Origin of the sequence: Streptomyces sp. NPDC093801 (assembly GCF_040701585.1) — a bacterium.
Lineage (GTDB): Bacteria > Actinomycetota > Actinomycetes > Streptomycetales > Streptomycetaceae > Streptomyces.
This window is the reverse complement of record NZ_JBFBDP010000011.1, coordinates 173,015-227,581: the sequence shown is the minus strand read 5'-3', so window position 1 is coordinate 227,581 and position 54,567 is coordinate 173,015. Positions and strand designations below refer to the sequence as shown.

At 72.5% G+C, this 54,567-nt stretch carries 59 protein-coding genes and 2 pseudogenes (1 of these 61 running past the window's edge); 30 read left to right on the top strand and 31 right to left on the bottom strand.

Going from position 1 to position 54,567, the window contains the following annotated elements:
• Positions 1-485, top strand: the 3' portion of a protein-coding gene (locus AB0469_RS15360; protein WP_366451865.1) for a hypothetical protein. The gene continues 76 nt to the left of window position 1, outside the view; 485 of the gene's 561 nt are visible here — the last part of the coding sequence; its start codon lies off the left edge, out of view; it ends in the stop codon at positions 483-485.
• Between the two features lie 643 nt (positions 486-1,128).
• On the opposite strand, the gene AB0469_RS15355 is transcribed toward AB0469_RS15360, so the two are convergent.
• The gene (locus AB0469_RS15355; protein WP_366451864.1) at positions 1,129-1,296 is read right to left on the bottom strand and encodes a hypothetical protein; all 168 of its coding nucleotides are present in this window, start codon (positions 1,294-1,296) and stop codon (positions 1,129-1,131) included.
• A gap of 682 nt (positions 1,297-1,978) precedes the next feature.
• Positions 1,979-2,887: a helix-turn-helix domain-containing protein gene (locus AB0469_RS15350; protein WP_366451899.1), complete on the bottom strand. Its 909-nt coding sequence runs from the start codon at positions 2,885-2,887 to the stop codon at positions 1,979-1,981.
• Between the two features lie 144 nt (positions 2,888-3,031).
• On the opposite strand from AB0469_RS15350, the gene AB0469_RS15345 reads away from it, so the two are divergent.
• Positions 3,032-3,625: an MBL fold metallo-hydrolase gene (locus AB0469_RS15345; RefSeq protein ID WP_366451863.1), complete on the top strand. Its 594-nt coding sequence runs from the start codon at positions 3,032-3,034 to the stop codon at positions 3,623-3,625.
• A gap of 88 nt (positions 3,626-3,713) precedes the next feature.
• On the opposite strand, the gene AB0469_RS15340 is transcribed toward AB0469_RS15345, so the two are convergent.
• On the bottom strand, positions 3,714-3,848 hold the full coding sequence (locus AB0469_RS15340; RefSeq protein ID WP_366451862.1) for a hypothetical protein: 135 nt from the start codon (positions 3,846-3,848) through the stop codon (positions 3,714-3,716).
• Between the two features lie 469 nt (positions 3,849-4,317).
• Between AB0469_RS15340 and AB0469_RS15335 the strand changes: the two genes are divergently transcribed.
• The gene (locus AB0469_RS15335) at positions 4,318-5,154 is read left to right on the top strand and encodes a hypothetical protein (RefSeq protein WP_366451861.1); all 837 of its coding nucleotides are present in this window, start codon (positions 4,318-4,320) and stop codon (positions 5,152-5,154) included.
• Between the two features lie 355 nt (positions 5,155-5,509).
• Here AB0469_RS15335 and AB0469_RS15330 read toward each other — a convergent pair whose 3' ends face one another.
• The 6 genes from AB0469_RS15330 to AB0469_RS15305 form a co-directional block, all read right to left on the bottom strand.
• Positions 5,510-6,292 (bottom strand): PIG-L family deacetylase, encoded by a 783-nt coding sequence (locus AB0469_RS15330; protein ID WP_366451860.1) that lies wholly within the window; start codon positions 6,290-6,292, stop codon positions 5,510-5,512.
• On the bottom strand, positions 6,289-7,194 hold the full coding sequence (locus AB0469_RS15325) for a hypothetical protein (RefSeq protein WP_366451859.1): 906 nt from the start codon (positions 7,192-7,194) through the stop codon (positions 6,289-6,291). The genes AB0469_RS15330 and AB0469_RS15325 overlap by 4 nt, the downstream gene beginning before the upstream one ends.
• An 85-nt stretch (positions 7,195-7,279) precedes the next feature.
• On the bottom strand, positions 7,280-7,846 hold the full coding sequence (locus AB0469_RS15320; protein WP_366451858.1) for an AAA family ATPase: 567 nt from the start codon (positions 7,844-7,846) through the stop codon (positions 7,280-7,282).
• Entirely contained in the window at positions 7,843-10,218 is a 2,376-nt protein-coding gene (gene fxlM / locus AB0469_RS15315) for a methyltransferase, FxLD system (protein WP_366451857.1), read from the bottom strand. The genes AB0469_RS15320 and fxlM overlap by 4 nt, the downstream gene beginning before the upstream one ends.
• Positions 10,199-10,546 carry a hypothetical protein gene (locus tag AB0469_RS15310; RefSeq protein ID WP_366451855.1) on the bottom strand — a complete coding sequence of 116 codons (348 nt, stop codon included), beginning with the start codon at positions 10,544-10,546 and terminating at the stop codon, positions 10,199-10,201. The genes fxlM and AB0469_RS15310 overlap by 20 nt, the downstream gene beginning before the upstream one ends.
• Positions 10,543-11,799: a methyltransferase gene (locus AB0469_RS15305; protein WP_366451854.1), complete on the bottom strand. Its 1,257-nt coding sequence runs from the start codon at positions 11,797-11,799 to the stop codon at positions 10,543-10,545. Before AB0469_RS15305 ends, AB0469_RS15310 begins: the two co-directional genes overlap by 4 nt.
• 287 nt (positions 11,800-12,086) lie before the next feature.
• On the opposite strand from AB0469_RS15305, the gene AB0469_RS15300 reads away from it, so the two are divergent.
• On the top strand, positions 12,087-12,620 hold the full coding sequence (locus tag AB0469_RS15300; RefSeq protein WP_366451853.1) for a hypothetical protein: 534 nt from the start codon (positions 12,087-12,089) through the stop codon (positions 12,618-12,620).
• Positions 12,621-13,017: 397 nt separating this feature from the next.
• Here AB0469_RS15300 and AB0469_RS15295 read toward each other — a convergent pair whose 3' ends face one another.
• On the bottom strand, positions 13,018-14,487 hold the full coding sequence (locus AB0469_RS15295) for an NUDIX domain-containing protein (RefSeq protein ID WP_366451898.1): 1,470 nt from the start codon (positions 14,485-14,487) through the stop codon (positions 13,018-13,020).
• Between the two features lie 621 nt (positions 14,488-15,108).
• Here AB0469_RS15295 and AB0469_RS15290 point away from each other — a divergent pair.
• A complete protein-coding gene (locus tag AB0469_RS15290) occupies positions 15,109-15,411 on the top strand; it encodes a hypothetical protein (RefSeq protein ID WP_366451852.1) in 303 nt (100 codons plus the stop codon).
• A 241-nt stretch (positions 15,412-15,652) separates the two neighbouring features.
• Here AB0469_RS15290 and AB0469_RS15285 read toward each other — a convergent pair whose 3' ends face one another.
• The 4 genes from AB0469_RS15285 to AB0469_RS15270 form a co-directional block, all read right to left on the bottom strand.
• Positions 15,653-15,856 carry a hypothetical protein gene (locus AB0469_RS15285; protein ID WP_366451851.1) on the bottom strand — a complete coding sequence of 68 codons (204 nt, stop codon included), beginning with the start codon at positions 15,854-15,856 and terminating at the stop codon, positions 15,653-15,655.
• Between the two features lie 666 nt (positions 15,857-16,522).
• Positions 16,523-16,822 carry a DUF6479 family protein gene (locus AB0469_RS15280; protein ID WP_366451850.1) on the bottom strand — a complete coding sequence of 100 codons (300 nt, stop codon included), beginning with the start codon at positions 16,820-16,822 and terminating at the stop codon, positions 16,523-16,525.
• A gap of 354 nt (positions 16,823-17,176) precedes the next feature.
• Positions 17,177-17,662: a DUF488 domain-containing protein gene (locus tag AB0469_RS15275; RefSeq protein ID WP_366451849.1), complete on the bottom strand. Its 486-nt coding sequence runs from the start codon at positions 17,660-17,662 to the stop codon at positions 17,177-17,179.
• 40 nt (positions 17,663-17,702) lie between these two features.
• Positions 17,703-17,927, bottom strand: a complete 225-nt coding sequence (locus AB0469_RS15270; RefSeq protein ID WP_366451848.1) for a DUF6480 family protein — start codon at positions 17,925-17,927, stop codon at positions 17,703-17,705.
• Positions 17,928-18,428: 501 nt separating this feature from the next.
• Between AB0469_RS15270 and AB0469_RS15265 the strand changes: the two genes are divergently transcribed.
• Positions 18,429-18,632 carry a hypothetical protein gene (locus tag AB0469_RS15265; RefSeq protein ID WP_366451847.1) on the top strand — a complete coding sequence of 68 codons (204 nt, stop codon included), beginning with the start codon at positions 18,429-18,431 and terminating at the stop codon, positions 18,630-18,632.
• Positions 18,633-19,088: 456 nt separating this feature from the next.
• Here the strand turns inward: AB0469_RS15265 and AB0469_RS15260 are convergent, their stop codons facing one another.
• Positions 19,089-19,529 (bottom strand): hypothetical protein, encoded by a 441-nt coding sequence (locus AB0469_RS15260; protein ID WP_366451846.1) that lies wholly within the window; start codon positions 19,527-19,529, stop codon positions 19,089-19,091.
• 324 nt (positions 19,530-19,853) lie between these two features.
• Positions 19,854-20,762, bottom strand: coding sequence for a LysR family transcriptional regulator (locus AB0469_RS15255; protein WP_366451845.1), 909 nt, complete (start codon positions 20,760-20,762; stop codon positions 19,854-19,856).
• Between the two features lie 93 nt (positions 20,763-20,855).
• On the opposite strand from AB0469_RS15255, the gene AB0469_RS15250 reads away from it, so the two are divergent.
• Positions 20,856-21,806, top strand: coding sequence for a PhzF family phenazine biosynthesis isomerase (locus tag AB0469_RS15250; RefSeq protein ID WP_366451844.1), 951 nt, complete (start codon positions 20,856-20,858; stop codon positions 21,804-21,806).
• 113 nt (positions 21,807-21,919) lie between these two features.
• Here AB0469_RS15250 and aspA read toward each other — a convergent pair whose 3' ends face one another.
• The 5 genes from aspA to AB0469_RS15225 all read right to left on the bottom strand — a co-directional run bounded on the left by aspA (position 21,920) and on the right by AB0469_RS15225 (position 27,491).
• A complete protein-coding gene (gene aspA / locus AB0469_RS15245) occupies positions 21,920-23,329 on the bottom strand; it encodes an aspartate ammonia-lyase (protein WP_366451843.1) in 1,410 nt (469 codons plus the stop codon).
• A gap of 61 nt (positions 23,330-23,390) precedes the next feature.
• A complete protein-coding gene (locus AB0469_RS15240) occupies positions 23,391-24,407 on the bottom strand; it encodes an asparaginase (RefSeq protein WP_366451842.1) in 1,017 nt (338 codons plus the stop codon).
• A gap of 93 nt (positions 24,408-24,500) precedes the next feature.
• Positions 24,501-25,940 carry an amino acid permease gene (locus AB0469_RS15235; RefSeq protein WP_366451841.1) on the bottom strand — a complete coding sequence of 480 codons (1,440 nt, stop codon included), beginning with the start codon at positions 25,938-25,940 and terminating at the stop codon, positions 24,501-24,503.
• Complete coding sequence (locus tag AB0469_RS15230; protein ID WP_366451897.1) at positions 25,937-26,614, bottom strand: FadR/GntR family transcriptional regulator; 678 nt, start codon at positions 26,612-26,614, stop codon at positions 25,937-25,939. Before AB0469_RS15230 ends, AB0469_RS15235 begins: the two co-directional genes overlap by 4 nt.
• A gap of 85 nt (positions 26,615-26,699) precedes the next feature.
• A complete protein-coding gene (locus tag AB0469_RS15225) occupies positions 26,700-27,491 on the bottom strand; it encodes a gamma-glutamyl-gamma-aminobutyrate hydrolase family protein (protein ID WP_366451840.1) in 792 nt (263 codons plus the stop codon).
• A 258-nt stretch (positions 27,492-27,749) separates the two neighbouring features.
• On the opposite strand from AB0469_RS15225, the gene AB0469_RS15220 reads away from it, so the two are divergent.
• On the top strand, positions 27,750-28,658 hold the full coding sequence (locus tag AB0469_RS15220; RefSeq protein WP_366451839.1) for a LysR family transcriptional regulator: 909 nt from the start codon (positions 27,750-27,752) through the stop codon (positions 28,656-28,658).
• A 227-nt stretch (positions 28,659-28,885) separates the two neighbouring features.
• The gene (locus tag AB0469_RS15215) at positions 28,886-30,151 is read left to right on the top strand and encodes a hypothetical protein (RefSeq protein WP_366451838.1); all 1,266 of its coding nucleotides are present in this window, start codon (positions 28,886-28,888) and stop codon (positions 30,149-30,151) included.
• 239 nt (positions 30,152-30,390) lie between these two features.
• On the opposite strand, the gene AB0469_RS15210 is transcribed toward AB0469_RS15215, so the two are convergent.
• Positions 30,391-31,044, bottom strand: a complete 654-nt coding sequence (locus AB0469_RS15210; RefSeq protein ID WP_366451837.1) for a VanZ family protein — start codon at positions 31,042-31,044, stop codon at positions 30,391-30,393.
• Between the two features lie 248 nt (positions 31,045-31,292).
• Here AB0469_RS15210 and AB0469_RS15205 point away from each other — a divergent pair, with 248 nt between their 5' ends.
• Complete coding sequence (locus tag AB0469_RS15205) at positions 31,293-31,523, top strand: DUF5133 domain-containing protein (protein ID WP_366451836.1); 231 nt, start codon at positions 31,293-31,295, stop codon at positions 31,521-31,523.
• A 52-nt stretch (positions 31,524-31,575) separates the two neighbouring features.
• On the top strand, positions 31,576-31,920 hold the full coding sequence (locus tag AB0469_RS15200) for a hypothetical protein (protein ID WP_366451835.1): 345 nt from the start codon (positions 31,576-31,578) through the stop codon (positions 31,918-31,920).
• A 90-nt stretch (positions 31,921-32,010) separates the two neighbouring features.
• Here AB0469_RS15200 and AB0469_RS15195 read toward each other — a convergent pair whose 3' ends face one another.
• Together AB0469_RS15195 and AB0469_RS15190 are read right to left on the bottom strand one after the other, a co-directional pair.
• Complete coding sequence (locus AB0469_RS15195; protein WP_366451834.1) at positions 32,011-32,385, bottom strand: VOC family protein; 375 nt, start codon at positions 32,383-32,385, stop codon at positions 32,011-32,013.
• A gap of 259 nt (positions 32,386-32,644) precedes the next feature.
• Positions 32,645-33,052: pseudogene (locus AB0469_RS15190) on the bottom strand (alpha/beta hydrolase); the annotation flags it as partial.
• A gap of 2 nt (positions 33,053-33,054) precedes the next feature.
• On the opposite strand from AB0469_RS15190, the gene AB0469_RS15185 reads away from it, so the two are divergent.
• The 4 genes from AB0469_RS15185 (at position 33,055) to AB0469_RS15170 (ending at position 35,620) form a co-directional block, all read left to right on the top strand.
• The gene (locus AB0469_RS15185) at positions 33,055-33,465 is read left to right on the top strand and encodes a helix-turn-helix domain-containing protein (RefSeq protein WP_366451833.1); all 411 of its coding nucleotides are present in this window, start codon (positions 33,055-33,057) and stop codon (positions 33,463-33,465) included.
• A 59-nt stretch (positions 33,466-33,524) separates the two neighbouring features.
• The gene (locus AB0469_RS15180) at positions 33,525-33,857 is read left to right on the top strand and encodes a PadR family transcriptional regulator (protein WP_366451832.1); all 333 of its coding nucleotides are present in this window, start codon (positions 33,525-33,527) and stop codon (positions 33,855-33,857) included.
• Positions 33,858-33,859: 2 nt separating this feature from the next.
• The gene (locus AB0469_RS15175) at positions 33,860-34,237 is read left to right on the top strand and encodes a DUF1048 domain-containing protein (protein WP_366451831.1); all 378 of its coding nucleotides are present in this window, start codon (positions 33,860-33,862) and stop codon (positions 34,235-34,237) included.
• 144 nt (positions 34,238-34,381) lie between these two features.
• Complete coding sequence (locus AB0469_RS15170; RefSeq protein ID WP_366451830.1) at positions 34,382-35,620, top strand: serine hydrolase domain-containing protein; 1,239 nt, start codon at positions 34,382-34,384, stop codon at positions 35,618-35,620.
• A gap of 298 nt (positions 35,621-35,918) precedes the next feature.
• Here the strand turns inward: AB0469_RS15170 and AB0469_RS15165 are convergent, their stop codons facing one another.
• A complete protein-coding gene (locus AB0469_RS15165) occupies positions 35,919-36,821 on the bottom strand; it encodes a hypothetical protein (RefSeq protein WP_366451829.1) in 903 nt (300 codons plus the stop codon).
• 1,595 nt (positions 36,822-38,416) lie between these two features.
• Here AB0469_RS15165 and AB0469_RS15160 point away from each other — a divergent pair.
• The 3 genes and pseudogenes from AB0469_RS15160 to AB0469_RS15150 all read left to right on the top strand — a co-directional run bounded on the left by AB0469_RS15160 (position 38,417) and on the right by AB0469_RS15150 (position 39,910).
• A complete protein-coding gene (locus tag AB0469_RS15160) occupies positions 38,417-38,929 on the top strand; it encodes a hypothetical protein (protein ID WP_366451828.1) in 513 nt (170 codons plus the stop codon).
• A 283-nt stretch (positions 38,930-39,212) separates the two neighbouring features.
• A pseudogene (locus tag AB0469_RS15155) lies at positions 39,213-39,317 on the top strand (XRE family transcriptional regulator); the annotation flags it as partial.
• Between the two features lie 143 nt (positions 39,318-39,460).
• Positions 39,461-39,910: a spore-associated protein gene (locus AB0469_RS15150; RefSeq protein ID WP_366451827.1), complete on the top strand. Its 450-nt coding sequence runs from the start codon at positions 39,461-39,463 to the stop codon at positions 39,908-39,910.
• 526 nt (positions 39,911-40,436) lie between these two features.
• On the opposite strand, the gene AB0469_RS15145 is transcribed toward AB0469_RS15150, so the two are convergent.
• A complete protein-coding gene (locus AB0469_RS15145; protein ID WP_366451826.1) occupies positions 40,437-40,916 on the bottom strand; it encodes a MarR family transcriptional regulator in 480 nt (159 codons plus the stop codon).
• 101 nt (positions 40,917-41,017) lie between these two features.
• On the opposite strand from AB0469_RS15145, the gene AB0469_RS15140 reads away from it, so the two are divergent.
• The 7 genes from AB0469_RS15140 to AB0469_RS15110 all read left to right on the top strand — a co-directional run bounded on the left by AB0469_RS15140 (position 41,018) and on the right by AB0469_RS15110 (position 45,893).
• Positions 41,018-41,407 (top strand): DoxX family protein, encoded by a 390-nt coding sequence (locus AB0469_RS15140; RefSeq protein WP_366451825.1) that lies wholly within the window; start codon positions 41,018-41,020, stop codon positions 41,405-41,407.
• 47 nt (positions 41,408-41,454) lie between these two features.
• Entirely contained in the window at positions 41,455-42,063 is a 609-nt protein-coding gene (locus AB0469_RS15135) for an ester cyclase (protein WP_366451824.1), read from the top strand.
• A gap of 558 nt (positions 42,064-42,621) precedes the next feature.
• Complete coding sequence (locus AB0469_RS15130) at positions 42,622-43,200, top strand: matrixin family metalloprotease (protein WP_366451823.1); 579 nt, start codon at positions 42,622-42,624, stop codon at positions 43,198-43,200.
• Positions 43,197-43,673, top strand: a complete 477-nt coding sequence (locus tag AB0469_RS15125; RefSeq protein ID WP_366451822.1) for a hypothetical protein — start codon at positions 43,197-43,199, stop codon at positions 43,671-43,673. Before AB0469_RS15130 ends, AB0469_RS15125 begins: the two co-directional genes overlap by 4 nt.
• Before the next feature lie 38 nt (positions 43,674-43,711).
• Entirely contained in the window at positions 43,712-44,011 is a 300-nt protein-coding gene (locus AB0469_RS15120; RefSeq protein WP_366451821.1) for a barstar family protein, read from the top strand.
• 311 nt (positions 44,012-44,322) lie between these two features.
• Positions 44,323-44,484: a hypothetical protein gene (locus AB0469_RS15115; RefSeq protein WP_366451820.1), complete on the top strand. Its 162-nt coding sequence runs from the start codon at positions 44,323-44,325 to the stop codon at positions 44,482-44,484.
• 86 nt (positions 44,485-44,570) lie between these two features.
• On the top strand, positions 44,571-45,893 hold the full coding sequence (locus tag AB0469_RS15110; RefSeq protein ID WP_366451819.1) for a UDP-glucose/GDP-mannose dehydrogenase family protein: 1,323 nt from the start codon (positions 44,571-44,573) through the stop codon (positions 45,891-45,893).
• Positions 45,894-46,154: 261 nt separating this feature from the next.
• Here the strand turns inward: AB0469_RS15110 and AB0469_RS15105 are convergent, their stop codons facing one another.
• Entirely contained in the window at positions 46,155-46,496 is a 342-nt protein-coding gene (locus AB0469_RS15105; protein ID WP_366451818.1) for a hypothetical protein, read from the bottom strand.
• 54 nt (positions 46,497-46,550) lie between these two features.
• Between AB0469_RS15105 and AB0469_RS15100 the strand changes: the two genes are divergently transcribed.
• Complete coding sequence (locus tag AB0469_RS15100; protein ID WP_366451817.1) at positions 46,551-46,835, top strand: hypothetical protein; 285 nt, start codon at positions 46,551-46,553, stop codon at positions 46,833-46,835.
• Between the two features lie 303 nt (positions 46,836-47,138).
• Positions 47,139-47,468 carry a hypothetical protein gene (locus AB0469_RS15095; protein WP_366451816.1) on the top strand — a complete coding sequence of 110 codons (330 nt, stop codon included), beginning with the start codon at positions 47,139-47,141 and terminating at the stop codon, positions 47,466-47,468.
• A 167-nt stretch (positions 47,469-47,635) separates the two neighbouring features.
• On the opposite strand, the gene AB0469_RS15090 is transcribed toward AB0469_RS15095, so the two are convergent.
• The 3 genes from AB0469_RS15090 to AB0469_RS15080 form a co-directional block, all read right to left on the bottom strand.
• A complete protein-coding gene (locus AB0469_RS15090; protein WP_366451815.1) occupies positions 47,636-47,890 on the bottom strand; it encodes a hypothetical protein in 255 nt (84 codons plus the stop codon).
• Positions 47,891-48,047: 157 nt separating this feature from the next.
• Positions 48,048-48,518: a hypothetical protein gene (locus AB0469_RS15085; protein WP_366451814.1), complete on the bottom strand. Its 471-nt coding sequence runs from the start codon at positions 48,516-48,518 to the stop codon at positions 48,048-48,050.
• A 287-nt stretch (positions 48,519-48,805) separates the two neighbouring features.
• Positions 48,806-49,747 (bottom strand): alpha/beta hydrolase, encoded by a 942-nt coding sequence (locus tag AB0469_RS15080; RefSeq protein WP_366451813.1) that lies wholly within the window; start codon positions 49,745-49,747, stop codon positions 48,806-48,808.
• A 127-nt stretch (positions 49,748-49,874) separates the two neighbouring features.
• Here AB0469_RS15080 and AB0469_RS15075 point away from each other — a divergent pair, with 127 nt between their 5' ends.
• The 3 genes from AB0469_RS15075 (at position 49,875) to AB0469_RS15065 (ending at position 53,309) form a co-directional block, all read left to right on the top strand.
• Entirely contained in the window at positions 49,875-50,546 is a 672-nt protein-coding gene (locus tag AB0469_RS15075; protein ID WP_366451812.1) for a TetR/AcrR family transcriptional regulator, read from the top strand.
• 484 nt (positions 50,547-51,030) lie between these two features.
• Positions 51,031-52,344 carry a competence protein CoiA family protein gene (locus AB0469_RS15070; RefSeq protein WP_366451811.1) on the top strand — a complete coding sequence of 438 codons (1,314 nt, stop codon included), beginning with the start codon at positions 51,031-51,033 and terminating at the stop codon, positions 52,342-52,344.
• 302 nt (positions 52,345-52,646) lie between these two features.
• Positions 52,647-53,309 (top strand): methyltransferase domain-containing protein, encoded by a 663-nt coding sequence (locus AB0469_RS15065; RefSeq protein ID WP_366451810.1) that lies wholly within the window; start codon positions 52,647-52,649, stop codon positions 53,307-53,309.
• A 365-nt stretch (positions 53,310-53,674) separates the two neighbouring features.
• Here AB0469_RS15065 and AB0469_RS15060 read toward each other — a convergent pair whose 3' ends face one another.
• Entirely contained in the window at positions 53,675-54,349 is a 675-nt protein-coding gene (locus tag AB0469_RS15060; RefSeq protein WP_366451809.1) for an RlpA-like double-psi beta-barrel domain-containing protein, read from the bottom strand.
• Positions 54,350-54,567: the final 218 nt, after the last annotated feature.

The following is a 54,567-nucleotide window of genomic DNA, read 5'->3' as shown; positions in this document are numbered from 1 at the left end:
CCACCTCCTCGGCCGCCGCATGGGAGCAGTGCGGTTCGATCATCACGGCACCGCTCGCCCCGCCCGTCCCCGCCGACGACCCGTGTCCCAGCACCGACCCGGTCGTCTGCCGGATCCGGGTGCTGCCGATGGACCAGAAGGTGGAGGCCCAGCGCACCCGCATGAGCTACCACCGCCTCCTGGAGGACATGCACCGCACCGCCGCCGACATGCGCGCGGCCGGCGCCTCGGAGGAGGAGGTCGCCCGGGAACTGGTCGACATGCGCAACCAGGCCAAGGAGATCACCCGGGCCGGGATGACCCCGGAGGAGGTCCGCGTCCTGGAGGAGCGCAACATCGCCAAGTACGGCAACCCGCTCGGCCCGACGGCGGACCAGCTGTACGCCAAGTACGGCTCCTGGGAGAAGGTGAGCGAGGCCTCGATGCGGACCAGTTACGCCGTCGACCGTGAGCTCAGCCTCGAGTACCGCCCCTGCCCCGTGTAGTACGGACGCGCACTCGCCTCCGCTCCTGCCCGCCGTCACGCGCCCGACCGGCCCGGGCGGCGGGCGGGGATACCGCCGTCGGCGCATGGACGGTGATCGCCGGGGGCGGCGACAGCTGCTGACGGGGACGGGCTGTGCGGCGGGGAGTGCCGTCCGCTTCCTGGCCGTTCGCACTGCCCTGGCCGTACGCGGGCCGGCCGCCGCGTTCCGCGGCCCTGTCGGTGGTGGCGGGGCGGGGGCCTCGCCGGAGGACCGGCGCGCCCTGGCGACCTCCCGCTCGCGACGGCGTACAGGCCGCGGCTGCGCTCGGCCAGAGGTTCGGCCATGCCCGGGTGGATCGGCACGTAACCCGTCCGAGTGATAGGCGAGTTGGGTGGAAGGGGCGTACTCTGCCTTCACGCGCCGACAAGCCCTGACGAGTCGGCAGACAGCACCCGGCACGACCCCTGGTGGGGGCGGGTGCCGCGCAGTGGGGGCCATCGCAGATGACCCCTTCCGTGCGGCATTCGCCGTCGATTCCATTCACCAGGAGACACATATGAACAGTGGGTTCCGTCAGGCTGTGACGCGATTCTTTGGGTTCAGGGAGCCGGTGAATCATGTCTGCCGAGATGAGGAAGGGAGGGACGACCATGTGCGATCCCTAGTTCCGCATCGAAGTACCGGCCGATCCTGGAAGCGCAGGATCGCCCTCTTTTTCTGGCGCGGCTTCATCGCCGTCTTGACCGTGGTCGGGCTGGGAACGCACGCCCTGCTCGGAGTTGAAGATGTGTACCACCGTGGCGGCGTCTGCGAACTGGACATCGTCCACACCGTTCCTTTTGTTGACACCATCTGCCCGCCCCGTGGCCAGTCCGACGGGACTGCCACCTAGGTGCACGACCGCCTTCCAAGGGCCCTGGAGGGCGTGAGCCATCTGCGGTCCAGCGTTTTCGCTGGACCGCCTTTTTGTACCCCCACGCTGCGAGTGGGAAGGTTCCAACGGGTCCGGGGCGCGGGCTCCGGTCTCGGCGACGCCGTCGCCGAACTCCACCGGGGCCGCATGGGCGCGATGCGCTGTACGCCGAAGGGCACGATCTTGGTGATCGGCCCGGTGAGGACCCGGCCGACCTGAGGGATGGCCGATCCAGCCCCACGTCAGATCCGGCACCCGGATGAAGCCGGTGCACAGACCGTCCGGTTCGCCGTCGACGTGAACGAAGACCCCGAAGTCGTGCACCTCGGCGACCGACCTCATGTCGAGGAATCCGACCCGTCTCGGCGCCTGCGGCACTGGTTCCAATGTTCGGTGACGATGTTCCGAGCGGTGTGTCACGGCTCAACTCGGTGACAGCGACCTCTGCCCAGTGGTAACCATCGCTGCGAGGCACAGCGGCGGCCGGCGGCCGGATCCCGCCCCGGGGAGGGTTGCCCCCGCCCCCGCATCCGATGATCTTCCGAGGTCCAGGTCGGCACCCGTGGGCAAGCCCCCTTCGGGCGGCGCCCCCGGCGGGTCAGGGGGTGTTCGTGAACGACCTCCGGTAGGCGCGGGGCGGGATCCCGCGGCGGCGGACGAACTGCTCGCGCAGGACGGCGGCGCTGCCGTACCCGACGCGCCGGGCGATCTCCTCGACCGGCAGGTCGGTGGTCTCCAGGAGCTCCTCGGCACTGCTGAGCCGCAGACCGCGCAGCCAGGCGTGGGGGGTGGTTCCGGTGGCGGCGGCGAAGCGGCGGGCGAAGGAGCGTTTGCTCATCAGGGCGCGGCGGGCCAGCTCCGCGACGGGGAGCGGCTCGTGGAGGTGGGTGCGGGCCCAGGCGAGCACCTCGGCGAGGCGTTCGTCCCGGCAGTTCTCGGGTACGGGTGCGGCCAGGTACTGGGCCTGTCCGCCGTCGCGGTGGGAGGGCAGGACCATCTCGCGGGCGATGGCGTTGGCGGTGGAGGCGCCGTGTTCGCGGCGCAGCAGGTGCAGGCACAGGTCGAAGCCCGCGGCGGCTCCGGCGCCGGTGGCGATGCGGCCCTCGTCGACGTAGAGGGCGTCGGCTTCGACGGTGACCTCCGGGTGGCGTTCGGCCAGCAGGCCGGCGAACCTCCAGTGGGTGGTGGCCCGGCGGCCGTCGAGCAGTCCGGCGGCGGCGAGGGCGAAGGTTCCCACGCAGTGGGCGGCGACGACGGCGCCGCGCGCGTGGGCGGCGGCCAGGGCTTCGAGGACCGGCGGGGCGGGGGGTGTGCGGAACCCGGCCCAGGGCAGCGCGATCACGAGGTCCGCCCGTGCCAGCCGGTCCAGGCCGTGCGTGAGGGTGAGGGGTACCCCGAGGTCGGTGGGCACGGCCCCGGGGCGCTCGGTGCAGAGGGCGAACTCGAACGCGGGCGCCCGCGTCCCCCTCGGGCCGAACACCTCGGTGACGATGCCGACCGCGAGCATGCCGACGCCGGGTGGAGCGTACGCGGCGACGGAGAGGAAGGGCTGCTGCTGCACGTACCCAGTCTGCCAGGGATGGCATGAATCCTGCGATCGGTGACATCAGTGCCACTCGTGGCCCGCCCGGCCCCCGGCGAGGATGGGGTCATGACTGACGCACCGCTCGGCCGCAGCGCCACCTACGCGATCCTGAACACCGGCTACACCGGCTCCACCGGCCCCGGCGTGGCCGCCACCGTCTCCTACGTCACCGACGGCGACCGGCACGTGGTCTTCGACCCGGGCATGGTGGCGAGCCCCGACCACATCCTCGGCCCCCTCGCCGAACTCGGCCTCACCCCGGACGACATCACCGACGTGGTGCTCAGCCACCACCACCCGGACAACATCATGAACGCGGGGCTGTTCCGCCGGGCCCGGATCCACGACCACAAGGCGGAGTACCTCGGCCACGAGTGGCTCGACCGCGACGCCGAGGGGTACGAGCTCACCCCCTCGCTCCGGCTCATCCGCACTCCCGGGCACAGCCCGGAGGACATCACCCTGCTGGCGGGCACGGAGTCGGGCGTGGTGGCCTTCGCCGGCGACCTGTGGTGGCACGCGCAGGGCCCGGCGGACGACCCGGTCGCCCCGGACCGCGAGGCCCTGCGCACCGCCCGCCTGCGCGTGCTCGCCGCGGCGGACCTGATCGTGCCGGGCCACGGAGCCCCGTTCGCGGCGGCCGAGGACGTACCGCTGTGACTCCCGTTCGGCCGCTTCGATCGGCACCTCGGTGCAGGGTGACGGTCGACGGCCCGTCACGGTGGCCGTGGAGGGAGAGCGGGCCCGGTCAGAACACGTCGGTGGTCCACAGGAGTTCCCTGTCCCGTGCGATGTCCAGGGCTTCCTTCGCTCCCTCGTACCACGCGCGTTGTGCGGTGTCGTCCGGCACGGTGTGAAGGGCCGCGAGCACATCGGCCGGCATCCATTCTCCGCCCCAGTGGCCCCCGGATGTCGGAAGCCGTCAGCGCCTTGCGGTCCGCCTGCGTCCAAGTAGTGGTACCCGGCGTGCCCCGAAGTGGCGTCGGCGGGACGCAGATGAGGCTGTAGTGGGGATCCTGCCTCCAGTGGTCGGTGCCGGAAGCGATCCTCGCCAGCGCGCTGACCGCCTGCCGCGCCAGCTCCTCATGGGCGGCTGTCCTGTCCGCTGCGTCACCGGCCGATGCCATGCGTGCCTGAGGATCGGGCCCGCCGGAGTGAGCCCGGGCTGCCCTTCGGCAAGCCGATCACATTCGACACTCCGCATTCGAGATCCCGGGCGGCATCACCCACCAGGGTCCCCGAGCGATCAGCTCCGGACATGCAGCGACAGCCTCCGTTCGGTGCTGGGATAAGAGACGTGCCGTTTCGCTCTTGACCTCGTTCAGGCGTCGGCTCGAGGGCACTGTGGGCGGGTGGTCGTACAGGATGTGAACACCGCCGTCACGGCACTCGGGGCGGTCTTCTCGGGAGTGGCGGCCCTCGCCGCGGTCGCGGTGGCGCGTTGGCAGACCGTGTTCGGACGCCGCCTCGCCCTGGAATCGATGAACACACAGGCAGCCGTAGAGCGGAAGCTGAGGTTGGAGGCGCAGCGGTGCGAGGCGTGGACGGCATTCCTGCATGCTGCAGACGCGTTCGTCGACGTGGTGTGGCGGCTCAAGGACGTGGACTCGGGATCCAGGGCGGAAGAGTTGCGGGCGAAGCGACAGCCGCTGGTGGAAGCGTGCTCGGGACTGAGGGTCCTGGGCCCCGACGCCGTCGTCCGGCACGCGGAGGATGTCGTGGAGCGGTGTGCGCGCATGGAACGGTATGCGGTCAGGCGGGCCGTGGTGCAGTCCGCACTGGACGCCCTGGAGCGGCGGTGGTGCCCAGGGAACGCGGAGCGGTGCGAGGAGCGGTGCGGGGGCAGTGACGCGCACGGCTGCGCTTGGGTGGCGTACGTGATGCTCGAAGGCTGGGGCGACCAAGACCAGGACGACCGCCCCGAGGACCTTGACCACCTGGAGTACGTGATCCGGGAGAGCGGCGTCCTTGCGGGCCACGGGGCGGTGATGGAGAGCGGTGTGCTGACGGAGGACGACCTGCGCCAGCTCCTGGCCATCGCCCGCCATCCCGTCTCGTGGGACCTCCTTACCACCCAGGACCGCTGGTGGCGCCCTCGCACTGGCTATGACGAGTCCCGCGACGCGTTCGCCGGCTCGGTACGGGCCTTCCTTGCTGAAACCGGCGGGGCGGCGACAGGGTTCCAGTAGTTGCCGGGCGCGGGTATGGCGCGGGGGTCTTCGATCTCGCCCTGCGCCGTCCGGTTCTTGCGAAGCCGCTGTCGGCCGTGGCGTCCTCTCGGTCAGCACCGGTGGAGGTGCGGTCTTCCCAGGAGCGGTTCGCCGAACTCGGCCGCGGCTTCCTCGAGTGCCTCCCGCCGCTGCGTGTCGAGCGGGTTGCCGCGATCGTGGAGGTCGCGGGGGCCGCCGGGCCCGGGCGGTGCGAAGGGCGCCGGCCCGGTTCAGGATGGTGGGGGATCGGGAGGCCGTTCTCCAGCAGGGCGGGGCCGGCGGAGTTGATGCGGGCGCGCAGGGCGGAAAGGCGGGCGGTGCGGGCGCGGGACGGTCAGGAGGTGAGCCTGTGTGGGTCGCCCGGTGCCGGGCCGGGAAAGAGCCGGGTGAAGAACTCGGTGCAGATGATTTCGGCACGATCGGGTTCCGGCAGGCGGGCGAGCAGGCCGGGCAAGGGCCGCTTGCGGGCGACCTCTCCGCGGTGCGCGAGGATGGCGGCCCACTTCACGGCGGCCCATGGTGTGACGTCGACGGTCGTGGTCACGTACGCGTCCGGTACCGCGAGGACCGTCTTGCCCGCCCCTTCGAGCAGAGGGCGGAGCGGGCCGACGCCGGACTCGGGGTGCGTGGCCGCGTACAGGGCGGTCGGCTGCCAGGGCTCGCCGGTGTCGGGGTACGCATGCAGGAGGCCGGCGGCCTCGACGGCGAGGAGGGTGATCTGGTGCGTGCGTACGTGGTCGGGGTGTCCGGTGAGCTGGCCCAGGGCATCGTGGGTGACGACCACGTCGGGCCGGAAGTCCCGGATGTGGGAGACGAGGCGCCCGACTGCCTCGTCCAGGGGCGCGTCGACGAGCCGGGGCCGGCCGGGGGCGGCCTCGGGGTTGCGGGCGTCGTTGTAGCCGAGCAGGCGCGGGGTGCCGGCGCCCAGGACGGCCAGGGCATCGGCGAGTTCGGGTTCCCTTCGGCTGTCGTGGGCCCAGGTGGCGGTGACGACCGCCGTGCGGGCCCCGGCGGCGTGATGCTGGGCGAGGACGCCCCCGGCGAGGAGGGACTCGTCATCCGGGTGGGCGAAGACGGCAAGCAGGCTGGACAGCAAGGGGCCTCCAGGTGCGGTCATGGTGCGGGGACGGGGGAGCCGGTGAGGTGCTCGGCCCGGCGGGCGAGGTGGGGAGCGAGGTCCGGGTGGCCGCCGCGCCCGGCCACCCGGAGCAGCTGGGCGAGCGCGACGAGTTCCCCGGTCCGTCCCGAGGGCGTGTCCGGGACGTGGGCGAACTCGTGGCGGATCCGGGCGGCCATGGACGGCCGGGTGAGGCTGGGGGCGTGGAGCAGCCCGACGTCGAAGCCCGCGAGGACCAGGCCCCAGCCCTCCCAGTCGAGGATGATCAGCGGCGGCCCGGTGAGGCTCGCCCAGTGCAGGTCGCCGTGTCCCGTGATCCAGGCGCTGACCTGGAAGGCGGGGATGCCGAGGCAGTGGGTGAGGTTCTTGTCCACCCACCGCTGCCGTACGGCCTGCCGGTCGGTCACGACGCTCGACGTCGTCTCCAGGGCCAGGCGGAGGTCGGCCCACCACACGGGCGGCAGGTCGAGGTCCGAGGTGAGGACCGGGCCGCCGCTCTGGAGGGCGGGCAACGGCACGCACTCGGACAGCTCCACGCGGTAGGTATGGCCCTGGGCGGACCATTCGAGCACGTCGTGAAGCCGGGGCCGCGGCACGGCTGCGGGCAGCGCACGGTGGGCCGTGGCCGTGCCCTCCCACAGGCGTACGTTGCGCTTGTCCTGCGGTGCGCACACCGGGCGGAGCCACCACTGACCGGCCCGGCGGCCCGGGGTTCGGCCGTGCCGGCCCCACACGTGCGGGCCGGTGGCCGTCACCTTGAACGTGCGGGCCGCCGCCGCGTGGGCACGCCGCATCCGGACCTGGTCGTCGCGCCCGTGCGGCGGCACGAACACCGCCGAGGACGGGAATCCGTGCGCCCGACCGGCCGGCGCGGTCACGACCACGCCCCGCGCGCTCGGCAAGGACAGATCGGGAGCGGGCGCCCGCCGGGGACGAAGCCCGGTTCGGCGTGGACGGTGACGGTCATACCCGTGATGCCTCCGATGGTCAGGGCCGTGCGGGGACGTGGAGACGCAGGTGATCGAGGGCCGCCTGCAGGGTCTGTTCGCCGGTGAGGGCGCTGGTGTCGATGACGTGGCCGCCTGGGTGCATCCAGCTGGTGGCGGCCTGCTCGTAGTCGCATGCTCGCCGGCGGCGGTAGGCGCGCACGGCCCCGCTGCGTTCGGCGTCACCGGGGAACTCCCGGCCGGCCGCGATCCGCTCCTGGAGGGCTGCCGGTCCGGCATGCACGACGAGGTGGTGGAAGCCGCCGTCTGCCTGGCGCAGCGGAGTGAAGATCTCCTCGGCGTAGGCGGGGTCGAGGACGGTCATCGGCACGATGACGGGGCCGCCCGTGTGCCGGACCAGACCGGCGACGAAGACGCCGGTCAGCTCCCGCCACAACGGCAGATCCTGGTAGTCCCCGGGGCGCGGGGCGTGTCCGGCGAGCGTGCTGCGCAGCAGGTCGCCGACGGACTCCGGGTCGGCGACCGTCGCGCCGGGCAGAGCGCGGCACAGTCCGGCGGCGAGGGTGCTCTTCCCGCCGCCGAACGGGCCGTTCAGCCAGACGATCATGCGTCCCCCGCGGTCGCGGCGATCGTGTCGGTGGGCCGCGCGGGGGCAGGGAGGTGCCCGTGGCGGCCCGGCCACCTGAACACCAGCCGGGAGGCCGTCTTGTCCAGGACGTCCCCGGCAGGCAGCAGGTCATCGGGCGTGCCGGCCGGGTGGACGGTCAGGATCGGGTCGGCGTGCTGGTCGTTGGCGTCGGCGCGGATGTGGCGGTCCCAGGCCCGGACCGTGGCCGCGAGCTGCTCGGCGAGCTCGGGGCCCTGCTCACCGAACGCGTGGACGGTCCACTCCCACTCCTTGTCCTGTGGGCGGTCACCGTTCTTGGTCTGGACGTGGATCAGGTAGGCGAGCGAGGCGTCGCCGAGGATCGCGGGTGCGTCCCGGTCCTTCGCGATGTCGGTCACCCCCTCCTCCGGGTCCTGGTGGGCGACCAGGCGGTAGAAGCCGGACAGGGTGGTGGCCGCGTACAGCTGCAGCGAGCCGAAGAAGACGACGCCGCTCATGGTCACGCCGGTGGTGACCTCGTGCCGCCGCCCGCGCAGCGCCTCCTCCAGCCCGCCGGTGTCGGCGGCGGTGCCGTCGTCGGAGCGGAGCGTCAGCGCGCCGTCGAGCAGGGAGACAACCGGGACGGGACGGGCCTGCCGGCCCTGGTCGCGGACGAAGCCGCAGTAGGTGAAGTGGCGGGCGTGCAGTACCTCGCCGTGCCGCTCGAAGGTGATCGCCCGGGTGTAGCCGCCGATCTCCAGCGGCAGGACGAGGCGTCCGCCCTCGGCCAGCTGATCGCGCCAGGCCGGGGCGACGTCCCAGCAGCTGTAGGTGATCATGCTGCCGTCGAAGCCGCCGCGGGGCACGAGGTGGGCGGGGGCGCCGAGGGCGGCGTCGGCCTCGACGGCGGTGACCCGTCCGCTGCCGGCTTCCGCCAGGAAGGCGCGGGTGCGGCGGACGACCCACGGGTCGATGTCGACGGTGACCACCCGCCCGTCGGGTCCGGTGACGTGGGCGATCAGCTCGGCGTTGTAGCCGCCGGATCCCGCCTCGAAGACGACCGCGCCCGGCTCCAGGCCCAGGTGCTCGATCATGTCGGCCTGGAGCCAGGCCGCGGACACCGAGCTGATGGCCGTCCCCGTCCCGTCGCGGCGGGTGATGACGGCCCGGTCGCCGCCGTCGTACGCGGCCGCGAGGTTCACCTCCGGTGCGAAACGGTGGCGGGGTACCGTCCGCAGCGCCCGCCGGACCGGCTCGGACGGGGCCCAGCCGCCGTCGACCACCGTCCGGGCCATGGCCTGACGCAGCCGGACCGCCTCGGCTGGCTCGCCCGGCACGGGCGGCTGCTCGACGGCGAGGGGGTAGGACATCACGGGCGGCGGAACCGGGATGATCCCCGGCCATACGGCATCCAGCGCGCTCGCGGCCGGGACGAACACGTCCCCCGCGCAGGCCAGGGAGTGGAGGTCGAAGAACTCCCAGCGATCGAACTTGTCAGGCTCGGGGTTGGCGAGGTTCCCGGACCAGCCGGTGATACGGACGACGGCCGTGAGCCGCGGGACCCCGTGGCTGTCGTCGACCAGCATCGTCACCACGTGCGCACAGCTCGGGTCGGCGATCAGGCCGGTCTCCTCGGCGAGTTCGCGGACCGCCGCTGCGGCGAAGTCCTCCGGACCGCGGGTTTTGCCGCCCGGGAGCTCAAGCATGCCGCGGCGGGAGCGGCCGAGCAGGACCCGGCCGGCGTCGTCGGTGACGACGGCCAGCGCGCCGGTCAGGGCGTGGGCGGCGGTCGGCCGCTTCTCGACGGCCCGGGCGTCGGTGTGGCAGGGGCCGCGCAGGACCAGGAACGCCAGGCCGTCCGCGTCCAGTTGCTCCGCCGTCTCCCATCCGGCACGGGCCAGGGCGATCTCGTCCTCGTCGAGGGCGATGCCGCGCCGCTCCTCGGGCGTGGTTGCCGCCACTGGTGTGATGACGACGAGCGCGCCACCATCCCGGAGCCGCTCGCCCAGGGCGTGAACCACGCGACCCCTGTCCTTCAGGAAGGGGTACATCAGCCGGAGCGTGATCAGGTCGTACTCCGCTTCGTGCAGCGGAGCGGGATCGTCGCGCTCGATGTCCAGCTGCAGCCAGCGCACGCCCTCGACATCGGTGTGTTCCTCACGGGCCCGGGCGATCGCACGGTCCGCGAAGTCGACGGCGTCCACGGTGTAGCCGAGACCGGCGAGACAGGCGGCCAGCTCGCCGGTGCCGCAGCCCACGTCGAGCGCCCGGCCGCCACCGCCGGGGACGGGGGTGTGTTCGGCGAGCAGGGCCCGCTCGCGCTCGCCGAGGGGCCGGAAGTTCCTGCCGTCGCGGAAGTGCCTGTCCCACTCATCACGGGCGGTGTACGTCAACGTGCTGCTCCTCGTGCGTAGGTGCGGTGTTCGTCAGGGGCGTTGTGCAGCGCGGAGGCGGGCCAGGCCGGCCGCGCTCGACGAGCTCGGGACCACCGTGGGCTGCGCCGTAGCCGTCCATCACGGCCTGGAGAAGACCGGGGCGGCCGGGCCGCGCATCGGAGAGCCGCACGGAGTCCCGGACCGCCGGGCCCTGGGTGTCCACGGCAGGTCCGACGGTGTCGACGAGGGTGATCCCGGGGCGGGGCCCGAGCAGGCTGACCACCCCCGCCCGGCACATGGGGTCCGGGGTGTGCCGCAGGACGGTGACCCGAGAAGGCGCGGTCATGGCACCTTCCGCGGCGCGGCTGCGAGCGGAGGCAGCGTCCAGGACAGGGCGTTCGGGCCCGCGCCGGAGGTGACGTGCTGGACTCCGGAGCTGTCGCGGAGGTCGACGCGGTACCGCTCGGGCCGTCCTGCCTGCTCCCAGCGAGTGTGGAGATCCTCGAGTTCGGCCCACACATCACGCAGCCCATGGATTCGAACGGTGTCGTCGTCCGGGCCGGCCACGGCCCAGGAGTCGTCCTCGGGCGCGACGATGGTCATCGTCCCGGCCTGGAAGTCCCGGACCAGACCGGGGACGAGGTAGGCGGCGGCGAGCCAGAATCCGTAGGCGTCGTCCGGCGGCGGCGGGAGCCGCGTGGACCGTGCGGTGCCGGGGTCGTCCTTGATGCGGGCGCGGTGGTCCAGGGCGTTGAGCCACCGGTAGCCGAGCAAGGGCCGGTACCCGCGCGGCCGACCGCGGAGCACCGCCTCGACCGTGCTGGCCACGGTGCGGGTGACGAGGAGTTGTCCCGGCCAGCTCGGCGTACGGGTCGCGAGTGTCGTGAGCAGCCGGCCGCCCGGCGCGAGCTGTTCCACCCACGGCTCCGGAACGCAGGGGACACCGATGCCGGAGTGGATCCGGTCGTAGGGCGCCCTCGCGTCGTGCCCTTCGAGCGCGTCACCCTCGATCACCTCCGCGCCGACGCCGAGGCGGTCCAGGTTCCGTTGGGCGAAGGCCGCCATCGGGCCGTCCCGCTCCACGCCGGTGGCCAGTCCGGGGCCGGTGATGGCGGCGGCGAGTGCGAGGGAGACGCCGGGGCCCGGCCCGAGCTCGAGATACCGCTGCCCGGAACCGAGTTCCATGGCGTGGAGGGCTTCGACCGTGGCGGGGGTGTAGGTGGACATGGAGGTCATGTGTCCGGCGGTGACCGGCCCGCGGGGGAGAGCGTCGAGGGGTTCGCCGTCGCGCTGGAGCAGGATCGACTCGTCGCTGTGGACCAGCTCGAGCCACTCCTGGCGGTCGTCGGGGTGGGAGCCGTCGAGGAGGCGCCAGTCGATCGGGTCCGCGCCCGGTCCGCTGACCCGGACGTACGCGTGCGGGAGCAGGATCTCCCGCGGCAGCGCGAGCAGGGCCTCTCGCACCGGACCGGGGCCGAGCTCGCCGCTCTCCTCCAGCCGGGCGACCATCGCCGCCCGGGCCGCCACGGTCTCGGAGGGGTCGGCGGCGGACTGCGGCGGAAGGAGGGGCGCTGCGGGCACGGTGCTGTCGGTCGGCACGGGGTACTCCAGGGGATCGGGCGGTGCGGCAGCGGGAGTCGCCGCCGGCTTCGGCACCTCGTTCACGAGGCCTCGTCTCCGGGTGAGCGGTCGTGCCGCGCGTCGTCCGTGCACGCGGCAGGGGGCACGGTGGGAGCGGAGGTCCGGGCTGCGGGAGGCGACGGCAGGGTGGTGGCGGGCGGGTCCGGCATCTTCCTGGGGCGCGGATCGGGGAGCGGGCGAGGACGACGAGCGGGACCAGCAGCAGGAGGGTTCCGGCGGTCGGGGCGGGCCGGACACCGATCCACGTGCCCGAGGCGCCGGCGAGGAGCGCGGCCACGGGCCGGGCGCCGGACGTCAGCCAGGTGCTCGCCGCCTGCATCCGCGCTTGCATCCCGACCGTGGTGACGATCTGGCGGATGGACCGCTGGGTGGTGCCCGCGGCACCGGCGCAGGCGAGCTGTACGAAGAGCGCCGCCCCGATCGTGATCTGCCGGGCACCGGCGGGTCTCCGGGTGTGCGCGGGCGGGTTCGGCGGTCTGGATGCGGGCGGTGCACACGGCGCTGACCAGGTAGGAGGCGGCGTCGCCGAGCAGGGCCCCGGCGGGGCCGAGCAGCGCGGTCGGCGCGGCGCCGAGGTGGCTTCCGGCGGTCGCGGCGACCGCGAACAGGGCGCCGACCCGGCTGTTGCTCCGCTGGATCAAGGCCCGGTCGACGAGGCTGGGCAGCAGGCTGATGGCCGCCGCGTCGTGGAGCACGCTCGCCGCCCCGTGCACCACCGCGACGATCACGAGCTGCGCCAGGGTCAGGGTGTCCAGCGCGGCCGAGACCGGCACTGGTGAGCACCGCGGCGCCGACCAGGTCACCGGTGATCACCTGCCGTCGCTCGGAGTGCCGGTCGGCGAGCGCGCCGGCACGCAGGGCGAGCAGTGCGGGCGGGAGCTGTCCGAGGAACGCCAGCCAGGCGACCTGGGCGGTTGTCGCGTCCAGCTGGAGCACGGCCAGCACCGGCAGCGCCATCTGCGTGATCGAGCTGCCGGCCACGCTCGCGGCCTGGCCGGTCAGGTACCGGCGGAAGTCCCGGTGCCGCCCCAGCGAGGTACCGGTGGCGGTGGGGGCCTCAGTGCAGGGCGGCACGGACCACCTCCCTCGGCCCCGCCGGGCGCTCCCGCAGCACGTGCGTGGGCGTGGCCCGGGCCCGCCGGTCGCGTCCGCCACCGGCGGGTGTGCTCACGCTGCTCACCAGCCCAGCTGGGAATAGGGGCGGCCTTCGGAGATCGCGGTGATGGCCGTGCGGGTGTAGGAGACGAGGCGGTCCGGGAGCTCGTGCCGCGGCCACCACTGCCAGGTCAGACACTTGTCGGGCTCGCGAACCTCGGGGGTGCCCTCCCATCGGCGAGCCCGGAAGACGAGTTGCATCAGGGGCAGGCTGCCCGGGGTGTCGACGACGTGGACGACGTGCGCGAGCTCCGCGTCCGCGGGTTCGATGACCAGTCCTGCTTCCTCCCACGCCTCGCGGACCAGGCACGCGAGGGCGGACTCCCGCTCGCACCGCCCGGCCAGGTAGTGCCAGGTGTCGCCCGCGTACTTCGACTCGGGGTGACGCAGGCCGAGCAGTACCCGGCCTTCGGCGTCTTCGAGGTGGAGGTGGACTCCGACGCCGTTCAGTACCACCCGGCTGCCCCCGTCCCACACGGGAGGAGCCGCGGCGGGCCCGCCGCCCGGGGGGTTCTCGGCCGCGTGCCGGCGGATCAGGTCCCGGGTGGCGGGGCTCAGGCGCAGCCGGTCCAGTTCGTCGGGCGCGAACCAGCGCAGCAGCACACCCTCGTGCAGCGCGAGGCGGTCGGGGTTGCCGCGCCAGCGGCCGGCGAAGACCCGGACCGGGACGCTGAGGCCGTCGACGCTGGTGGCGGCCTCCACGGCGTAGGGCTTCACGTCCTCGAGGCGGAGGCCGGGCACCTCCTCGGACAACTCGCGCAGCAGGGTGCCTTCCAGGCTCTGGTCGTTGCGCGTGCGGCCACCGCCGAGAAGGGCGAACGCCCCCGACTGCCAGATGAAGCCCGGCTTGTGGTCGCGCAGATGGAGCAGGTACCGGCCGGCCCCGTCGTGGATCAGCGCGGAAGCGTTCACCGGCTCCGGCCTGCCGTCCAGGCCCGCCGCGAGGAGTTTCGCGCGCAGTGTCGGCGAGGTGGCCTCCGGCTGCGGGAGCCACTGGGCTCCGGAGACCTCCTCGTCCTGCAGCGTGGTCGTCGGCGGCTCGTCGCCGGAGAGGTAGAAGACGTGGCGGAAGTCGTAGTGGCGGTGGGCGGGTTCGCCCTTGGACGGCCTGGCGTCGATGTCGTGGACGTCGATGTCGATCGGAGAGCCGAGCAGCTGCCGGGTCAGGCACAGGTCGCCCGGCGCGATCCCGGTCTCCTCCGCCGCCTCGCGCAGCGCCGCGGCGAGCAGTGTGCGGTCCCCGGGCTCGACGTGGCCGCCGGGAGTGAGCAGGATGCCGCCGGTGGCCCGGTGCCGGACGTGCAGGACCCGGCCTCGTCGGTCGATGATGACGGCGCTGCACGTGATGTGCCCGGGCTGCGTCGTGCGGGCGGTCGCGTCGACGGGCCGGTCCAGGGCGGCGAGGAGCCCGGCCAGGGCGTCCCGCTCGTCGGGGTGCCGGCCGAGGTACGCCTCGACGGTCCTGCGGATCGCGGTGGAGCTGGGGGACATGGGCGTCGGGCCCCCGTACAGCTCCCCCTCGGCGTCCGAGATGCCGTCCGTGGATCCGGCCTTCGGGCCGCTCGCGATCTCGTCGCTGCCCGGTTCGACTGACGTCAATGTGTTCCCCCTCGTGGACGTGGTGGTGGCGTCGGTGTGTTCAACGACGCCGCACCATTTCGAGCACCTGTTCCTTTCGGACGGGTTGTGCACCCCGTGATTCAGGGGTTTCCCGAAGGTGCGCAGTGCACCGACCCTTGCCGCGCAAGGGCCCCCGGTCGAGGGCGGGTTGGCCGAATCGCCGACGTTCGGTCGCTGCGGCGGTCGGCTGTCAGCCGGCCCCCGTCGCCGGGTTTCGCCCTGTTCGCCCGTTCGCCTGTTCGCCTGTTCGCCCGGGGAGGGCGGCAGGCCCGGGCGCAGCGTCACGACCGCGTGGTCGGTCAGCCCCGCTACGCGGGCTTCCTGGTGCAGTCGCAGGCCAGGACGCGGTCAGCGTGGGGTGTGGAGACGACGAGGTGGTCGAAGCGGAAGCCGTTGCCCGTGAGCCCGAACCAGAAATTGCGAGGCCCTCTGTCGGTGCCGGGTGCAAGGATCGCCGGTGGCCGGGCGTCCGGCCACGACGGGGGGACGGACATGAGCAGCGAGAGCACGTACCAGTGGCCGCGTGGGGCGACACCGTCGGACATGATCCGGCTGGAGGCGTGGCTGACCCGGCACGGGTGGGAGGTCGACCCCACCGTCTACATGTCCGGCGCGGGCGGTGCGGCCGTCCAGGTACGGCGCACGGGCGCGGCCTGGCAGGACGGGGAGGCGGGGCTGCTGATCCTGCCCGCAGAGACGGTGCTGTGGGACGGAGCCCGGATGCGGATCGCGCCGCCGGCCGCCGTGGCGGCACGCTGCGCGGCCTCGCAGGGTCAGAGTGCGAAGATCCTGTGAAGGCATCCGGCACGGTGATCCTGCGCGGCCTGGTCTGGTGGGCCACAGGCTGGCCGTCCACGAGCTCGTTGGGCGCCGGCGGCCCGCGACAGCCCGTGTGGCGCTTTCGGGCGGGCTTCCCGGCCTGCACGGTCGCCGTGCTGCCGTAGAGCGGGGTCGGACGGTGCGGCGGCCGGGTCTCGCGAGACCTGGCCGCCTTCCGGGCGCCCGGCGACGACGGGACCGGCCGTGGCCGTCCCGTTCAGCGCCGGTGGCTGTCGCGGGCCGTACGGCGCTGGGCGTCGGTGTTCGGGGTGAGGGCGTCGCCGGCCTCACCCTCCTTGCCGCCGGGCATGACCGCGTCCTCCGCTTGCTCGCGGGCCTCGCGGTCGCCGCTCTCACCCGGGGCCTTCGAGGGCGGGGTGGCCTCGGGATGCCTCTTGCGGTGGTTCTCGTGCTCGTTCACCTTCGTCCTCCTTGGTCAGGCGTTCCCGGTCTCTTCCCCGGCTGCCCCGTCCACGGGATCTCACACGGAGGTGCCGGATCCGACGGGCGGCAGCTCGAGGACGAGCACTGCCAGGACCCGGTTCGGGGCGAGGGGCGGTCGCACTCCGCGAAGTCCCCGAAGGGGGAGAGCAGCCCCATCAGCACCGCTCCCGAGGGGGAGCGGGCCCTGAGCGGGTTGTAGACGCGGTGGCGACGAAGTTGCCCGGCAGGCGGCGGGCGCCGAAGGGGACGCGGCGCAGGGGGCGGGGTGGTCGACGGCGCCGGCCATGGGCCAGCGGTGCAGGGCGCCACGGTGACGGTGCCCCGCAGTGCGGGATGGCCATGACCGGCGGGGACCACGTGCAGAGCCGTGACCGGGTGCGGGCCGGGGCCGCGGGCAACCAACCACGAGCCGGCGCCCGCGCCGGAGCGCCTGCTGTCCGCCATCGGCGACGCGGCCGGGGCCGACGCGGCCACCTGGGCGGTCTGGCCGAAGGGCATCGCATCACCAACCTCCTCGCCGCGCCCGGCGGGATCCTGCACGCCCGACCGGCCACCCTGAACACGGAGGCCCAGCTGACCACCCGCCACCGTCACGGCCGGCCGCCGACCTGGCCCCGGTCCGCAGCCGGCCTCGCGTCTCAGGTCAGGACCGCTCGTCCTCGGGGGAGCCGAAGTTGCCGTAGCCCTTCATCTGGTGCGCCGTGCGCCGGCTGCCGTCCGAGGGGAACGGCTGCTCCTCGGCCTCGCGGCGCTCCTCGGGACGCCCGGCGTCTGCCGGCCGTCGGGGCTGCTGGGCGGTGGTGGGCGGCTCCGGCTCGGCGGCGCGCCGTTTCATGCCCCACCACACGGCTCCGACGAGCAGGACGACGACGATCACGCCGAGCGCCGAGGCGAACACGGTTCCCGTAGGGCTCATGGCGAGGGCGGCGGACGGGTTGGTCATGGAGCTGCTCCTTTCGCGACGGGCATCGCCACAGGGCGCCTTCGGCCCGTTCGGACGTTCTCCTCTCCACGTCGCGGCTGCCCGCCGGCTGAGAGACGAAACGGCACGGCCGGGCCGCACTCGCCGCCGGGCCAGGGCGTCCGGGAGCAGGCCGGCCCGGCCTGCGCGGTCCGTGCGCCGTCGTTGCCGTGGGTGGGCGGCGATGCGGGTGTACAGGTCGCCGATGGGCCCGAGTCCCAGGACGGCGAGGCTGCCTCAAGCGACGCGGATCCTGCGGCCCGTGGCCGGGCGTGGCCGTCCCCCCACTGCGGAGACGGCCGCGGCCCGCCCGCGGGGCCGGCCGACAGGAATGGATCACTTCGGGCGGAGGTGCGTGAGCGGCAGGCCGTGTTCCGTGCGCAGGCGCTCGGCAACGAGGGAGCGGTGACAGGCCTCCGGATCGCGCTCGACGCAGAAGAGAGCTGTCACCGAGCCGCTCGGGAGTTCGGCCACGAGCGCGCCGAGGTCGAAGCGGTCGAGGATTTCACGGGTGTAGCGCTCGGCGTACTCGGTCGCCAGCACGATGCGGTTCCGCTTCCCGACGCCCTGGCGGTCGTCCTCCCGGTACTGGAGCAGACGCAACTCCGTCGTCGGCGCCAGTTCCTTCAGGTGCCGGTAGCCGATGTCCGTGGCGGCCAGGGCCCGCTGGAGCCTGGCCGCGTTGGCCCAGGAGCAGTCGGCGCCGCGGACTCCTCGGCGCTGGCGCAGATCGAGCAGCAGTCCCACGCCCCCGCCGACGAGTTCCTCGAGGAAGGCATCGGCTGTGAAGCCGTAGACGCCGATCGTCGCGATGCGTCGCACGGGACCCGCTCCTCGCCGCCCCGAGCCCTGGGGGCCCCGCTCAGACGTTCAGCATGATGGCGTAGGCGAGGAAGAAGAGGGCGCAGGCCAAGGCCACCAGGCAGATCAGCAGGAGGGGGCCCTTGGCCCAGCCGCGGGTGAGGGGACGGTAGGGACCCGCACCGGAGCCGGTACTCGACTCGCCCGGCGGCGTTTCGCCGGGCGGCACCCCCTGGTGGGGTCGCAGCGTCTTGCGCGGTTGTGGATCTGGAACGTGTGCGGTCATGTCTGCCTCCTGGCGCCCGTCTTTCCGGCACGTAGGTCGGACTCGCACGGCGCCTACCCACGGGGGCCGCCCCACGACACCTGTACGCCGGTCCCGCCCGACGTTCCCTGTGCCGCGGGCGCCGCCGCCCTCACCGCCGGCGCCGGTCGGACCGCATGGAGTCGGCCCAAGCGGTCAGGGGCAGGCGGCGAGAATCCGTTGCGCCGGCCGTCGTCGCAGGGGCAGAGCGGCGCCGGAGCTCGACGCCTGCCTCGACCGCAGGCCCGGCCGGGCAGCTGCGCGGAGCGACCAAGGGACCGACGACGTGGGGTGGGCGTGAGGGGTGTGGACGGCCCAGAACGCTGAGCGGGCGCTCAGGGTCAGCACGTGGCGAGGCAGCGCCGCCTCCGCCCGGGCCCGCACGGCCACGGGTGGCCCTTCCACCGTCACAGGAAGAACAGCCGCGGGGCGCGGCCACCCGCTGCGGATGAGGTCGCGGAGCCGGATCGCCTGGCTGCGGCCGTGACAGAGCACGCCGAGGCGCTGGAGCGGGCCCGTACTGCTCTGGGACGGACGGCGGGGCGGATCGCGGCCCCCTGCGACCGCGGCGGGCCGGCCGCGGCCGGGGTGCGGGCCGGCCGGTCCCGCCGACACGTTTCCACCCTTGCCGCCGCCCACTGCGCCCACCAGGTCCAGACAGCCGAAGCGGCGGAGGCGGCGGCATGAGCACGGCTCCCGAGCACACCTCCGGGCCCGGTCGGGCGGGCCGCAGCCGCCGGCAACGGCCGAGGACCTGCGCGCGGTCCTGGCCCGGCCGGCTCCGGGCGCGGTGGCCGCCTTCGACGCCGAACCGGGCCAGACGAGCTCGTCGCCCTGGCCGACGTCGGCGTCGGCGTCGACGTCATCGAGATCGGCGAAGGCGGCCGCAAGGGCGTCTCCGGCGGTCCGCGCCGCATCCCGCGTCCCCTCCTGGACGACGGCTGGTTCCACGCCCTGCCCCTACCACGGCTGCAGCTGATCGCAATCGTCCGGATCGTCCCGCCATACCCTGCCATACCCCGCCATACCCCGTCCTACGTGGACCTGGAGCGCGCAGCCGCGCGTGGAAGCAGGGACGACAGGGTGATCCCCGCGGCATGGGTCAGGCCGCGGGGATCAACGTCACGAGTCTGAGTACGGTCGTCAGCCCGGGCACTTCAGGCCGGTCCGGGCGGACTTCACCGCGCTGTCGAGCATCTGGGCCTGTGGCTTCAGCTGGGTGACGGCCTGGGCGGCGGTGGCGTTGTCCGGCAGGTCGTCCCAGGTCTTCTTCAGGTTGTCCGCCGCGGACTTCACGGCGTCCTTCTGGGTCGCGCTCCATGTCGCCGTGGACTTCGAGACTGCGTCCCAGCCGTCCTTGACGTTGTTGTACGCGGTCTTGACCTGGTCCTTCGTCGCGGAGCTCGGGTTCAGTCCGAACAGTGCCGTCGCGTCGGAGCGGAGTTCGTTCAGGTCGGTGCACAACTGGGCGGCCGCCGCACTCTGGTTGGGGCTCGGGTCGGCCGCGAAGGCGGCGGATGCCCCGCCGGCGGACAGGAGCAGCGCTGCGGCCGCGCTCACGGCGGTACTCGGAAGGTGCCTCATGGGTTTCCCCTCGTCCGGGATTCCTCGGGTCGTCCCCGCCCCTGCCATCCCCGAGCTTCCGGCAAACCACGCTGACACAGCCCGCCCGACCCCGCAATCCGCGACCGCCACGGCCCGGCGGCGCACTGCCGGCCGGTCCTGTCACGCGGGGTGTGTGCCGGTGCGCCGGCGCTCGGCCGTCTGGGGGACGGTCCCGGCCAGGCAGCGGCCCAGGCCCGGTCGTGCCGGGCTGCCGCGTGAGGTGGCCGATCACCGAGTGCTCGCTCCAGCCGCGGACCCGGCACAGGGCCGCCGGTCGTCGGTGCGGCGTCGGTGCGGCGTCGTTCAGTGGGGGAAGTGGTGCGGCAGCTCCGTGGTGAGTGCGGCCGCTGCGGGGGAGAGCCAGCGCCGGCGGTGGCGGGCCAGTTGGACGGTGACGTCGGGGAACTGCGGGCCGGGCACCTGGGTCAGGCGGCCCGCTGTGAGCGCGTCCGCGACATTGGCGCGGGCCAGCAGGCTGAGGCCGAGGCCCGCAGCGACGCAGGACCTGGCGACCTCCAGACTGCCGAAGCGCGTGATCCGGGGCTGTGCGCCCTTGGCCGCGGTGAGCAGCCGCTCGACGAAGCGGTCGCTGTACGAGCAGCCCTGCTCGTGCAGGAAGTAGTCCTCGCGGGCCAGCTGCGCCCAGTCGGTGGGCGCATCGGGGGCTCTGCGGGCGGCGGGGTGCTCGGGTGAGCAGACGAGGACCAGTGGTTCGCGGGCCAGCGGCGTGCATGCGATGTCGCGGAAAGCGGCCTCGTCCTCCAGGAGCAGGGCCAGGTCCAGGTCGCCGGTGCGAAGCGCGGCGACGGCGGTCGCGGTCCCCATCGGGCGCATGTCCACTTCGATCCCGGGGTGGCTGCGCCGGAGCGCGGCGATGGCTCCCGGCAGCCGGGCGGACACCAGCGTCTCGCCGGCCGCGAGGACCACGCGGCCGGTCACCCGGCCGCCCGTGCCACCGGCCGAGGCGGCGACCGCCCGCAGCTGGGACTCGGCCTCCAGTACTGCCCGGGCCTGCTCGAGCACCTCACGTCCGGCGCCGGTGAGCACCACCCCGCGCGGCAGCCGATCGAACAGGCACAGGCCGAGCTCCTTCTCCAGCGCCTGCACCTGGGCGGTGACGGTGGACTGGACGAGGTGCAGGCGCTCCGCGGCGGCGGTCAGGTTCCCGGTCCGGGCAACGGTGGTGAAGGTGCGCAGGAGTCTGGTGTCCATGCGGTCGACGATACCGCTGCCATCGGATTCATCGATGGCTCCGATCAGTTTCCATTGTTTGTAGGGATGCCTTCGCGGTGTGACAGTGAGGGCATGAACCTGAGGACGCACCCCGAAATCCTGCGCTACACCGCCTTCACCGCCGACCCTGCCGGGGGCAACCCGGCCGGCGTCGTGCTGGACGCGGCCGCACTGGATGATGCCGGCATGCTCGCGACCGCCGCCGAAGTCGGCTACTCGGAGACCGCATTCGTCACTGCCGCGGACCACGCGGCGCGCCGGTTCCGGCTGCGCTATTTCAGCCCGCTCGCCGAGGTCGCCTTCTGCGGCCACGCGACCGTCGCCACCGCGGTGGCCCTGGCCGAGCGGATCGGTCCCGGCCCGCTCGTCTTCGACACCCCGGTGGGTGAGATCGCCCTGGACACCTCCGCCGAGCCTGAAGGCTCCCTGACGGCGACGCTCACCAGCGTCCCCACCCGCTCCCGGCCGGCAGTCGACGAGGAGGTGAACGCCTCCCTCGCGGCCCTGCACTGGTCCCCGGACGACCTGGACGCCGCACTTCCCCCGCACGTCGCCTTCGGCGGAAACGAGCACCTGGTCCTGGCCGTGGCCACCCGCGAGCGTCTCGCGGCCCTGGACTACGACTTCGACGCTCTGGCCGAGGTGATGCACCGTCACGGCTGGACCACGCTCCAGCTGGTCTGGCGCGAGACCCAGGACCTCTTCCACGCCCGCGACCCCTTCCCCGTCGGCGGTGTCGTCGAGGATCCGGCCACCGGAGCCGCGGCCGCCGCCTTCGGCGGCTACCTGCGCACCCTCGGCGCCCTCCCGCCCTCCGGCGCCTTCACCATCCGCCAGGGGGAGGACCTCGGCCGGCCCAGCCTGCTCCGGGTCGAGGCGTCCACCACGGAGCCGCGCGTGCGGGTGAGCGGGCAGGCGGTGGCCATTGCGGGTACGGGCGCGCGCACCGGCGAGGGGGCCGCCGAGCGAGCCGAGGGTGCTGCAGGCAACGCTCATGCTCCTTCACATCGCACGCAGAGCTGAGGAACGCTGCACGCCGTTGCGCTCTCTGACCATCCCGCCCGGCCGCGTGTCGAAGGGCAGGCTCGGGCCGGCGCCCGGCCCTCGCCCACGGGCTCCGTCCGGGGGCGGCTCCCTCAGGTACGGGCCGGGCCGGTTCCCGCGATGATTTCGGGCCGTAGCAGGGCGGTGAGTCGCTCGGCCGGCAGCAGGCCCCGTTCCAGGACGAGTTCGGCCACACCCCGGCCGGTGGCGAGGGCCTCTTTGGCGATGTCGGTGGCGGCTGTGTAGCCGATGTGCGGGTTCAGCGCGGTCACCAGGCCGATGGAGTTCTCCACGGTCGCGCGCAGCGTCTCGGTGTTGGCGGTGATGCCGCTCACGCAGCGTTCTGCGAGGGTGAGGCAGGCGGCGCGCAGGTGGGTGAGGGACTTCGACAGCGAGTGCAGGATGACCGGCTCGAAGGCGTTGAGCTGGAGCTGTCCGGCTTCGGCGGCCATGGTGATGGTGATGTCGTTGCCGACGACCTCGAAGGCGACCTGGTTGACGACCTCTGGGATCACGGGGTTGACCTTGCCGGGCATGATGCTGGAGCCCGCCTGGACCGGCGGCAGGTTGATCTCGCCGAGGCCGGCGCGGGGCCCGGAGGACAGCAGGCGCAGGTCGTTGCAGGTCTTGGACAGTTTGACGGCGATGCGCTTGAGGACACCGGACATCTGGACGAAGGCGCCGCAGTCCTGGGTGGCTTCGACCAGGTCGGGAGCGGTGACCAGGGCCAGGCCGGTGATCTCGGCGAGGTGGCGGCGGGCGGCCTCGGCGTATCCGGCCGGGGCGTTGAGGCCGGTGCCGATGGCGGTGGCGCCGAGGTTGATCTCGTGGATGAGCCCGAGGGCCTCGGCGAGCCGGCTGCGGTCCTCGTCGAGCATGACGGCGAAGGCGGAGAACTCCTGTCCGAGCGTCATCGGCACGGCGTCCTGGAGCTGGGTGCGACCCATCTTGAGCACGTCGTGGAACTCGGCGGCCTTGCGGGCGAAGGTGTTCTGCAGGACGGCCATGGCGTCGAGCAGGCCGCGGGCCGCGAAGACCGTCGCGATCCGTACGGCGGTGGGGTAGACGTCGTTGGTGGACTGGCCGAGATTGACGTCCTCGTTGGGGTGCAGGTGCCGGTAGTCGCCCCTGGTGTGGCCCAGCAGCTCCAGTGCGCGGTTGGCGATGACCTCGTTGGCGTTCATGTTGGTCGAGGTGCCGGCGCCGCCCTGGATGACGTCGACGACGAACTGGTCGTGGAGCTTGCCGGTGCGGATCTCCTGGCAGGCGGCGACGATCACGGCTGCCTTCGCGGGCTCCAGCAGGCCGAGTTCCCCGTTGGCGAGGGCTGCGGCCTCCTTGACGGCGGCGAGGGCGTCGATCAGGTGCGGATAGGTGGAGATGGGCGTGCCGGTGATGGGGAAGTTCTCGACGGCGCGCAGGGTGTGGACGCCCCAGTAGGCGTCGGCGGGGACGTCGCGGTGTCCGAGCAGGTCGTGTTCGCTGCGGCTGGAGGCGGTCATGGGTGTGCGGGTCCTCTTTCTGGGGCGGACGGATCGAGAGGGTGGAAAGGGGAAGACGGGGTCAGCGATGGGCGGGGGCGCCGGGCGGGTCGAGGGCCGCCACCGGGCGGATGCCGCCGACGGTCCGGCCGCCGCCGGTGACCGGCTCGCCCGCGAACCCGGCGAGCAGCCGGGGCTCGACTCCGGCACGTGCGAGGGCGGCGGCCGTCACGGGGATGCGTGCCCGGTCGGCCCCGTCGGCGATCTTCACGGCGACGGCGCGGCCGTCGGGCAGTGCGGCGACCTGGACGCCCTCGAAGCCGTCCTTGGCCAGCAGCCCGGGCACCGCGCGCATCAGTGCGGCCGTGTCACGCCCTGTGCCGGAGGCCATCTCCGGATGGACGCGCAGCGCGTTCGCGACCCGGTGCTCGGCGGTGTCCGGCGCGGCGGTGGCGATGCGGGCCGCGGCGCGGGCCAGGCCGTGCAGGGACACCGCGAACAGCGGGGATCCGCAGCCGTCGACGGTGGCGTTCGCGACGTGCTGGCCGGTGAGTTCCCCGACGACCTCGGCGATCATCCGCTGGAGCGGGTGGTCCGCGTCGAGGTAGGTGTCCAGGGGCCAGCCGGACAGCTTGCACAGGTACAGCATCGCCGCGTGCTTGCCGGAGCAGTTCTGGGCGAGCCTGGAGGGCCCGCGGCCGTCCCGGACCCAGGCGTCCCGGACGGCCGGGGCGTACGGCAGGTCGGGGACGTTGCGCAGGTCGTCCTCGGTCAGGCCGGCCAGTTCCAGGATCAGCCGGGTGCCGGTGAGGTGGTGCTCTTCCCCGGAGTGGCTGCCCATCGCGAGGGAGAGCAGGGCCCCGTTGAGCGGCAGACCGGCCCGGACCATGGCGACGGCCTGGACCGGTTTGAGGGCCGAGCGCGGGTAGCAGGCGGCTTCCGTGTCGCCGATGCTCAAGCGGACGGCGCCCCCGCCGCCGAGGACGACGACGGAGCCGTAGTGGACTCCCTCGATCATGCCGCCCCGCATGACGTGGGCGACGGGGGCGTGCTGGGGCTCGCGGATCGCCGGGGCGTCCGCGAGGAGAGGGCTGCGCATCACTGCCTCGTTCGGTGGTGGGTTGCTGCTGACCGGGCCGGCCGGGCGAGGGGCCCGCCCCGGAGGTGACCGGGGCGGGCCCCTCGCCCCGGCTCAGCCGTCGCTCCCGGCGGCGGCGCGTGCCACGCGGCCGCGGACCGCGTACCAGCCGGCGACCAGCGCCGCGGCGATCAGCGGCACGCACAGCACGGTGGTGCGCGCGGCTCCTCCGTCGGCGTACATGAGGACCAGGACGGAGGCGAGGAAGGCCAGCGTCACCAGTTCGGTCCACGGGGAGCCCGGCAGGCGGTAGGAGGGGCGGGTCAGCTCGCCGCTGCGGGTCTTCTGCCAGAAGAGGAGGTGGCAGAGCATGATCATGCCCCAGGTGGCGAGGATGCCGATCGCGGCGAGGTTGAGGACGATCTCGAACGCGTCCGCGGGGACCACGAAGTTGAGCCCGACGCCCAGGACGCACATGCCGCTGGTGAGGAGGATGCCGCCGTAGGGAACCTGGGTGCGGCTGAGGCGGGCGGTGAAGCGGGGGGCGGAGCCGTTGACGGCCATCGAGCGCAGGATGCGGCCGGTGGAGTAGAGGCCGGAGTTGAGCGAGGACATGGCGGCGGTGAGGACGACCAGGTTCATCACGTCGCCGGCCGCCGGGACGCCGATGTGGGAGAGCACGGTCACGAACGGGCTCTGGCCGGCGCTGTAGCTGCTCCAGGGCATCAGCATCGACAGCAGGACGACCGAGCCGACGTAGAAGAGGCCCACGCGCCACATGATCGAGTTGATCGCCTTCGGCATGATCTCCTCGGGGTTCTCGGTCTCACCGGCGGTGACGCCGACCAGCTCGACGGAGGCGTAGGCGAAGACGACGCCCTGGACGATCAGCAGCATGGGAAGCAGGCCGTTGGGGAAGATCCCGCCGTTGTCGGTGATCAGGGCAGGGCCGGGGACGGCGCCGTCGACGGGGTGCCGGGTGACCAGGAGGAAGATCGCGATCCCCATGAAGACGACCAGGGCGCCGACCTTGACGATGGCGAACCAGAACTCCAGTTCGCCGAAGATCCGCACCGAGATGAGGTTCACGGTGAGGACCACGGCCAGGGCCATGAGCGCGATCACCCACTGCGGGACGTCGGAGAACAGGTGCCAGTAGTGGGTGTAGGTGGCCACGGCGGTGATGTCGGCGATGCCGGTGGTCGCCCAGTTGAGGAAGTACATCCAGCCCGCGGTGTAGGCGCCCTTCTCCCCGAGGAACTCCCGGGCGTAGGAGACGAAGGCGCCGGAGGACGGCCGGTACAGGACGAGCTCGCCGAGCGCCCGCACGACGAGGAACGCGAAGATCCCGCAGACGGCGTAGGCGACGAACAGGGAGGGCCCGGCGTCGGCGAGGCGTCCGCCCGCGCCGAGGAAGAGCCCGGTGCCGATCGCACCCCCGATGGCGATCATGTTGACGTGCCGGGGTTTCAAGGACTTGCTGTAGCCGGTGTCCCCGGCGTCGACGTGACGGGTCGCGGGGCGCTTCTCGTCTTCGAGGAACTGCTCGCTCACGCCTCGGGTCTGCCTTCCGTAGGGGCGGTCGTGCGCTGGGGGCGCACGATGTCGGTGAGGGTCGTCTCGACCCGCAGCAGGTGGTGGGACATGGCCTCCACCGCGTCGTGCTCGCTGCCGTCGGCCAGCGCCTCGAGGATCGCCCGGTGCTCGCAGTTGGACTGCTCGCGCCGGCCGCCCAGCTCATTGAGGAAGGTCGACTGACGCGCCAGTGCGTCACGGATCTCCTCGATGACCCGGCGGAAGACCGGGTTGCCGGAGGCCTCGGCCACCGCCAGGTGGAAGACGGTGTCCATCGCCACCCACGCGGTGGTGTCGGTCTCCCGCTCCATCCGATCCAGCAGGTGGCCCAGGTGGTCCAGGTCCTCCGGGGTACGCCGCAGCGCGGCGTACCCGGCGACCGGGATCTCGACGTGGCGGCGCACCTCCAGCAGGTCGCTGGCGGCGTAGTCGCCGAAGGTGGGGTCCTCGACCGTGTTCGCCACGACGAAGGTGCCCTTGCCGCTCTTGGAGACGGTCAGCCCCATGGCCTGCAGGGCCCGCAGGGCCTCCCGCAGTACGGGCCGGCTGACTTCGAGGGCGCGGCACAACTCGGCTTCGGAGGGGAGCTTGTCGCCTACGACGTACTCACCGCGCTCGATGGCGCTGCGCAGGTGGCCGAAGACCGCTTCCATGGCGCTGACGCGCCGCGGAAGGGGGCCACCTGTCTGGCTGTCTGACAGGTTCACGCTGTGATCCTGCGGGGTGCGCCGCGGGGTGTCAAGACACCTGTGCCGGGAAGATCCCGCCCGGCGAGCTTCGCGCCGTGTGCCCCCTGCGTCCGGCCACCGGAGCCCCCTCGGCGTCCGCGGCGCAGGCGGCGGCAGCCACCAGGGCGCACACGACCGGCGCGTCGGCACCCATCTCCGGGTGCCACTGGAGGCCCACGGCGAAGCGGTGCCGGGTGCTCTCGAGCGCCTCGACGGTGCCGTCCGCCGCACGGGCGGCCACGGTCAACCCCGCGCCGAGACGGTCCACCGCCTGATGATGGTGCGTGGCGACCTCCCGGGTCCCGGGCAGCAGGGCGCCGATCCGCGTCCCCGGCACGGTGGTCACGGCGTGGGCGCAGAAGTGGCCCCGGTAGGGGTTGTGGCCGTGGTGGCCCACGCGGTCGGGCAGGTGCTGGACGAGGGTGCCGCCCGCATGCACGTTCATCAGCTGCATGCCCCGGCACACACCGAGCACGGGTATGTCGCGGGCGAGGCCGGCGGCCAGCACGGCCAGCTCCCATGCGTCGCGCTCGCGCACCGGCGGCCCGGTACGCGGATGGGGCACCGCCCCGTACAGGGCGGGGTCCACGTCCTCGCCCCCCGTCAGGACGATCGCGTCCAGACGGGCGACCACGTCCGCCGCGGCCGCGGGCGCGTCCGGCGGCAGCAGCACGGTGCGGCCGCCCGCCGCCTGGACGCAGTCCGCGTAGGCCGCGGGCAGCACTGCGGCGGGAAGGTCCCACTCGCCCCACTGCGCGTGGGCGAGGTAGGTGGTGAGTCCGACGAGTGGTGGCTGGGGCATACCACTTCCTTTCCGGGCATGAGGGGTGGCCGCCGGCAGCGGGATCCGCACCCGGCCGCCCGGCCGACCCGGCTCGCGGCGGGCCGCGGCGGAGCAGGGCGGTACGGGCGGAGGGTGCCGTGACGGCGGGGGAGAGGCGTTCGCGCGGCCCAGGAGCGCAGGCTTGCGTTTTTCCTGCCGCTGGCAAGAATCCTGCTGGCGTTCATCTTGATTCACAAGAAAACACATCTTCGCGACAGATAAGTGAGCCTTAACTCCGTGCACGGACTCGACCCCCGCCTGCTCGCCACCCTCGAAGCCGTCGTACGGCACGGCTCCTTCAGCGCCGCCGCTCGCGAACTCGGCTACAGCCCGCCCGCCGTCTCCCAGCAGATCGCCGAACTCGAACGCCGCGCCGGCCTCAGGGTGCTCGAGCGCCGCCCCGTGCGCGCCACACCGGCCGGCGAAGTCCTCCTCGACGCCGAGCAGGGCGTCCGCAGCGCCCTGGCGGCGGCCTCGGCCGAACTCGACGCCATGCGCGCCGGCACCGCCGGACGGATCCGCCTCGGCGCGTTCGCCTCCGCGGCCACCAGCATCGTTCCCCGAGCCCTGGCCCGGCTTCACGCCGACTACCCCCACGTCCAGGTCAGCCTCTGCCAACTCGAACCCGAAGCCGGCTACAGCCGGCTCAAGCGCGGCGACATGGACCTGGCCCTCAGCTACGACTACGACTTCATCCCCGTGCCCCCGCCCCGGATGCTGCGCCGGACACTGGTCGCCCGGGACCCGGTGGTGGCCGTCGTCCCGGCGGACCACCGCCTGGCCGACCGGGAGGTCATCGACCTGGCCAGCCTCGCCTCCGAGACGTGGATCGCCGCCCCGGAGGCCGCTCTGCGCCTGGAACTGCTCTCCCAGATGGCCCAGACGCCCGGCTTCCAGGCGCGCCTGCAGTACGAGGGAGACGACTTCAACACCGTGCTCGGCTTCGTGGCCGCGGGCCTGTGCGTGGCCCTCATGCCGCAACTCGCCCTGCCCCGCGCCAGTTCCGACGTCGTCGCCCGCCCCCTGGCCGCACCCCGGCTGACGCGCTTCATCTACGCCGTCCGCATCGACACCCGGCACACCCCGCGGGCCGTCCTGGACCTTGAGCGGATTCTCGCCGCCCAGGCGCTGGCCGCCCTCTCCTGACGCGCACGGCGGGCGGCGGGCACGAGCTGCCGGCCAGAGGTGAACAGGCCGTGGCGGCCACGTGAAATACAGCCAAGTTACGGCCACTTGCACGCGCGTAGACCCTCGCGCGAGACCGGCGTTCCCGGCGCGTCCGACTATCGGACGCAGTGGCTGAAAATTTAACTACTATCTGGCGAGCGGACTACGTTGGCCGCGGTTGACGTTCCACCGAGAGGAAACCCCTCATGACCGCAGCCGACAGCACACCGAGAACGGCCCGCGTCCTCACCGGCTACCGCCCCGAGGACGGCTTCATGGCCGCAGAGCTGGACCCGCCACCAGCCGAGTACGTATGGCACGACGAGCACGCCGCGCAGCAGGAGCAGCGCTACGGCCCGGGAACGGGATACCAGCAGTGGCTGGCGGTCGACCCCGGCGACGGCGCCGTCTGGTTCGGCGACACCGACTGGCGCGCCCCCCGGGACAACCTCGCCGGCCGGCTTCCCGGCCTCCCCCGCAGGGCACTCGGCGACGGCGCCGTCCCCGCCCCCGGAACCATGGTGCAACTCCTCAGCCACCTCACCCACGACCAACAACACGGCTGCACCTGGCGCTTCTTCACCGCCGAAGAGCTCCACACCCTCGCACTGCGCACGCTGCCCGCCGTGCAGCGCCTCGTCGACTCGATCCACCGGATCGGGCCGGACGGCGAACTGGAGTGGTCGGCCGAGGCCGCCACCGCCTGGGACGACATCGAGCACACCACCACCCACACCCTCGACCCCACCGGCACCCTCCACTGGCCCGGGCCGCGCACGACACCGACCCCCGCCTGGCGTGTCGAGGTCGGCGCCTTCCTCGCCGCCAACCCCGAGCTCTGCGACCCTTCCTGGGCCGTGGCCGGCGACGCCGAACTCGACGCCTACGCCGACTACCACCCCGCCACCGGCTACGGGGGAGTACCGGGCAGGGCCTGCCACACCGCCGAGAGGCAGATCGAGGACGGCTTCACCTTCTACGGCCACCGCGCCGCCCTGTACGCCTACCGCGCACAGGCGTGCGGCGACCGTACCCCGACGGACGCCCGCACCTGGCTGGAGACGACGGAGACCGGCAGAGCCACGTGGGAAACGGCCAGACCCCCCGGAGCCACCCTCGCCGACGTCCCCGACTGCGTGCTGACGGACCTGACCGACAGGTTCCAGAACGCCGCGCGCGAACACGGGCTCGTCCTGACCGGACTGGCCGCGTACCTCCGCCTCCTGCGCGCCGAGGAACGCGCCGGCGTCGACCGGCAGCTCGTCTTCGAAGGCCGGGAAGTCGAACGTCTCGAGAACATGCTCAAGGACTTCCGCGCCGGACGAAACCGCACCGTGACGCGGATCCTGGCCTGGTCCGACGGGCGCAGCGACGCCGAGATCGCCCGCCTGGCCTCCATGCCCGATGAACACGTCGGCGAGTGGCGAGCCCGCCTGAACGACGATCAGACCACCGCCGCACCCGGAGTGTGAGACCACGTGCGCCCGCAGCCGGAACCGACAACAGCACCGCACGCACCCCGCAGCCGACAAGGAGAGTCCGTGCCCCCCGGACGCCGATGTGGCGGATGACCGGACCGGGCCGGCGGTGGGGGAGGCTGCCGTGCCGGTGGACTCCCTCGATGGCGTGGCGCGTGGATCCACCCGTACGTACGCAGTGCTTGCGTGGGACCGATCGGGGGCGGCGGCGCGTCTCGAAGCCGGTTGGCCGCCTACCGGGCCGGCGGCACGGAAGACCCGCCGGCGGGAGCGCGGCCGCCGCGGCGGGGCGGGCGGTGCCACCAGTGGGGGCGGCGCGGGTGGACGGCCCGGCCCATCCGGCGGCCCAGGAGGAGGTAGCCGAGCAGCGCACCCGCGGTGTTGAGGATGACGTCGTCGACGTCGAAGGCGCGCCCGGTGACCAGGGCGCCCTGGATGAGCTCGACGAGCGTCATGACCACGGCCGTCACCGCCGCCACCCTCAGCAGCCCGCGGGCTTGCGGGAGGAGGACCGGCAGCAGCAGCCCGAAGGGAAGGCCGAGCAGCACGTTCCCGCCGAGCTGCTCAGCGGCCTCCCTCGCGGACGCGCCGTCGAGGTACGGGCCGATCGAGGCGCCCGGGCGGGTGTTGCTGTGCACCAGTCCGGCCGAGGCCGCCGAGGGCTCCAGGGTGACGCGTGCCAGGACCAGGCTGAACAGCACTGTCCCGGCGAAGGCGGCCAGCACCGCCAGTGCCCGGAGCAGGGGCCGCGCGGGAGGCCGGACGACGGGGCCGGGCTCCCTCGCCCCCTCCACGCCCTGCGCCGTCCCCGTCCGCTCCACCGTCCTCTCCGTACGCCGCTTCCACTTCGCCTGGCGCACCGCGGCGAGTTTCCCACGCACGTCCATCGACCGCTCCCTCCGTGACCGGCTCCGTACCGTGCGGGCGCGTGTACCCCGCTGCAGGGTGCCGACGCACGTGGACGAGCGGAACGGGCTCGGCCAGGGGGGAAGCAGGTATCGAGCGCCGCTGACGAGGCGTGCGTCGCTCGTGAGGAAGGGGTGCCGCGGCGCAGCGCACGCCGGGTGGGATTCAACCGTGGTCGGCAGGGTAGGCGACGGCCACAAGATCGATCAGTTGGCGGAAGGTGAATCCCATGTTGATGGCCCACCCGGCTGTGCTCCCCGGCCTCGTCGACCGCTACTGGGCACTGTCCGTACGTGATGCCGCAGGCGGTGCCTCGTCCGTACGCGAGGAGATGCGGGACGTCGAGCAGGCCCTGTGCGTGGCCACAGGTACGGCGGACGTGCACGCCGCGTTGATAGCCGCTCGGCACCACCTGCCCGGCGCGGGCGCTCTCGACGACTCCGTACTCGACTCCCGCTGATCGTGCCGGCGGGGGCCGGGCACCCGGCACGCCCGGAGAGGAGGAACACCTGATGCCACGCCACTCTCCGTCGCAGCACACCGAGGACGGACGCTACGTGGTCGTCAACGGCAGACGCTGGCGGGCCACCGACCCCGAGCTGCCCCCCGATGTCGCCGGCCGCCTGCGTGCCCACCTGATGGAGGCCCGTCGCGCCGTCGGGGCCGCCCTGCGGACCCACGACGAGGTCGCCGAAAGCGCAGCCAGGAAGCGAGTCCAGACGGCCAAGGTCGCCCTCGGCGAACGCGGCACCCCGTGGTGGGACCAGACCACTGCGCAACGGCGGACACGGTGGCTGGACGGACTGGCGTCCCTGGACGCGGATGCAGGGCCACTCCAGGCCCCCGAGGCGCCGTGACCGCGGGCTCCGGCGCTCCGCCGTGTGGATCACGCGCGACCGCCCGGTCGGGCACCCGGCTCGGGCGCTCGACCGGGCACACCGGCCCGGTTACAGATACGGACGGGTGATCAGCTCGACGTAGTGACCGGCGGGGTCCCTGACGTACAGGCCCCGGCCGCCGTGCTCGGTGTTGACCTCGCCCGGGCGACGCATCTGCGGGTCGGCCCAGTGCGCGACGCCCTGGTCGCACAGCCGACCGTACGCGCGGTCGAACAGTTCGTCGTCGAGCAGGAAGGCGTAGTGCTGCATCTGGATCTCCACCGGCGGCTCGGCGAACTGCAGGAGTACGCCGTCGGCGAGCTGGATGTTGGCGAACGGGCCCCAGGACGGTGCGTCCGCGACTTCGAGCAGGTCGCGGTAGAACCGGGCCGACTCGTTGCGGTCCTTGGCGGCGATGATGGTGTGGTTGAACGTGGCTGTCACGCGGTTGGCCTCATGGTTGTTCGACACGGGAAACGGACTCGCGGTGCGCGAGTGCCGGGAGGTCCGCGTGCCGAACCGAGAAGGTGCGCTCTTCGCACCCGCCGTGCGGTCAGCTCTCCACCGGATAGCCGATCCGTGGGTGGCGCAGTGCCGGTCCGGTGTTCACGAGGGCGACGCTACTCGATGAAGATCACTGTGGCAACGAGGGAACCCGGGGCGGGCGGTCCAGAGCGCCTGCCGAACGGCAGCCCCGTCCCGGTCACGCTGCCGTCGCGTCCTCACCGGCCAGGAACGGATGCAGCAGCGCGAGCAGGGCGTGCGGCCGGCGCAGCGGGATGATGTGGCCGCAGTCTTCGATGACGTGTCCGGTGAGATCGTCGGTGACCGGGCGGAGTCGGCGTTCCAGCGCAGTACCGACGGGCCGGGCGCCCAGCGCCATCGTGGGTAGCGTCAGGCGGGCAGTGGCGACTGCCCGCTCGATCTGTACGGCGCTTTCGGGTAGGGCCCGGCAGTACGAGAACGCGCAGCTCGGCGCTTGGCGGCCGGTGTATGCGCGGACGAACGCGTCCCGGAGGGCGGGGCGCACCCCGTCGCCGGGTGTGCCGGCACTGGGGAACCGGTCGACGTAGGCGGCCTCGTGGCCCTCCGGCACGGTCTCGGACCCGCCGGTTGCTCGACCGCATCGGCACCAAGTGGACGTCGTTGGCGGTCAAGGTGCTGGCCGAGGAGGCTCCGGGTGAGCTCCGCTTCGCGGAACTGCGGCGCCGTGTCCCGGGCATCTCACAGAAGATGCTGTCCGTCACCCTGCAGAGCCTGGTCCGCGATGGTCTGTTCGCGCGCCGCGTGGAACCCACCGTGCCGCCCGCCGTCCACTACCTGCTCACCGAGCTCGGCCTGTCCCTCGAAGTACCGCTCTCCGCCCTGCGGGTCTGGGCCGGGACGCACATGCCGGAGATCGACCGCAGCAACCGGCTCGCCGACGAGTCCGCCGCATGTTCGCCACCGGACCGTCACCGGTGGCCTGCTGCCGGAGCCACCGTCCGCTGCGCTCAGCTAATCCGTCTTGCTAAGTACCGGTAGTCAGCGTTACGGTGTACCGGTACTCAACGACGCTCAATAGTGCACGGGGGAGGTGTTCCATGGCCAAGCTGCTGACCGAGATGCTCAAGGGCACGCTGGAGGGCATCATCCTCGCGTCCCTGGCCGGCAGGCCCGCCTACGGGTACGAGATCACGGCGCGCCTGAGGGAGCAGGGCTTCTCCGACATCGCCGAGGGGACCGTCTACGCGCTGCTCGTCAGGATGGAGAAGCGTGGTCTCGTCGACGTGGAGAAGGTCGCCTCCGAGAAGGGGCCGCCGCGCAAGGTGCACTCCCTCAACGCCCGGGGGCGTGAATATCTCGAAGAGTTCTGGGGGACGTGGAGCTTCCTCGCGGAACGACTGGAACAGCTCCGCGAAGGGGAGGGCGGGTAGTCATGTCCGACGTAGGGAAGAGCGGGATCATCGCGAAGGTGATCGGGCCCAAGAAGCGGTGGCGGGCGTACAAGGCGCGCGTCAAGGAGCTGCCCGGGGGTCACCGTGTGGCGGTCGAGGCGGTCGAGCGGTACCTGATGCACTTCGTGCCGGTCGACGCCGACAGCAGTGCGTCGATGTTCGAAGACCTCGCGGACCTGTTCGAGCAGGCCGCGGTCGACGGCACGCCGATCCGCGAGATCGTCGGGGAGGACCCGGTGGAGTTCGTCGAGGCCTTCGCGCAGAACTACTCGGACGGCGGCTACGTCCCCGCCCGCGCGCGCAAGCGGCTCACCGACGACATCGAGCGGGCCGCCGCCGAAGCAGACGGGGCGGTCTGACGGCGCCACGGCGCACGTACGTCCACGGGGTGGCTCCCGGCGGGCCACCCCTGCCGCATGCCGGCGGCGCCGTCATCCGGGCGGCAGCACGCATCACGAACGCCGCCGGACCGGCTTTCACGACATCGAACAGGGGGATTCACGGTGAGACAAGGCAACAACGGCTTCTCCGGGGCGGGACTGCGCAGACTGAGCGAGGTGCTGCGGCGGCACGTGGAGTCAGGCAGGATCCCCGGGCTCGTCGCCCTGGTGAGCCGGGGCGAGGAGACCCACGTCGAGGCAATGGGGACGATGCGCCACGACGGCGGCCCGCCGATGCGCCGGGACACCATCTTCCGGATGGCCTCGACGACCAAGCCGGTCGCGTCCGCCGCGGCGATGGTCCTGCTGGACGAGTGCCGCATACGGCTGGACGACCCGGTGGACCCGTGGCTGCCCGAGCTCGCCGACCGGCAGGTCCTCAAGCGGGCCGACGGCCCGCTCGACGACACCGTCCCGGCGCGGCGCCCGATCACCGTGAGGGACCTGCTCACCTCCACCCTCGGCCTCGGGCTGGACATGACGGCACCGACCTCCCCCATCATGGGCGCGTTCTTCGAACGGGGCGTGTACGGGCAGGAGGACGGCTGGCTGCTGCCGGCACCGGAGCCGGACGAGTGGATGCGCCGCCTGGGCACGCTCCCCCTGATGCACCAGCCCGGAGAGCGCTGGCTCTACAACGTCGGCGACGACGTACTCGGAGTGCTGGTGGCCAGGGTCACCGGCCAGTCGTTCGAGGCGTTCCTGCGCGAGCGGATCTTCGAGCCGCTGGGGATGAAGGACACCGGCTTCCACGTGCCCGCCGACAAGATCGACCGGCTGCCGCCCCTGTACGCCCCCGACCCGCAGACCGGCGAGTTCACGGTGGCGGACAAGGCCAAAGGCGGACACCACAGCCGGCCCCCGGCGTTCCAGTCCGGCGGCGGCGGACTCGACTCCACCGTCGACGACTACCACGCCTACTTCCGGATGCTCCTGAACCACGGGACGCACGGCGGTATGCGGATCCTCTCCCGGCCCGCCGTCGAACTCATGACCACCAACCGCCTCCCCGCCGCACAGCTGGCCGACCGTGAAACCCGGGCCCGCGATCTCGTCCACCTGTCACACGGTCAAGGGCAGCACGGCGGCTGGGGCTTCGGGATGGCGGTGCGCACCTACCGCGGCGACTACGCGCCCATCGGCCAGTTCGGCTGGGACGGCGGAACCGGCACCACCACGTACGCCGACCCGCACCACGGGCTCGTCGGCATCCTCCTCACCCAGACCGGCATGTCCACTCCGGACTCGGCGCGGGCCGCCAACGACTTCTGGACCACCCTCTACCAGGCGATCGACGACTGACTCGCCGACCTGGTCGGGGCCGCCGCGGCATCACCCCGGAAGGCCTCGACCGGGCTCCGGCCGCCTACCGGCCCCGCAGCGTCGTCGACCGCTGCTTCGACCACCGGCGGCTGGAGCAGGGTACGTCCCCCGCCACCCGCCACGACGATCGCGCCCGCCACCAACAGGCCCTGGTCACCCTCGCTGCCTATGACCACGGTCCGGGCATGTCCGTTGTCACGGTGACCCACACGGCACCGCTGGATGAAGCCGGTCCGGAGGATCTCAAGACCCAGGAGTGAGCCCGTCATCCGGGCTTTCAAACGCCGCCCTCGATGAGGGTCCAGCCGGGGGAGATGTCGTCCAGCGGCCCGACGCTCTTGTAGTCGCCGTCGACCAGCGTCGAGGCCGAGGCGGTGCCGTCGGACTTGTAGAAGAGCAGGCTGTCCGCGGTCCGGCCCACCTTCTCCCAGAGGTCGGAGGTGCCGACCCCGCGGAAATTGAAGATCCAGCCGTCGGTCGCCGTGCCCGCCCGCAAGTCGAGTTTCCCGCTCGCCTTCGCCCAGGACAGCACCGAGTCCCTGGTGGCGGTCAGCTGGCCCAGGTGGTCCTCCCCCACCAAGCTGCCCCTGCGCCCGTAGACGCCGTTCTCCAGGGTTCCGTACTCGCTCTCGTCCCACGAGAAGGTGGCCGCCCCTGGCCGGGCCGCGGCGGTCAGCGTGTCGCACGACCCGGCCATCGTCACCCAGCCCTTCTTGAAGCCGTCGTAGGTGCGGACCTGTTGGTACGTGCCGTTCCGCAGGGTGCCGGTGATGCCGCGGCCGGTCTGGCCGTTGTAGAAGAGCACCGAGTCGCCGGAGGCCTCGACCTGGGTCCAGCCCGTCGGGAAGTCGCTGTAGGTGCGGGTGCGCGCGTACTCGCCGCCGGTGAAGGTGCCGACCTCCCCAGCCCCGGTGATCTTGTTGTACAGCAGCAGCGAATCGTGGCTCGCCGCCGCGTGCGTGTAGCCGCGCGGCAGGTGGAACTCCCCGTTGGACTCCCAGTGGCCGGCCGAGAGGGTGCCGCTGACGGCAGAGCCGCTACCGGTCCGGTAGAACAGGATCGAGGTGTTCCCGCCGCTGCCGAAGCAGGACACGGAAGCGGACGCGGGGGTGACGGGGCCCGCCAGCAGCACCGCCACCGCAGAAGACGCCAGCGTGATCGCCAGGGATTGCCTCATCATGTGCCCCATTTCATTGCACGTGGGCGCGCGCGTCGGGCGTCGTACGGTCGCCCGTGCGCAGAGGGTTCCCCGCCTGGAAGCGGTTACAGCGGCCGAGGCCACGGGGCGGTCGAGGCTGTGAAGGGCGGCACGACCGGGACTCCAACAGGGCGCCACCGGCGGTTCCCGCCCATGGGCGACGTCCTCGTCCATTCTGCGCCGCATCGGGATCCGCCGCATCCAGGCCCGGCACCCAGGACGGGAACACACATCCGACCAGCGGTCCGCCCGTGCCGAGGGAGCGACCGGCCGCCCTCACCGGTGGCGAACTGGCCCGCCGGAGCTGGGACCTGGCCGCCGGCACCGTGAGCGGGACGCGGGCGCTCCCCCCCCCACACACCCGGACAGCCGAGCAGGACCGGCGTCGCTGGTGCTGGGCCGGGAGGGCTGGTTCGCCGCGATCGTCTCGCGCGAGCTCCTGTCTGCTGCCTCGTCTGCACCGGGCGACATTTCCCGCCCGGTGATAGCAGCGTCCCTGCGCAGGCGAGGCAGGCGAGGCAGGCGAGGCAGGCGCATGGCGAACGCCTCACGGGCCGCCGCCCGCGCACTGGACGAGGGGGCTGAGGCCGTGCTTCTGGTCCGGAGTCAGACGGTGTGGGAGTCGGGGGGGCGGTGACGGTGACCAGGACGCCGCTCCAGGGGATGGCGTAGCCGGCCGAGGCGGTGTCGGCGCCGATGCTCACGACACCCTCGATCTGCGGGGCCGGCGCCTGCCCGGTGTCGTCGCTGCGTACCGTGGCGTGGAAGGTGCCCTCGTCGCCGGTCCACGGGGTCGGCGCTGATCCGGGGGTCCCGTCGCCGGGCGTCCTCGGCGGCCCGCCACGGCTCGTCCAGGTCGGCACGGCCGGCCTGCCGGCCTGCGGTGCGCGGTGTGCGGACGCCGACCGGCTTGGCGCGCCGGCCCGGGGCCGGCGTGGGGCAGGCGGCGATGGCCGGCGGGCCGCCGATCGGCAGGGCGCGGCGATCCCCACCGCTCCAGAAGCCGGCGGACGGACCGGCTACTCACCTCAGGGGCGCGCGGGAGCTCCCGGAACACCTCTGCCCACCCGAGCCGCGACCAGACGGACCCGCGCGACTTGCTCCGCCGGTCACCAGACCGGGACTCCCGCCGCCGTCACCCACGGGCCCGTGGCCGCCAGTACGCACCCACAGTCGGCCGGTTCCCGCACGGCCGGGCGCCGCCCAGGAGGGGGGCGAGCAGCCGGGAGGACGGGAAGAGCGAACCCGCCGCGGCTTCGCCGTACCGCAGGCGCCGGGGTGTCCTGGCCGGCATCGTGCAGGTGACGGCCGATGAGCAGCCGACCACTCGCGGCCTGCCGGGCCGGGCGGCGCAGGCTCATTCGCTGCGGATCGGCTCGGATCCCGGGCGACGACACCGCTATTCTGGGCAGGGCGGCCGTCGCCCTGCGCGCGCTCTGCCGCAGCGCCCCGGGCCCCGGTGGCCTGCCTTCCGCGACACGGCGTATCCACACCGCTCCTCCACGCGCCGGCAAGCGGCGCCGCCACCCACCAGCTCAACGACGGGACCCGACTTGACCCAGATACCCGGAGCACGCGTGCCGGGACGGACCTGGACGGTCCGCCTCACCGGCCACCCCGACCACACCGTCTCCGTCACCTGCACCACCGGGGCGTGCCGGATGCCGCCCCGCTCCAAGGACGCCGCGAGCATGCGCCGCTTCGCCGCGGAACACGCCAAAGCCCACGGACGCCTCGCCCGCGCCCACCCCAGCGCCGCCTGCAGCTGCGGCAGCGCCCAGTGCGCCCTCCACGAAACCCGCGTCCACTGCACCGGCACCAACCTGCTGGTCCTCATCCACAACCCGGCCGTCGGCCAGGTCTGGACCCTGACCGAGCTCTGCCAGGCCTGCGCCCGGCACATCCCCCACATCACCATCGTGGCCAAGGCCGAGCCCGCACGCCCCGCCCCCGCGGCCCCAGCCGTGGAGCAGCCGACGCAGCGCGCCGTAGTGCCGGGCGGATTCTCCTCACCGGAGGCGGCTCCTGATCCCTCACCGGGCCGGCGCCCCACCCACCGGGCCCACCGTCAGCGCCGCTCACGGGGCTGAACCGGCGAGGCCCGTCCGCCGACCTTTCGCCGCGTGGACGGACGCACCGTCCCGCAGACTCGCCGCCTGGTCCGGCGACTTCCCGGACATGACCCTCAAGACGGTCTTCCGGCCCCGCTCGGCCCCGGGCTCCGCCGTCCTTCCCCGACACTGCAAACTCGGACGCACCCCTGGCTTGGCCGACGTACGGCGCCGGTGGCAGCCGCCGGTCGGCCAGCCGCCCGGCACCGGGCCGCCCGGCCGCCCAGGCGGCCGGGGCCACCGAGGACCGGCTGCCGTGTTCGCCGCTGAGGGCTGGCAGGAGGTCTACTTCAGGGACAGGGGCGGTCGCGCGGACGGGCTGCTGGTGGAGTTCACCGACATCGACTACATCGACGCGAGCCTCTGACCCCGCACCTGGCACCGGCGGCATCGGGCGGGATGGTACGGCGGCGCCGTCGCGTCCTTTTCGGGACGATGTGCAACCGTTCCGCCGTTTCGCACGTCCCACCCTGCAGGAGCGACCAACTCCAATGACCAGCAGGGGGAAACGTGCGATTCACCCGTTCCGTCATGACCACCACCGCATTCGCCGCCCTGGCCCTGGGGGCCACGACCGCGCTGGCGGCGCCGGCCACCGCAGCGCCCAACACCACGCCGCAGAAGGTCTGCGGAAGCGCCTACAAGACCGTGAACTCGGCCGCCATCGGCTCGCTGGGCACCGTCTACCTGACGTACAACGCCTCGAACGGCAAGAACTGCGTCGCGACCATCCGCAACAACCCGGGTGCGGCCGTGGACATGGCCCTCTGGATCGAAGTCCCCGACACCTCGGAGCGGGGCGAGGACTTCGGCCGGTACACGTCCTACGCGGGCCCGGCCTACGTGTACGGCAAGGGCCACTGCGTCGACTGGGGCGGGGGCATCGGCAACGTGCACGTGCAGGTGTACGACTCCAACTGTGGCGCGCGCAAGGAGCACCGGGTCACCGAGGTCCGCTGAGCCGAGCTCCTCCTGGCCGCGACGTTCCGTTCCGTCCTGCGGTCGTCGGGGGCAGGACCCACGGCCCGACGACCGCACGGGAACCGCCGTGGTCCGGCTCGCCCCGGCAGACTCGCCGAGTTCTGCCGGGGCGACGGTGCGTCAGGTCTCCTGGGACGAGCGGCCGGCCGTCCCGAGAGGGTCGACCGCCGATCATGAATCTGCAGCTTCGTGCAGGCGTCGGCCCTGGTCCTGATCACAGAAGAACCGAGGCAGAAGGGTTCCCTTCATGCGGCGGAGAAGGCACCGGATACCGGTCGGCCTGGCCCTCCCGGGCGCCTCGGGGGCGCCCGCCACGGTCCCGCCACCGGTCCTGGTGTGCCCGTGCCCGGGCTCGCGTCCCGGCGAGCGCGGCCGACACCCGGTGCCCCGGTTTTGAGCATCGGAGTTGTCCGTCCAGGCCGCCTACCGCGCTCGGTCACGGATGCACCCCCGGCCGGCTCCGGTGGCCGCACCGGGGGTGGGCGCATCGGGGGTGGGCGCATCGTCACCGCGGGCAGGTGGCGGCGGGGTCGATGGCCTGGTTGATGCGGTGGCCGATGGTGCGCAGGGTGCGCTGCTGGGTCTGGGTGAGGGGGTCGAGGACGAGGCGGCGGACCTCCTCGACGTGGCCGGGGGCGGTGGCGGCGACCTTGTCCCGGCCCGCTTCGGTGAGGAGGGCCAGGGTGTAGCGGCCGTTGTCCGGGTCGGGGGTGCGATGCACCCAGCCCTGCTTCTCCAGGCGCTTGACCACGTGGGACAGGCGGGAGAGCGAGCCGTTGGCGAGGAGGGCCAGCTCGCTCATGCGCAGGGTGCGTTCGGTGGCCTCGGACAGGGTGGCGAGGACCTGGTACTCGAAGTGGCTGATGCCCGCGTCGCGCTGCAACTGGGTGTCCAGCGCGTTCGACAGGTTGATCACCATCGCGGCCAGGGAGAGCCAGGTCTGCTTCTCCTCGGCGTTCAGCCAGCGGGGTTCATGCGTGTCCATGACCTCATCCTAGCTTGATCCTTCAAGTCGAATCCGCCCCTCTTCACTTGACGCTTCAAGTTTGGCGCGCTAGCTTTGAACTTGAAAGTTCAAGTTAATGAATGGGAAATCCCCTGATGAACACCGCCCTGTGGGCCATCTCTGGTGTCCTCACGCTCGTGTTTCTGGCAGCTGGGCTGATGAAGATCGGCCAGCCGCGCGAGAAGCTGGCCGCCGCCGGCATGGCCTGGACCACGGCATTCCCCCCGGGGGCGGTCAAGGCGGTCGGCGCCGTCGAGGTGCTCGGTGCCCTGGGGCTGACCGTCCCGGCCGCGCTCGGCATCGCGCCGGCCGTGGCGGCCTGGGCCGCCCTCGGGCTCGCGGCGACCATGCTCGGCGCCATCGTGCTGCACCTGCGCCGCAAGGAGGCGACGGCCCTCCCGGTCGCCCTGGTCCTGTTCGCCCTGGCCGCCGAGGTGGCCTGGGGCCGCTTCGGCCCCTACGCCTTCTGAACCCCACCCCTCCTCCCCCCCCCGCACACGTAGTCAAGGAGTTCGACATGATCAACCGCAGCAACGTCCTGAAGGGCGCGGGCGCCGCCGCCCTGGGCGCCCTCGTCCTCACCGCAGCAGCCACCGGAACCGGCCTGGCGGCCTCGGCCGCGAGCAGCCCGGAACCGATCGGCAACCCGGCCGCCACCTCGCAGGCCGAGTCTTCCTGGCCGGCCAACCTGACCCAGGAGGAGCGCAGGAACCTGCAGACCTTCGACGACCTGGACTTCAACGAGTACTCCGGTCAGCACTGGGACCGGATCGACGAGAGCCACGCGCAGAACATCCGCGTCCACTGGCCCGACGGCCACTACACGGACGGCCTCGACCAGCACATCGCCGACATGAAGAGCCAGTTCGTCTGGGCACCGGACACACGCATCACCGAGCACCCGAACCGCATCGCCAAGGGCAACCTGACCTCGGTGACCGGCGTCATGCAGGGCACCTTCACCAGGCCCATGCCGGACGGCAAGGGCGGCTTCATCCAGCCGACCGGCAAGAAGTTCTCCGTCAACATGGTCACCGTCGGCATCTGGAACAAGGCCGGAGTGATGCAGGAGGAGTTCATCTTCTGGGACAACCAGACCTTCTACAAGCAGCTCGGCCTCGCCTGACCCGCCCGCGGCCCGGCGGTGCGCAACCCGCCGGGCCACGCACAGACACCCCGAAGCGCCGCGCGGCCATGAGCTGGACCACGCCCGGAGCGGACCTGGGCATCGAACGGTCGGGCAGGCGCATCTCCGGCCCGGCGTTCGAGTGCGACGCGTGCGGGCCGCAGCCTGCCCTGCCCTGCCCTGCCCTGCCGGGTCGGGTCGGGCGCCGCCCGCGCAGGCGGAGGCCCTCGGCGGGCCACTCGGCGAGTCGGCCGGGCAGGGCTCCACCCCGAGGGCGCGCCCGTGCTCGACCGCCCGGCCGCGTACTTCGGACAGCTCCAGCTCGTCATGACCTGCCTCGGTCCCGCCCCGGTCCGGATGGCTCGCCGGCCCGACCTCGCCGGCCTCGGGGCCCTTGTTCCAACCGGCGGAGATCGCCCCTCTCCCGCGTTTACAGCTCCACCCCGGATTCGCTCACGGGTCAGAGCTGCCGGTGGCGTTGGAGGGTCGGCGCGCCCGTTCCCCTTCCGTCCACCGCACCCTTTGTGTTCGTCTGATCGCAGAGGGTATCTTCCGGGAGTGGCGTCTTCCCTGATCGGCCTCGCGGCGGCCACGGTGGCCACGGTCCTGCTGTCGTTACCGCACCCCGGGCCGCCTCTCAGGCAGGCCCCGCAGACGTGCGTGCCGTCCGGGCAGGATTCCCGGGGGCGGTCGTCCGTCGACCAGGGGGTGATCGCCTGGGAGGACGAGAGCGTCTTCGACGACGCCCGCACCCATGCCGTCGGCCAGTGGACCAGCGGCAACCTCAAGAAGGTCACCTTCCACCCGGACACCGCCTCCGAGATCGCCGACCTGGAGTGGAACGACACCCGCTCCAGCGGCGGCGACTGGAAGAACGTCCTGGCCCGCTGGACGGGCCTTCCCGGCACCGACAGCATCACCATGAACCGCTTCTACCTGGACGCCGGCGGAACTCGCGGCACCACCGCGCACCGGCGCCGCGTCGCCACCCACGAACTCGGACACGCCCTCGGCTTCTGCCACAAGAGCACCCGGGTCGCCTCCATCATGTGGGCCGACAACGCCGAGGCGGCGCGCGTCGGCATCGACCGGATCACCACCACCGACCGCAACGCCTACCACCAGCTGTGGGGATGACCATGAACAAACTCCTCGTCGTCGCCGTCTCGGCCGGTGCAGCGGCGGCCCTGGCCGGAGGCGCCTGGCTCGGCTGGGACCAGTACCGCGCCACGCACACCTCGAGCGAGTCCGTGCACGCCTTCGACACCACCAACCCGGCTCTGGTGGCACCCGAGGCGACCGCCGTGTTCACCGGCACCGTCCTGGAAGACCTCGGCCGGCGGACCGTCGAAGGCCTTCCGTCCGACGCCTACCGCGTGCGCGTCGACCGCGTCCTCAAGGGCGACGCGGCGGGGGAGATGCTGGTCAGCCAGAGCGACGAAGCCGAGCACAAGTACCAGGTCGGCCAGACCTACATGTGGGCCACCAACCCCGCCAGCCGCCCCGGGGAAGGGGTGGCACAGCTCTACGACGCCGACCCGCGACCGGCCGACGATGCCGACATCACCACCTGGATCGCCGCTCTGAAGGACCAGGTTCCGTCTCCTTGAGAGGTTGCGGCCGTGCCTCGGCTGGTTACTCTGCTGCGGTGACGGAGGACGACGCGTTGACCGTGGACCTGCGGGGTCGGCAGATCGCGACGCTCGAGGACTTCTGGGATGCGGTCGCGGAGCCGTGCGGGCTGCCGGAGTGGTTCGGCAGGAATCCGGATGCATGGGCGGACACGATCCACGCCCGCGGCATTTCGGAGGTGATCGACAGCCACGATGCCCTGGTCGTGCACGTCGACCAGCGCGGACTCTTCGAGGGCGGCCGGCGCGAAGGCGAGGTCCTGGCCGGCATCTTCGACGGAGAGCAGAACCGGCTCGTCGTCCACGCACTGAGCTGACCGCCAGGGCTGTGCTCGGCCTCGTGTCCGGACCAGGAGGGCGGCGAGGGGGAGTGCGCCGTGGCGGGCGATGGTGGGACCGTCCGTTCACATCGCCGGACCGCGCCGCCGGGCGCATGGTCGGACCGCTCCTCACGAACGACTTCCACGGCCTGGGCGCGCGCCGGGTTCGACCAGCATTTCATGCGCCGCCACGACCAGCGGATCCCGCCCGTCGCCTTCCACCCCGACGCCGGGGCCCTGGTCGTCATCGGCCTGTACGCCGACCGGCGGCGGGTGGCCGAGCGGGCCCGCGCGGCAGGGCTCAAGGTGTGTTCGGCGTCGACCCGAAAAAATTCCCCCGTCCGGACGGATCCTGGTTCCCCTACCCCCTGGACGCCCCGCAGAGCGGTGACGTGGTCGTACGGCAGACGGCCGCCCACGCGACCGGCGAGCTGGAGCGACGGCCGAACACCGGAACCGACGACGCCTGACGTCGCGGGCCGGGGAACGGCGCTAGCCTCTGGGAGCTGTTCCCCGGCCCCGCACGCGAGGCCCCTCCTGAAGTGAGAGTCAAGGAATGCGCGTTTCAGTAATCGGCTGCGGGCACCTCGGCATCCCGCACGCGGCCGCGATGGCCGAACTCGGCCACGAAGTCATCGGCGTGGACGTCGACCAGGCCAAGGTCGACCGCCTCAACGCCGGCGAGTGCCCCATCTACGAGGCCGGGCTGCCCGAACTCCTCGCCCGCCACACCGCGAGCGGCCGCCTGCGGTTCACCACCGACATCCGCGAGGCCGCCGCCGTCGCCGAGCTGCACTTCATCGGCGTCGGCACCCCCATCGACGCCGACGGCCGCTCCTACGACACCGGCCAGGTCTACGGCGCCATCCGCCAGCTCGCCCCCCACCTCGACCAGCCGTGCACGATCGTCGGGAAGTCCACGGTCACCGTCGGCACCACCGCCCGGGTCACCGCCCTCGCCCAGCGCCTGGCACCGGCCGGCGAAGCCGTCGAGGTCGTCTGGAACCCGGAGTTCCTGCGCGAGGGCCACGCCGTGCAGGACACCCTGCGCCCCGACCGGCTCATCGCCGGGCTGACCACCGCCGCGGGGGAGAAGGCGATCCGGGCCGTCTACGCCCCCATCCTCGACGCCGGCGTCCCCCTCTTCGTCACCGATCCCGCGACCGCCGAACTCGCCAAGGGCGCCGCCAACACCTTCCTCGGCCTGAAGATCAGCTACATCAACGCCGTCGCCGACATGTGCGAGGCCGCCGGCGGCGACGTCTCCCAGATCGTCGACATCCTCGGCATCGACCCCCGCATCGGCAGCGGCGGCATGCGCCCCGGCATCGGCTACGGCGGCGGCTGCCTCCCCAAGGACGTCCGCGCCTTCACCGCCTCCGCCCGCCGGCTCGGCGCCGACCGGGCCGCCACCCTCCTGCGCGCCGCCGAGGAGGTCAACGAGTCCCGTGCCGACGTCGCCATGGACCTGGTCAACCGCGCCCTGGCCGGCCGCTCCCTCAAGGGCGCCCGCGTCACGGTGTGGGGAGCGGCCTTCAAGCCCGGCACCAACGACGTCCGTGAATCCCCGGCCCTCGCCCTCGCCCACGCCCTCCAACGGGCCGGCGCCACCGTCACCGTCCACGACCCCCAGGCCGTGGCCACGGCCATGGTCCGCAACCCCGAGTTCGACTACACCGACGACCTTCCCGCCTCCCTCGACGGCGCCGACCTCGTCGTCCTGGCCACCGAATGGCCCGACTACCACCAGACCGACCCCGCGGCCCTGCTCACGCGCCCCGCCACCCCCCTGCTCGTCGACTGCCGCACCACCCTCGACCCCGAACCCTGGCGCACGGCGGGCTGGACCCTCCACCAGCTCGGACGACCCGGCAAATAGAACGGCCCCTCGGCGGCGAGGGCCCACGAACACCAGCACGCCCTGACAGGAGGCCCTGCCGTGAACCGCGGTGAAGTACTCCTCCGCCGTGCCGGTGACACCGAGGCCCTCGCCGCGGCCGACGTCCGGCTGCGCTCCTTCCTCACGGTCGCGCAGTGGCTTTCCAGGCGGCGGTGACACACCCTTCTGAGGTGCGTGCCTCCGGACCTGGCCGGAAGCCCGCCACGATCGCCGACCATCGCGAGGTGGTCGGCTTCTGCATCACGGCCCAGGTGTGTTGTCCCGGCGGCGTTGGATGCCCGGTTCACGGCAGGTTTGCCGCCAGGTGTTCCTGCTGTGGACCCAGGCGTTGTCGGTCAGCCTGAGCGCGACGAGGTCGGTGTCCCGGGCGAGCATCATCGCGGGCGTCGATCCGCCCGTCGAAGAGGGGGTGGCCACTGCGGGCGATGCCGACCAGCGGCATCCGGGTGAGCTGCCGGGTCCGGATCTCCGGGTCGAGGAGTCCCAGACGCCCAGTTCGACCTCCACCCGGCCCTGCCGCAGCCCGGAACGGCCTTCCAGCGCCTCCAGCGCCTTCCAGCGCCTCAGGCACGAAGACGACATGCCGTGGCAGGTCCCTTGGTCGCCTGGGCCGGCCTCCCGCTGGTCGGTAGGAACATGGTGGAACTGGAAAAGGACTTGATCGCGTATGCCGAGGCGCATGACGTGCAGTTTCGCTACACGCCCGAGGGCTACCCGGGGCCGGACGACCCTGGGATCGTCATGCGTGCGCAGCTGGACGGGACGGTCCCTCGATCGCGTCCGCTGTTCATGGTGCCGCGCGACGGCGCATGGACGGAATGGGACTCGCTGCCCTCCGAGGAGTACAAGCGTGCCCACGTCACCGGGCTCCCTCCGGTGAGTACCACGCCCCCGGACAGTCCATGGCCCGATGAGGTGTGACTCCGAATGGCCGGCCATACCCGTCGCCCTGCTCTGCTCTTCCTGGACCCGGTACTCCGACCACGGACCGGGCCTGGAACTCCTCCACACCGGCCCCGGAACCCGCGTCCTGGACCTCGGCGCAGGCAAGCGCGACGACCTCGCCCGGGTGGCCTCCACCGGCAGGCCGGGGGCCGGTTCGTCTCCTCCCACCTGCCCCGTCCGGGGCGTGACCCCATGCGCGGAAGCGGACACGGTCCGACAGGAGCCGGGGCGACACGATCAGCTGCCCTTCACTACTGTCACATGGGAAAGGATGTGGACATGGCACTGGTCAAGAAGAGGTCACGGCTCATCACGGTGGACGGCACCACCTACCGGTGGCGGCTCCGCGGACGGCCGACCTACGACCAGGGCCTGGTCGTGTCGCCCCTCACCTACGCGGTCGAACACGCCCGGACACCCGGCACCACACTGGTGATCACCACCGACCAGCCGCACCCGGGCAACTGGTTCGGGACAACCGGCAGCCCGGTCCTGCCCGCCCAGGTGGCTGACAGCGTCCGCACCGCTCTCACCGACGGCTGGACCCCCGAGAACCCAGGCTCACCGTTCCACCTCGACCAGTCAGCCGGCTTCGTCTCGTCCCACTGACCCACCCGCACTCAAGGACTTACCGACCCGGCCATCGCTGATCCGCATCACCACCGCTGGGCGGAGATGCTGCCGGACCCCGGATTCGCCACCGCTACCGGGCAGAGCCTCCCTTGCCCGCAGGTGCTGCGCGAGCGGCAGCTGCCCTTCCGCGGTGGGCCGGGGCGTCACCGGACGCCGGCCGCGAGGTCCTCGCGTACCTGGCGGCAAGGCGTGGGCAGGCCGGTGATCGGCAGGTCCGCACGCATGGAGCGCCACAGGACGAACCCGGCCCCGTCGCCGGGGCGGGCGATCTCGCCGAGGCGCGCGGCGGGGAGTTCCTGCAGGGGTTCCACGTCGGTGGGGCGGAGGTCGTCGGAGAACTCCCGGATGGCTGCCGGGGCGAGGAGCTCCTCGCGGCCGGGTGCCAGGCGGTGGGGCATGCGGGTCTCCCTCCCCGATGTCCAACGCCGCGGGTGACCAGGTGTCGTGTCCGTGCATTCCGCGTCGGATACCGGGGAGGCCATCGGACGCGATACCTCGCGGGGCTACCGTTTCGCGTCGGCGTTCTTGATGTCATGCGCACGCTGTCGCGCTGTCCTACAAGTGGTGCCACAGAGCCTTGGAGCTGTAGTCGCAGAATCCCGTTCTCACGCCGCCGACGCCGGCGTAGTCCGCGTAGATGCAGCCGTTGTGGAAGTGCACGTTCTCCAGCATGAAACTGGAGCCGTACGGGATCAGTGCCCAGTGCTGGTAGTCGCCGCCGTTGCAGGCGTGTGTCGTCGGCGCGTCGTAGTTCGGGTCGTCAAGGCACCCGTGTTTCCCGTTCCAGAGCTGATACACCTGGTATCCGTTCCAGGTCCCTACGTTCTGGAAGCCCCAGGCTTGGTAGGGCCCGAGGTTGCATGCCTGATCGGAGACGGACTGGTCCATGTACGCCCCTGAATCAAGGCACAGGCCGTTTCCGTTCTGGATGTTCTGGCCACTCGCGGCCTGGGCCGTGCCGGGCGCGAAGCCGATTGCCATTAACGCAACGGTCAGGACAGCCAGCTTCTTGGCGTACCGCTTCATCGAGCCCCCTCGGATCGCGGTCCGCCGGTGACGGGCCGTCAGGCTACCGATGCTCCCAGCAGCCCGAACCCACCTCAACACCGGCCGGGCAAAGGAATGCGATACCAGACGTTCCACATGTGACCGGGCCCCCGGGGAGCCCGGGTGGAACAGTCGACGGAGCGCTGTCCGTTGCCTGCTCCCGCCGCCGTCGCCGCCGTTTCCAGGGGAAAGGGGGTTCCAGGACGTCCGCGATCCCGGGGGCGCATGCGGCCGTCGGTCCGGGCGCGCTTCGGGGTGCCGTGGCCCTATGCGCCGCCGACCCCAGCGGGGTCGAGGGAGTCGATGTCCTCCATGAAGCTCAGCATCCGGGCGTTGACCACGTCGGGGTGGTCGATCTGCGGGCCGTGGCCGGTCGCGGTGATGATCTCGACGCGGGCTCCGGGGACGAGGCGGGGTACGCGTTCCAGCTGGCGCCTGGGGTGTACGAGCAGGCTGTGCTTGCCCATGATCACGTAGAGCGGGGTCCGGATGGATCGCAGCGCGTCCTCGGCGAGCGGCAGGGGTGCGGGGCGGCGGATCCGGTACGCGCGGGCGCCGAGCTGGATCCACTTGCGCATCTCCGGGACGGCGATGACCGGCTGGTCCAGCCACTTGGCGAGCCGGGGACGCAGCGCCTTCGGGGCGAAGGTGGCGAAGAGGCTCACGAAGACCCAGGCGAAGAAGCGTAGGCCGACCTTCTCCAGCCCGCCGGGGTCGAGGGCGGTGACGGAGGCGAGCCGGCCGGGGCGCAGGTGGGCCTGGTTGAGGACGAGCCAGCCGCCGTAGGAGGAGCCGACGAGGTGGACCCGGTCGAGGCCGAGCGCGTCGAGGGCCTCGTCCATCCACTGCGCGGCGCGCTCGGGCTGCCACATGGGCTCGCGGTGGACGCTGCGGTTCGCATCGCCGGGGGTGTCGAGGGCGTAGACGGGGCGGTCGAGGCTGAGCCCGGGGGTGTTGGGGTACCACATGGCCGAGCCGTAGCCGGCGCCGTGGATCAGGACGATCGGGGTCCGGGACGCGGCGGCGGGGTCCGTGGGGCCGTACCGGTAGACGTGGGTGGTGCCGAAGCCGGTCTCCACGTCCGTCTCGGAGCGGACGGGCGCGCCCATCGCGAAGAGGACGTCGGCGGCGGCGAAGTAGCGGTCGCGCAGGGTGTCGTTGACGTAGCGGCCGACATCGCGGCGTACGCGGGCGGTGTTCTCGGGCACGGCGGCACCTCCTGGGAAGACCCGTTCTTGATGGTACGACCGTATCACCAACGTGGTACATCGGTACCATGAAAGGGTTCGGGCGGCGGAGCGCGAGCCCACTATCGACAGGCGGGGACACGGGAACATGCCGAAGCGCGTGGATCACGAGGAGCGGCGCGCCCAGATCGCCGAGGCGCTCATCCGGGTCGCGGGGCGACAGGGGCTGCACGCCGTCGGCATGCGCGACGTGGCCGCGGAGGCCGGTGTGTCGCTCAGGCTCGTGCAGTACTACTTCGAGACCAAGGAGAAGCTGCTCTTCTACGGACTCCAGCACCTGACCGGCCGCTTCACGGCGAGGGTGGGCGCCCGCCTGGCCGCCGCCGGCCTGGACCCCGGCCCTCGCGCGACCGTCGAAGCCCTGCTGCTGGCCTCGCTGCCGACCGACGACGAGAGCCGCACCTTCCACCTGCTGTACAGCTCGTACGCCATCCTGTCGATCACCGACCCGAAGCTGGCCGCCCAGCCCTTCATCGACAACCCCGACGCCGCGGAGAACGCCATCACCGGACTCCTCGAGCAGGCACAGGCGGCCGGTCTGGCCGACCCGGACGCCGACGCGCGCACGGAGGCGATCAGCCTGCTCGCGATGGCGGCGACCATGGGCACCAGCATCCTCGTGGGCCAGCGGACTCCGGATGCGGCGATCGCGGTGCTCGGCCACCACCTGGACCGGATCTTCACGACGGCCGGAACGCCCGAGCGGGGAGCAGGGTCAACAGCCGGAACACCCGAGCGGGGAGCAGGGGCAACAGAATGAACCGGCTCGCGTCGGCGCGGCGGCGAACAGCCGACCGGTGACCATCGCCACGGAGCACACCGGCTCCGAGCGGGAGACGGCCCTGCCGGTCTCCACCCGGGCCCGCCTTGTACGCGGGGTGCGCCGGGAGGGGCCTTGCCGAGCTGGTTCAGGTCGCGCAGGACCAGGGCCCACTTGCTCGCCAGAGCGGCGGCGTCGAACCGGCGCTCGGCGTGCTGGCCGCAGCCGGCGCTCTCCCGCTCGTCCTCGTACCCGACTACGCGCGACGGCCGTCGGAGCCGGACGCGCGAAGGCCGCCCGTGGCGGAGCGGTTCCCGAAGGACTGTGGCCGGGTTGAAGGGGATGCGGCGGGCCGCACGCCGGTGCGCAGTGCGGCCGTGGTTTCCGACGCGAGGGCGGGCATCGGTGCGCGGGGCGGATTTCGGCGCGATCATGGACCTGTCGTGCGGTCGTGGGGACGACCGCCCAGGGGAGGGGATTGCTCATGGTGTTCGTCGGGACCCACGCCGAGTGGGGGCGTGTCGACGTCACGTTGCCGGACCTCGGGTGCGGGCAGGACCGGACCGCGATTCACCGGCCGAAGGACGGGCCGGCCCCGCTGGTCTGCCGTGACCCGGCGTGCGGGTGGGCGCTGCACCTGGTGCACGTCACCCACGGCGGCCGGGACCTCTGGTACCTGCGGCACGCGGACGGCGCCCCGCACTGCCCGACGGCCGGGGAGTCGATGGCGCATCACCTGCTGAAGCTGGACCTGGCCCTGGCCGTCCGGGACGCCGGCGGGGAGGCCGAGCTGGAGGCGTTCGCGCCGGACGGGTCCTGGCGGGCGGACGTCCTGGCGACGATGCCGGACGGCCGCCTGGTGGCGCTGGAGGCACAGGTGTCCGCCATCGCGGTGGAGGACATCGAGCAGCGCACCGCCCGTTACTCGGCGGCCGGGGTGGAGGTCTGTTGGTTCACGGACCGCACGACCGTGCCGTGGCTCGGCGCGGTGCCGGCGGTCCGGCTGGCCCGGGCCGGGGACGGCGGCCCGCTCCTGGTCGTCGCCGGGGCGGCCCGGTTCGTACGGGAATGGTGCGTCCAGCGGCCGCTGTGCGAACGCGTCCCGGGGGCGCTCCCCTGCGGTGGACACGGCCGTTGGGAGGACGTCGTCGAACTGGCGCTGGGGCCGTTCGTGGCGGCCCTCGTCGCGAACACCGTGCGCCCGTACCGGCTTCGGGTCGGGGAACCGGTACTCCGGTGGATCACCCGGCGGTACTTCGAGTGGGAGGCCGAGCAGCTGGCGGCGTCCGAGGCGTACCGGCGGGCGGCCGAGCGGGCCGCGGCCGCCGAGCGGCGGCGGGAGCAGGACCAGGCCGACCACATGGCGCGCATCCGGGAGCTGGAAGCCCGCCAGGCCGGCCTTCGCCGCCCGGTCCGAGCGTGGGTGTGCCAGGAGACAGGGGATCCTGTCGCCGCCGTCCGTACGGGAAGGGACCCGGAACCCGCCTTCGCCATGGGGCTGTCGGTGACGGTGCACGGTGAGCTGTACGGGGTGATCTGCCCGGTGGCCAGCCGGCTGCCTGCACTGCGCCGGGAGCTGGAGGGGCTGGTGTTCTTCGCCGCGACGGAGCGGGAGGCGGCCCGTATCTCGGGGCAGGCCGCGCCGGGGCAACGCGTCGTCGTCCTGGAGGCCGAGGCGTCCGAGGTCCCCGAGCAGCGCGCCGGCGGCGGGGTGACCGTGACGCCGGTAGGCCGGGGCCCGGGCCGCATCAGCGTTCGGGACATGGTCCGGATCATGACGGGCGTCGACAGGGTGTGAGCGCCGGGCGGCCCCGCCACCCTCGGGCGGGCGCGGCCGGTCCTGACCGTAACCGCCGGGACCCCGGAGGCGGACGGACCCGGTGTCGCGGGGGAGGCCGGCGGGCCCGGTGCCCCGGGGCCGCCCCTCGGCGTACGGTGGTTGAGGCGCGCTGAAATCGAAGACACCGCCCCAGGCGCCCTTGTCGGCGGCCGCTCCTGCGCCGGGCGACCACGTGTCGCGGTGATCACGAAAGGAGGCCGTCCGGGGGAATCCGCGGTCCGGAACGCACCACGGTCACAGGTCGGGGCGAGACATGGGGGGTGACCGCTCATGAATACCGGGCCTGGAGCACCGCCTCCTACGCGCGGGCGATCCACGCCCCACAGCGTGCCCTGCCGCTGTCCCTGCGCGATGCGGAAGGCTGGTCCTCCCCCCTGGAACTGGAAAGGTGGTGTGCCCGGGCGGACGCGGCCGACCGGACCGTACTGCGCCGGTGCACCGACCGGGTCCTGGACATCGGGTGCGGCGCCGGCCGCATGGTCGAGGCGCTTGCGGGGCGTGGCCACCACGTCCTCGGCATCGACGTCTGTCCCATCGCAGTGATCACGACTGCCTGCCGGGGCGGCTCAGCGGTGAGCAGGTCGGTCTTCGAACCGCTTCCCGACGAGGGTCGGTGGGGGACCGCGCTGCTGATCGACGGCAATATCGGGATCGGTGGCGAGCCTCGACGGCTGCTGCATCGCATCCGGGAGGTCGTTGCCCCGGAGGGTCTCCTCCTGGTGGAGACCGCCGCCCGTGAGGTGGACGAGCGTCGCCGCGTCCGGATCCACTCCGGCCACCGGCCGGTCAGCGCCGTCTTCCCGTGGGCCGTGGTCGGGGTCGCTGCCCTCCGCCGTCACGCCGTGGCGTCCGGATGGACCGAGGCCGAACGGTGGACCAGCGGGCGAGGACGTCACTTCGTCGCGCTGCGCGCCTGCCGCTGAGCCCGGCTCCAGCACCGGTCCGTACGATCGCTGCAACGCACCCGCTGGGCCGTGCAACACCGGCGCTGCAACACGCCTGCGCGTTGCAGCCCTGACCTGTACGAACGCGACCCGACAGCCGTCAAGGGCACTGTGCTGCAGCCCGTGTTGCACCAACGTCCGGTGCCCGAATCAGAACGAAGGACCCGGGGGTCACGACGCCCCCGGGATCTCCACTTCGCTGAGCTCGCGGCTCAACGCCGGGCGAGGTGGCGTGTCACGCCCAGCCCACGCCCAGGCCACGCCCAGCTCTGCGAGAGCGGCGCCCGGGGCGTGGCAGTGTCCTCGTTCCTCCCGAGCCCGTGGCCCCGGTGGCGGACGGCCGGCTACTCCGCGAAACGCCAGGTGACGTTGATCCTCCCCTGGTCGAGGGGGGCGAGTGCCTCGAATGCGGCGCGCGTCAGGTCCAGGCCGTGCTTTTCCGCGGTCGGGCTGGCGTCAAGGACCGTCGCGACGATCGACTTTCCCTTGTACGTGACTATGACCTTCTTGCCGCAGTGAGAGGCCGAGTTTCCGAACATGGTCGGGTCGAGCGCGGCAACGAGATCGCGGTCGTTGAAGGCCCGGCCACACGCCCCGTCCACACCATTGCCGGAGAAGAAGTCCGCTGTTCCCTCGTAGCTCTTGCCCGGCTTCGGCTTCGGCTTCGGGGGTGCGGGCGTCGTCTTGCCCGGCTTCGGGGGTGCGGCCGTGGTCTTGCCCGGCTTCGGCTTCGGCTTCGGGGGTGCTGCGGTCGTCTTGCCCGGCTTCGGCTTCGGGGGTGTGGTCGTCTTTCCCGGTTCCGGGGGCGGTGCCGTCGTCCTGCCCGGTTCCGGAGCGCGAACGGCAAGGGACGGCTCGGTCTCGGTGGAGGCAGGCTCTTCCTGCGGTTCCGAAGCGCTCGGCGCCGAGATGGTGGTGCCGGTGTCCTCCGAGGCGGAGGCGGTGGCGGCGGTGATCAAGGCAGCAGGACCGGTGGCCAGTAGCGCGACCACCGCGGTTTTGGCGATTGTTGCTCGCATCAAATCTCTTTCATGTCGCATTCTGTGGCGCGGGTTCGGGGGAGTCGCAGGGGTTGTGCCGCACGACGGTCCTCGCGACCACACCACCGCGATGGCCATCGATGTGGGCCGACGATCGCAGCGCATCCATGATCACCAATCCTGCTCACGATCTGCAAGCGCTCCACTACTGGCCTTGATCAGTGGCCTCGTTGAAGATGCTCAGTAGGCCCTGTCCT

Excerpts from the sequence above, each read along its gene's own strand:
- AB0469_RS15350 (WP_366451899.1), bottom strand. The coding sequence starts at position 2,887 with ATGCTCGCGGTCGGCATCGTCACCGAGGTGTTCGGCCCGAGGGGGACG.
- AB0469_RS15345 (WP_366451863.1), top strand. The coding sequence starts at position 3,032 with ATGACTGACGCACCGCTCGGCCGCAGCGCCACCTACGCGATCCTGAAC.
- AB0469_RS15340 (WP_366451862.1), bottom strand. The coding sequence starts at position 3,848 with ATGCCGGCCGATGTGCTCGCGGCCCTTCACACCGTGCCGGACGACACC.
- AB0469_RS15330 (WP_366451860.1), bottom strand. The coding sequence starts at position 6,292 with ATGACCGCACCTGGAGGCCCCTTGCTGTCCAGCCTGCTTGCCGTCTTC.
- AB0469_RS15320 (WP_366451858.1), bottom strand. The coding sequence starts at position 7,846 with ATGATCGTCTGGCTGAACGGCCCGTTCGGCGGCGGGAAGAGCACCCTC.
- AB0469_RS15310 (WP_366451855.1), bottom strand. The coding sequence starts at position 10,546 with ATGACCGCGCCTTCTCGGGTCACCGTCCTGCGGCACACCCCGGACCCC.
- AB0469_RS15295 (WP_366451898.1), bottom strand. The coding sequence starts at position 14,487 with ATGTCCCCCAGCTCCACCGCGATCCGCAGGACCGTCGAGGCGTACCTC.
- AB0469_RS15290 (WP_366451852.1), top strand. The coding sequence starts at position 15,109 with ATGAGCAGCGAGAGCACGTACCAGTGGCCGCGTGGGGCGACACCGTCG.
- AB0469_RS15280 (WP_366451850.1), bottom strand. The coding sequence starts at position 16,822 with ATGACCAACCCGTCCGCCGCCCTCGCCATGAGCCCTACGGGAACCGTG.
- AB0469_RS15270 (WP_366451848.1), bottom strand. The coding sequence starts at position 17,927 with ATGACCGCACACGTTCCAGATCCACAACCGCGCAAGACGCTGCGACCC.
- AB0469_RS15260 (WP_366451846.1), bottom strand. The coding sequence starts at position 19,529 with ATGAGGCACCTTCCGAGTACCGCCGTGAGCGCGGCCGCAGCGCTGCTC.
- AB0469_RS15255 (WP_366451845.1), bottom strand. The coding sequence starts at position 20,762 with ATGGACACCAGACTCCTGCGCACCTTCACCACCGTTGCCCGGACCGGG.
- AB0469_RS15250 (WP_366451844.1), top strand. The coding sequence starts at position 20,856 with ATGAACCTGAGGACGCACCCCGAAATCCTGCGCTACACCGCCTTCACC.
- aspA (WP_366451843.1), bottom strand. The coding sequence starts at position 23,329 with ATGACCGCCTCCAGCCGCAGCGAACACGACCTGCTCGGACACCGCGAC.
- AB0469_RS15240 (WP_366451842.1), bottom strand. The coding sequence starts at position 24,407 with ATGCGCAGCCCTCTCCTCGCGGACGCCCCGGCGATCCGCGAGCCCCAG.
- AB0469_RS15230 (WP_366451897.1), bottom strand. The coding sequence starts at position 26,614 with ATGGAAGCGGTCTTCGGCCACCTGCGCAGCGCCATCGAGCGCGGTGAG.
- AB0469_RS15225 (WP_366451840.1), bottom strand. The coding sequence starts at position 27,491 with ATGCCCCAGCCACCACTCGTCGGACTCACCACCTACCTCGCCCACGCG.
- AB0469_RS15215 (WP_366451838.1), top strand. The coding sequence starts at position 28,886 with ATGACCGCAGCCGACAGCACACCGAGAACGGCCCGCGTCCTCACCGGC.
- AB0469_RS15210 (WP_366451837.1), bottom strand. The coding sequence starts at position 31,044 with ATGGACGTGCGTGGGAAACTCGCCGCGGTGCGCCAGGCGAAGTGGAAG.
- AB0469_RS15205 (WP_366451836.1), top strand. The coding sequence starts at position 31,293 with ATGTTGATGGCCCACCCGGCTGTGCTCCCCGGCCTCGTCGACCGCTAC.
- AB0469_RS15200 (WP_366451835.1), top strand. The coding sequence starts at position 31,576 with ATGCCACGCCACTCTCCGTCGCAGCACACCGAGGACGGACGCTACGTG.
- AB0469_RS15180 (WP_366451832.1), top strand. The coding sequence starts at position 33,525 with ATGGCCAAGCTGCTGACCGAGATGCTCAAGGGCACGCTGGAGGGCATC.
- AB0469_RS15175 (WP_366451831.1), top strand. The coding sequence starts at position 33,860 with ATGTCCGACGTAGGGAAGAGCGGGATCATCGCGAAGGTGATCGGGCCC.
- AB0469_RS15165 (WP_366451829.1), bottom strand. The coding sequence starts at position 36,821 with ATGATGAGGCAATCCCTGGCGATCACGCTGGCGTCTTCTGCGGTGGCG.
- AB0469_RS15145 (WP_366451826.1), bottom strand. The coding sequence starts at position 40,916 with ATGGACACGCATGAACCCCGCTGGCTGAACGCCGAGGAGAAGCAGACC.
- AB0469_RS15140 (WP_366451825.1), top strand. The coding sequence starts at position 41,018 with ATGGGAAATCCCCTGATGAACACCGCCCTGTGGGCCATCTCTGGTGTC.
- AB0469_RS15135 (WP_366451824.1), top strand. The coding sequence starts at position 41,455 with ATGATCAACCGCAGCAACGTCCTGAAGGGCGCGGGCGCCGCCGCCCTG.
- AB0469_RS15125 (WP_366451822.1), top strand. The coding sequence starts at position 43,197 with ATGACCATGAACAAACTCCTCGTCGTCGCCGTCTCGGCCGGTGCAGCG.
- AB0469_RS15110 (WP_366451819.1), top strand. The coding sequence starts at position 44,571 with ATGCGCGTTTCAGTAATCGGCTGCGGGCACCTCGGCATCCCGCACGCG.
- AB0469_RS15105 (WP_366451818.1), bottom strand. The coding sequence starts at position 46,496 with ATGTCGTCTTCGTGCCTGAGGCGCTGGAAGGCGCTGGAGGCGCTGGAA.
- AB0469_RS15100 (WP_366451817.1), top strand. The coding sequence starts at position 46,551 with ATGGTGGAACTGGAAAAGGACTTGATCGCGTATGCCGAGGCGCATGAC.
- AB0469_RS15095 (WP_366451816.1), top strand. The coding sequence starts at position 47,139 with ATGGCACTGGTCAAGAAGAGGTCACGGCTCATCACGGTGGACGGCACC.
- AB0469_RS15090 (WP_366451815.1), bottom strand. The coding sequence starts at position 47,890 with ATGCCCCACCGCCTGGCACCCGGCCGCGAGGAGCTCCTCGCCCCGGCA.
- AB0469_RS15085 (WP_366451814.1), bottom strand. The coding sequence starts at position 48,518 with ATGAAGCGGTACGCCAAGAAGCTGGCTGTCCTGACCGTTGCGTTAATG.
- AB0469_RS15075 (WP_366451812.1), top strand. The coding sequence starts at position 49,875 with ATGCCGAAGCGCGTGGATCACGAGGAGCGGCGCGCCCAGATCGCCGAG.
- AB0469_RS15070 (WP_366451811.1), top strand. The coding sequence starts at position 51,031 with ATGGTGTTCGTCGGGACCCACGCCGAGTGGGGGCGTGTCGACGTCACG.
- AB0469_RS15060 (WP_366451809.1), bottom strand. The coding sequence starts at position 54,349 with ATGCGAGCAACAATCGCCAAAACCGCGGTGGTCGCGCTACTGGCCACC.